The following is a 57671-nucleotide window of genomic DNA, read 5'->3' as shown; positions in this document are numbered from 1 at the left end:
ACGAGGCATGATTAATTCTCTTGGGTATCACGATAATTTGTAACAGAAAATGATAAATTCTTCGAGTATCAGCTCTGTAGAAATTACAAAAATACTGATCAAAGATCTGATCCTTTTTATATTCTTTCGTTTAGAATTAGTTAAACTGTGTTTATTATAGCTTTTTTGGTAGGAGACGTGTGTGGATATCGCAACGTTAATTGGGTTGGTCGGCTCTTTTGTCATTGTTTTAATGGCTATTCTGTTAGGCGGCTCAGCAGGGATGTTTTTAGACCCCGCCTCTGTGTTGATTGTATTGATTGGTTCCACTTTTGTTGTGCTTATTCAATATCCTCTCGGGCAGTTTCTTGGCGCAGGTAAAGTTGCCGCAAAAGCCTTCATGTTCAAAAGCACACCGTTAGACACGTTAATCGATGAAATCTACGGTTTGGCCGATGAAGCGCGTAAAGGTGGATTGCTTTCTCTTGAAGGCAAAGAAGTGAGTCATCCGTTTTTGTCTAAAGGCATTCAGATGCTGGTGGACGGGCATGACGGTTCTGTGGTGAAAAGTCAGCTTTCTAATGATATGAATATGGCGTTTGCTCGTCATGATGCAGGTGCGAAAGTCTTTAAGGCATTTGGCGACGTTGGGCCAGCCATGGGGATGATTGGTACCTTGGTGGGGTTGGTGCAAATGTTGGCCAACATGGATGACCCTAAGGCCATCGGGCCTGCCATGGCGGTTGCCTTGCTGACGACTTTGTACGGTGCGGCATTAGCCAATATGGTGTGTTTGCCGATCCAAGCAAAATTGCAGAACCGAGCCAATGAAGAATTAATGTGTCAAAAATTGATTCTAGAAGCTTTACTGGCGATTCAAGCAGGGCAAAACCCTCGTGTAGTAGATGGTGTGTTGAAAACCTATATTGCCGAAGGTAAGCGTATTGAACGTGAATAACTTTTTAGCTGTAGTCGGGTTATTGGATGAGTGATGAAGAAGAACAAGACTGCCCTGAATGTATAGAGGGGCTGCCGGCCTACATGGGAACCTTTGCCGACTTGATGTCGTTGCTGATGTGTTTCTTTGTATTGCTGCTGTCATTCGCAGAAATGGATGTCTTAAAGTTCAAGCAATTGGCCGGATCAATGCGTGAAGCCTTTGGTGTGCAAAAAGAGATTGAAGCGGAAAGTATTCCGATGGGAACCTCTATTATTGCCCAAGAGTTTAGTCCGGGGCGGCCGGAACCGACGCCAATAAATGAAGTTCGCCAAAAGGCGGACGACAAGCCAGATCATACGTTAGAAGTGTTGTGCAAGCCTGGGACGGCGGAGATGAACGAACATGATGGCGCAGGACAGCCTTCTCAAGAAGTTTTTGTGGATAAGTCAAAAGCGGATTTAGAGCGCGAAAAGAAAATTCAGCAAACCGAAGACGATGCTCGTCAAATAGCCTCGGTGATGAGTGAAGAAATCTCCAAAGGAACGGTCGAAGTTGAAACCCAAGAGCAAACCATCACCATACGTCTAAAAGACAAAGGCACGTTTGAGTCAGGCTCCGCTGAGCTAAATTATGACTTTATTCCTGTGATTGATATGGTGCGGGATTTGTTGGTGGGTGTGAAAGGCTCTATTTCTGTTGAAGGGCATACGGATAACGTGCCCATTGACAGTCGACGCTTTAAATCGAATTGGCAGCTGTCTTCCGCTCGAGCTATCTCTGTTGCCGAAGAGCTGTTTGCTTCTGGCAAGTTAAATCAGAATCGTTTTGCGGTAACGGGTTTTGCCGATACGCGCCCTTTGGTGCCAAATGATAGTCCGGCCAACAGGGCGACCAACCGCCGAGTGGAAATTGTGATTAAACAAAATGATTTAGCGCGTCCACAAGTGCCGAAAAGCAACGCAAACAACAATACCGTTGAGGTGGATAAGTCGAGCCTTGATGACAAGCGCTTTAATTTAGCGCCGGGTGAGATTTTTTAACAACAGGACTCGTTTCTCGATGAGAGAATAAAAAAGAGCGCCAGCATAGGGCGCTCTTTTTTTTGCTTTGCCATTGTTCATCGGCTAACAAGCCGATTTGAGCGCTGGGTTACTCTTCGCTGGCAATCTCATAAATGGCGTTACCAAGGGCTTGAATTTGTGACTGCGTGATTATGTAGGGAGGCATCAAATAGATCAGTTTGCCAAAGGGGCGCACCCAAACCCCTCGTTCTACGAATTTGGGTTGAATTTGGTGTTGATCGACGGCGGATTTTAGCTCGACAACGCCGATGGCGCCAAAACATCTGACATCGGCAACCTGTGCAAGGCTGGCGCAGGGCGCGAGGGCTTCTGTCATCCAGCGTTCAATCTGACCGATACGTGCTTCAATGTCATAACTGGCGAGCAGCGATAGGCTGGCGTTAGCCGCGGCACAAGCGAGTGGGTTCCCCATAAAAGTAGGACCATGCATAAATACGCCCCCTTTATCGCTGATGCCGAGGGCGACCTTGTCTGTGGTTAAGGTCGCGGCTAGCGTGATATAGCCGCCAGTTAAGGCTTTACCAACGCACATGATATCTGGGCAAATATTGGTGTGATTCGTGGCAAACAACTTGCCGGTGCGACCGAATCCAGTGGCGATTTCATCAAAAATAAGCAAGATGTCGAACTCATCGCATAAGTCGCGAAGTCGGTTTAAATACTCGGGGTTGTAAAACCGCATTCCGCCGGCGTTTTGCACCACGGGTTCGATAATAAAACCTGCGATGGTTTGGTGTTTTTCTATGAATAATTGACGAATTTCGTCGATATACTCTTCTTTTACCGGATTATTGATGCCAATGGGCGGGGGCGACACAAAGCACTGCTCAGTGACCGCGCCATTAAACAGATTGTGCATTCCATTTTCTGGATCACACACGGACATGGCGGCAAAAGTGTCACCGTGGTAGCCACTTTTGGGGGTGGCAAAATACTGCTTAGTTGGCTTGCCTTGGGAGTGCCAGTATTGAATCGCCATTTTGATTGCGACTTCAACGGAAACGGACCCTGAATCTGAAAAGAACACTCTTTGCAGTGGCTCAGGCGTCATGTTGACGAGCTTATTGGCTAAGTCGATGGCGGGTTTGTGGGTAAAGCCGCCAAACATCACATGAGAGAAATCATCGATTTGTGACTTAAGGGCTTGGTTGATGCTTGGGTGGTTGTATCCATGAATCACACTCCACCATGAGGACATACCATCGATGAGTGTTGCTCCGCTCGCGAGCGTGATTTCGCACTCAGAAGCGTGTTCGACTAGGTAATGTGGGGTAGGGGCACTCATCGAAGTATAAGGGTGCCAGAGCCGTTGTTTGTCGAGTTCGATGTACTCTTGTGATGTCAGTGAGTCTTGCATAGTGGAAACCATTTTGTAGTTTAAGCTCGCGCATACTAAACAATGGTGACTCCGCTTGCCAGCATGGTTTTATTACTGGTTTTTCTCTGGCGTTCTGGCGATAACCCAAACATCGACCTGTTTCGCGCCTGCTTTTTTTAACAGCTTTACGCAGGTTTCTAGGGTGTTGCCACTGGTCATGACGTCGTCAAAAAGGGCGACATGGTTTTCTATTTCACCTGTTACTTGATATACACCTTGTTGATTTTCTGAACGTTTTTTCTTACTTAGCGTGTGTTGCGCTTGGGTATGCAGAGCTTTTTTAATAGGGCTCTTTTTAGTGTGCTTTGGCGTTTTCTCTTTTAATTGCAGCAGGAGTATTTTGTACAATTCAGCCACCATAAGTTGGGTTTGGCAAAAGCCGCGCTCTTTGATTCGTGTAGGATGACTTGGCACAAAAATGATTTGGCTAGGCCAGTTATCCACAGAGTCATAGTGTTCGATGAGTGTCTCGCTGAGTACTTGTATTAAGGGGCGAATATAGTGTGCCTGTTGCTGGAATTTAATCGCGTGGATGAGGTGCTGTGTGAGGCCTTCGAACCGCAAAGGAGCAAGGCAGTTGTGGTAGAGCGGGGGAGAAACTTGGCATTGGCCACAAATAGAACTCAAAGCTCCTTGGCTTGGGCGTTTGCATAATGGGCAGGCAAACGCGTTACGATTGAAGCCAGCTTCACAGTAAGAACAGAGAGGTTTTCGGCTCGGAGCATGGCATAAATAGCATTGCTCGATAAACAATCTGTTGTAAACCTTGATAATATTTATGGTTGACAGTTTTCCATGGTTCATTAGTATTGCCATCCTTGACACTTATTTTTGAGGGTACTATGTCTGCTACTAACACCAATGAGCCGCGTTACGATTGGACGCATGCTGAAATTCAAGCGCTTTTTGATTTGCCTTTTACGGATCTCCTGTTCCGTGCACAGACAGTACACCGTGAGAATTTTGCGCCCAATGAAGTACAGGTTAGTACCCTTCTTTCCATTAAGACAGGTGCTTGCCCTGAAGACTGTAAATACTGTCCTCAAAGTGGGCATTACAACACCGAGCTAGAAAAAGAAAAGCTCATGGAAGTGCAGAAGGTGTTGGAAGAAGCGGCATTGGCCAAAGAAAAGGGCGCTAGCCGTTTTTGCATGGGCGCGGCGTGGAAGCATCCTTCAGAAAAAGATTTTCCTTACGTATTAGAAATGATCAAGGGCGTAAAGTCGCTTGGACTAGAGTCTTGCGTCACGCTCGGCACGTTAAACGATGAGCAAGCGAAGCGCCTGTCTGAAGCAGGTTTGGATTATTACAATCATAACCTAGACACCTCTGCTGAATTTTATGACAGCATTATCACAACGCGTACTTATCAAGACCGCTTAGACACTTTGTCACGAGTGCGAGGTTCTGGTATTAAATTATGCTGTGGTGGCATCATGGGCATGGGCGAAGAGCAAAAAGACCGTGTTGGTTTGATTCGTCAATTAGCGTTAATGACGCCGCATCCTGAAAGTGTGCCAATTAACATGCTGGTCAAAGTGGCTGGTACGCCATTGGAAAACGTCGATGACCTTGATGAATTCGACTTTATTCGTTCTATTGCCGTGGCGCGTATTGTTATGCCGAAATCTCATGTTCGTCTATCAGCAGGCCGTCAAGGCATGAGTGAGCAAACACAAGCCCTGTGCTTCTTAGCCGGTGCCAACTCGATTTTCTACGGCGAAAAACTGCTTACGACCAGTAACCCAGAAGCGAACAAAGATATGATGTTGTTCGCCAAATTGGGCATTAAACCTGAGCAACGTGAAGAGCATTCAGACGCTGCCGTGGTAGACGCCATTGCTGCGCAAGTGGTTAAGCAAGAAGAGTCCAAACTCTTTTACGAAGCCAATGCCTAATACGCCCCCTTGGGTGGAGGCGGCGCTGAATGAGCGCCGCCAACAATCCTTACTACGTCAAACGGTGACCCTAGAAGGGCCGCAAACGCCTAATGCGACCTTTGCTAACCATCAATATAAAGCCTTTTGCTCCAATGATTATCTTGGTCTAGCCAATCACCCTGAGTTGATCCGTAGCCTTCATGAGTCTGCCCAGCAGTACGGAGTGGGCGGCGGCTCATCGCATCTTGTTTGTGGTCATTTAGCGCCTCATCAAGCGTTGGAAGAAGCGCTTGCTGACTGGTTGGGCTATGAGCGAGTGATGCTTTTTAGCACCGGTTATATGGCGAATTTAGGGGTGATTTCTGCCTTGGCTGCGAAAGATCGTCCCGTCGCGCAAGATAAGCTCAACCATGCCTCCTTGCTAGATGGTGCCGTTTTAGCGCAAGCGCCATTACGCCGTTATTTGCATGGGGATGTGGCAAGTGCGGAGAAGTTACTCAGCAAGCTGGCAACACCGGGTTTGTTGGTCACGGATGGCATTTTTAGTATGGACGGTGATTTGGCTCCCTTGGCCGAATTGTCTAAGTTGGCGGCTAGGCGTGACTGGTTATTGATGGTTGATGACGCGCATGGTTTAGGTTGTGTTGGTGAGCAAGGGCGCGGCAGCCTGGCCTTAGAAAATTTGGACGCTGAGTCATTGCCTATTTTAGTGGGCACTTTTGGTAAAGCCTTTGGCACTTCTGGAGCCTTTGTTGCGACCAGCCATGCGATGGCCGATTATTTAACGCAATTTGCTCGTCCTTATGTGTATACCACGGCCATGTCACCGGCCATTGCTGGGGCGACGCTCACGGCGCTTAAGCTGATTCAATCTGCTGAAGGGCAAGCGAGGCGCGAGAAATTAGCGCAGCATATTGCGTATTTTCGTCACCGTCTCTCTCAACTTCCTGTTAAGCTGATGGCATCAAACACCGCTATTCAGCCTATTGTCATTGGAGAAAGCAGCACTGCCATCAAGGTGAGTGATGCGTTAAAATCTCTTGGTATCTGGTGTACGGCTATTCGTCCGCCCACAGTGCCTGTCGGTAGCGCTCGTTTGCGTATCACTTTGAGTGCGTCTCATACAGACGACGATTTGGTTTTTCTGTGTGATTCACTAGAGTGTGTTTTAACGTCATTGCAGTAGAGGGAAATATGCGCATACGCATCGAAACAGAAGTTCTTGGTGATCCAAATTGTCCGGCTATTTTTATGGTGCCAGGTTGGGGGATGCCAAAAGAAGTGATGAAGCCTTTGGCGCGGCGTCTAAGCCAACGTTTCTATGTGGTGATGGCCAATTTACCAGGAATTTCTTTGGATGAAGCCCGGATTGAACAAACGCGAATCGAACCGAATTACGACATAGACGCTTTGTCGGAGCAGCTTATTGCTGTTGCGCCGAAAGACTGCTGGTGGATCGGTTGGTCTTTGGGAGGCATGGTGTCTACTTATGTGGCAGCACGTCGTTCTAGTTGTGTAAAAGGTTTGATTACCTTGTCGGCTTCTCCTAGCTTTTTGCAACGAGAAAATTGGCCTGAAGGCATGGCACCTATGTTATTTGACGAATTTTCTCAGTTGGTTGATGAGTCCCCCGAACAAGGTATGAAGCGATTTTTGATGTTGCAAGTAAGAGGGGCAAAACAAGAGCGTCCTTTAATGAAGCAACTTCAAGCATTGCTGCCAAAGCAGCTTAATAAAACCGCGTTAGTGGGTGGGTTGCGATTATTGAGAGCATTAGACGTTCGTCGCGAGAGTGCGCTGTTGGATTTACCGAACTTACATATATTGGGGCAGAACGACACCTTAGTGGCCCCAACGACTTTAACAACGCAAACCGATGCGAATCCGCTCCAAGAGGTGATTGTTGTGCCAGATTGTGCCCATCAATCCTTCTTGGAGGCAGAAGATGTTTGCGTACAGCATATCGAAACCTTTATAGATGCCAATAGCTAATGATGGTGAAGATTCTTTTCACTATAAACGACAAGTTGCCCAGCGATTTGATCGTGCCGCTTTAACCTACGATGCTTATGCCGATTTTCAACGAGTGGTGTTGGATCGGCTCTTTAGGCATTTGCCTTGTTCTCACGCTAATGCTGTTTTAGACGTAGGGACTGGAACTGGGCAAGCACTTGCTACTCTGTCTCAAACGCTTTCACCTTCTCTATTTATGGCATTGGATTTATCTTTTCAAATGCTAGAAACCGCCAGAACGAGCAATCACTTGTTGACTGATTTGCCCAGCCAGCAAGGCGCGCTTTCGTTTGTTTGTGGGGACGCTGAGTCACTTCCGTTTTCTGATAATGCCTTTGATTTGTTGTTTTCAAGCTTGGCTATGCAATGGTGTTTGCAGCCGAAAACGCTTTTTTCTGAGCTCTATCGGGCCACCGCGCCTGGTGGGTATCTGGTGTTTTCTACCTTGTGTGAAGGCTCAATGCCAGAAATTGAGCAGGCATGGCAAGGCATCGATAATGCGCCTCATGTGAATCAATACCCAAGGTTAGAAGCATTGCTTGCACAGGTGACAGAGTGTCATTGGCAAATACAGCATTCAGAGTTGGCCACTGTGCCTATGTGGTTTTCAGCACCAGAAGACGCCATTCATTCGTTAAAAAAAGTCGGTGCTAGCTTGGTGGTTAACAAGCAAAATAACAGCATGTCTCCTTCTAAGTGGAAAACCTTTATCAAGCAATATGAGCAGCTTAGAGAGAAGAGAGGAATTCCTTTGCGTTACCAAGTGGCTTTTGTTGTTTTGCAAAAGCCCTGTTCTTAATAAAGTGTCTTAATGGGGTGTTACTAGTGAAAAAAACGTTTTTTGTGACGGCAACAGATACCGATGCAGGAAAAACTTATGTCACGGTTGGTTTATTAAAAGCCGCGCATCGTGCTGGACTCCGCTCTCTTGGACTAAAACCCATTGCTGCAGGGGCGGAACGGGTCGATGGAGCACTACGCAATGATGATGCTTTATTGATCCAAGCGGCAAGCAGTGTGCGATTGCCTTATGAACAGGTAAATCCGGTTGTGCTTGAGCCTGCTATAGCACCGCATATTGCCGCCGCACAAGAAAATCGTCTGATTACTGTGTCTCGTCTTGAAGGCTTTTTAAAAGGGGCATTATTGACGCCTTATGATTTTGCTATCGTCGAAGGTGCCGGTGGTTGGCGAGTGCCACTTAATGATCGTGAGTTGTTATCTGGGTTGGCAAAGAGCCTTAATTTTCCAGTGGTGCTGGTGGTGAACATGAAGCTGGGTTGTCTAAATCATGCGATGTTAAGCGCCGAAGCCATTTTACGTGATGGCCTTAATATTGCGGGTTGGGTGGCGAATGGTGGGCAGGACTCCATGCCTTGTTATGAAGAAAACCTGCAAAGCTTAACGAATATGCTGCCAGCTCCCTTGCTTGGAACATTAACCTGGCATGCATCGCCAGCGGATGGCGATGATGAGTTTGATCAAATCTTGTCGAAACTCTAGTCTTTCAGGCAATAGTTGCTGAGTGAAGGGTTGAAACCTAGAATTCAATTCGCATTATTAGATCAGGGAAGAGCGACTTACTTCCTGCTTAGCGCTATCCTTATGGATTGGCGGCGTTTGTATATTGCGAATGAGGGTGAATAGAGTGAGAGCTTGGTTATGTGGATTAGATGACGAAGAGATACTGAGTGTCTCAAGTGTGCTGACCTTTATTGGTGTCGAGCACAGTACGTCGTTCACAGCGTTCCATTTACCTGATTTTGTGGTTATTGGTCACTCTGTTGAGTGTGTTCAGCTGGATGAGATGATCCCCGTGATTTCTTTGCGTTCATCATTGAGTATTATCAATGGTGAGCGAACCGAAGAAAATGTGTGGTATTGTCCTCTGCCTTGGCGCTCCCAAGACTTTTGGAGTGTGCTGAAAGAAATACAGCAAAGACGTTTGCTGCCTCAGCCTTCTGGTGTGAATCTAAATTTGCATGTGCGCCATTTGGAAGCCTTGCTCATCAGGCAGGCATTGGTGTCAGCACAGGGAGTGGTTTCTCGAGCGGCGCAAAATTTGCAGATCCAAAGAACCACATTGATTGAAAAAATGCGTCGGTACAATATTGATAAGTCGGAGTTTTAGTGACAAAGGACGAAGAGATTGCCGAGTTAAAGGCGGCCTTTCAAGTATTTTCAGAATCTTCAGATGTGCTTGCTAAGTCTTATTTAGACTTACAGGAGCAGGTCGCCCAACTTTCCGCTCAATTAGAAAAATCTGAACAAAATCGCCGAGAAGAGCAAGATAAAAATCGTATTCTAGTACAGCAATTCCAACAGCTTTTCGAGTCCATGCCAGTTGGCGTTTTATTGTTAAACGCGGAAGGTTTGGTAGTAATGGCAAACCCTGTTGCTGATCGTCTGTTTGAGTTGCCTTTAATTGGGCGTTCGTGGGGCGACATTGTGCCCTTGAGCTTTCGCCCACAAAAAGACGATGGTCACGAGATTAGCATGACATCTGGTCGGCGTGTGCGTGTAGAAACGGCTTCTCTTGGTGACGTGCCAGGACAATTATTGATTTTTGTCGATTTAACCGAAGCCTATTTGCTACAGAAAAAACTATCACACCATGAGCGCTTGTCGAATATGGGAAAAATGGTTGCCGCGTTAGCGCATCAAATTCGAACCCCGTTGTCGTCAGCGACCTTATACGCAGGGCATTTACAAAAAAGCGACTTATCTCCAGTGATGCGTCAGCGTTTTGCGGATAAACTCTCTAATCGTTTAGAAAATATAGAACGGCAAATTCGTGACATGCTGATCTTTTCGCGTAGTGATATTAAACTGGATGAAAAGTTAGACGCGAGCGTGTTCATGGATAATCTGATCGCGGAGTGTCGTGATATATGCGATCAAAAAAATACCCTATTAGAGATTGATGGTGAGCAAGACATTGCCTCGCTGTTGATCCAATGTAATAAAGAAGCATTAATTGGTGCTTTGCTAAACCTGCTGAATAATGCCATCGATGCTCAATCCGAAGGGGGGCTGGTTATTCTGCAATGGCGCTGCGAAGACGGTGTGTTGCGAATTGCTTTTAAAGACCAAGGAGAAGGCATGTCGCAGGCTCAATTAGAGCATGTTCAAGAAGGCTTTGTGACAACGAAACAGCACGGAACAGGATTAGGTTTGATGGTTGTGAAAGCGATTGCAAGAGCGCATCATGGCTTGTTTGAAATAGACAGTATCGAGGGAGTGGGCACGACGGCAAGTCTGCAGCTTCCTCTTGTAAGGGCGTAGTATGTCTGATGTTAAGTTACTCATCGTTGAAGATGATAAAGGGTTGGCTGAAGCGTTAGAAGACACACTAATGCTGGCTAATTATCAGTGTAAAGTGGTGTTCAATGCGGAAGATGCCGTATTAGCGCTTAAGGTAAGTACGTTTGATATGGTGGTTTCCGATGTCAACTTACCGGGTATGGATGGCTATGGTTTGCTGCATCATGTCATTGAGAATTATCCCGAATTGCCCATCATGTTAATGACGGCGTATGGTGATATCGCGCATGCTGTTGAAGCCATGCGTGACGGCGCGGTGGATTATTTATTAAAGCCGTTCCAAGAAAAAGAACTGCTAGAAGCCATCGAAAAATACACGGTGAAAAAAACCGCCTCACAGAGTCATCAGCCAATTGCTAAAGACCCTTCAAGTATTGCTATGTTGGAGTTGGCGAAGCGCGTTGCGGTGACCGATTCAACGGTCTTGATTTGTGGTGAGAGTGGCACGGGGAAAGAAGTATTAGCGAATTACATTCACCAAGAATCGGCTCGAAATAACGCCCCTTTTGTCGCTATTAACTGTGCTGCCATTCCAGAAAATATGCTGGAAGCGATTTTATTTGGTTATGAAAAAGGCGCTTATACTGGCGCGGTTTCTGCTCAAGCGGGTAAGTTTGAGCAGGCTAATGGTGGTACTTTGTTGCTGGATGAAATCACCGAAATAGACATTGGGTTGCAAGCTAAGTTGCTTCGAGTGCTTCAAGAACAGGAAGTTGAGCGCCTTGGCGGTAAGAAAACCATTCAGCTTGATGTGCGAGTGATCGCAACCACTAACCGCGATTTGGCTGAATATGTACGCGATGGTGGTTTCCGAGAAGATTTGTATTACCGGTTAAATGTTTTTCCATTGCGCTGGTTGCCGATTCGCGAAAGGAAAGGGGATATTATTCCTATTGCTCAGCGTTTCTTAGAGAAACATGCGGTCAAAATGCGCGTCGCAAATGCGGTCTTAAAACCCTCAGCTTTGAGTAAACTTGAGGCGCACCCTTGGCCTGGTAATGTGCGAGAGTTGGATAATGTGATTCAGCGCGCTCTTATTTTAAGCCCTAACGGCCAAATCCATGAAGAACACGTGGCATTCGATATGATGAGTGCGCCAGCGGTAAGCGAGGTTCAAGAAGAGGAAGAAGACAGCGCGGCTTCTATTTTGGGTAAAGGGGTTCAGCAGCATGAATTCCGCATTATTGCCCAAGCGTTGATCGAGGCAAACGGAAAACGCAAGATTGTGGCTGATAAGTTGGGTATTAGCCCGCGAACATTGCGTTACAAAATTGCCAAAATGCGCGAAAGTGGTTTAGATGTGGATTGATTTTTGTATCTTGTTTTAATTACCTTTATGCTAAGCTGTATCAATGTGTTTTTTGTAGGTGAGTAGCATGGTCACAGATAGACCAGATATTAATCAAGTGCTTTCCCAAATGCGGGAAATGAAGGCGCAAGTTCATGCGCCTGGCTCGCCTATGCCTGGTATTTCTAAAATAGGTGGAGAACAAGGGGATGCGGTTGGTCGTGCCGATTTTGCAGACATGCTAAAAGACGCGGTCAACAATGTGAATTCATTGCAGCAGGATGCAAAGAGTTTGGCGCAGTCATACGAACGCGGCGACGCCGGTGTAGATTTGCCTCAAGTCATGATAGGTCTGCAAAAATCGAGTATTTCATTTGAAGCTATGACGCAGGTGCGTAATAAGCTTGTGGATGCGTATGAAAAAATCATGAATATGCCAATTTAGGCATGATATATCGCTTGGCGCTTTTTAATGGATAATGTCCCAGCTGAACAATCAGAGCAAAAGCTCTATCTAGACCTTGTGACTGGCTTTAATAAGCTAACTGTCATTCGACAGCTTGCTTTAATGGTCGGCCTTGCTGCCTCTATTGCTATTGCTTTGGCGGCGGTCTTATGGACCAGTGGGCCAGATTACAAACCCGTATTGAGTAGTATTACTAATTACAGTGCGGATCAAATCGTAGAAGTTCTTAACACCAATAATATTCCCTTTAAAATTGACCAAAATACAGGCGCTTTGCTTGTTGAGTCCGATTATTATCAACAAGCACGTCTAAAACTTGCCGGTTCTGGCATTGTTTCTGATCAGACCGTGGGGATGGAAATTCTTGATAAAGACCAAGGCTTAGGCACCTCTCAGTTTGTGGAGAGCGCGCGCTATCGACGTGGTTTGGAAGGGGAGTTAAGCAAAACCATTTCCAGTTTGCAGAGTGTTAAATCTGCACGTGTGCACTTGGCCATTCCTAAAGAATCTGTGTTTGTGCGCGATACACGTAAGCCTTCAGCCTCTGTTTTTCTTGAATTGTACCCAGGACGACGTTTAGATCGCAGCCAAGTGGATGCGATTGTGAACCTTGTGGCGTCTAGTATTTCTCAATTGACCGAGAAAAATGTCACCGTGGTGGATCAGCGCGGCACCTTATTAACAGAGAAAGACCCTTCTTCGCAGCTGTCTGTTGCGGGTAAACAGTTTGATTACACCCGTCGTGTTGAAGATGTTCTGTTACAGCGAGTCAACAGCATATTAGGTCCTGTTGTCGGCGATGGCCGCTTTAAAGCAGAAGTGTCTGCCGATGTGGACTTTACGGCGGTGGAAAAAACGGCAGAGCAATATAACCCTGACTTATTGGCGCTGCGGAGCGAACAGACGCTGAAAGAGAAAAAAGGTGCTGGAGCGACCAATGGTGGTATTCCAGGCGCATTAAGCAATCAGCCGCCAGGCGCGGTAACGGCCCCCGAAGCGGTGGATGAAAATGGCGCACCGATTGGCGCATCAAGCTCAAACAACGCGTCGAATGGGCAGTCTCGGGAAGAGACCACGCGGAATTTTGAATTAGACAGAAGCATTAGTTACACCAAAAACCAGCAAGGTACGATTCATCGATTGTCGGTGGCGGTTGTGGTGGATGATTTGGTGAGCATCAATCCGAATACTAACGCGGTCGAGAGAACGCCTTGGAGCGATGAAGAATTAGGTCGGCTGACATTATTGGTTCGGGACGCAGTGGGTTATAACCCTTCTCGTGGCGACAGTGTCAGTGTGATTAACTCGCCGTTTGCTTTGCCTGAACCAGAAGCGCCTGCTGAAGTGGTTCCGTTTTACAAAGAAGCCTGGTTTCTTAATCTGTTGAAACCAAGTTTAGTGGGTCTGTTTGTGCTGATCTTGCTGCTGATTGTAGTGCGACCGATTCTGAAAACGCTGAGTGAGCAGAATAAAATTGCGGTGGCGGAAGATACCGAAGCGGCTATTTTCTCCGATGAAACCGATGAGATTTCAGACGATCAAGTCTCCTTAGTGAGTGCTGAAGATGTGATGGTTCCTGGTTCGCCAGAGAAAATCGAACGTCAAATTAATGCCATTCGAGGCTTGATTGCCGAAGAGCCGGAGCGTGTTGCTCAAGTTGTGAAACAATGGGTGATGGAAGGTTAAATGAGTGATATTGGTCAAAATGATTTAAGCTCACTTGAGAAAGCAGCCGTATTATTGATGTCGCTTGGCGAATCAGATGCTGCGCAAATTCTTAAGCACATGGGGCCAAAAGAAGTACAGCGCATTGGTCAAACCATGGCTCAGCTTTCCAACGTGCAGCGTCATCAGGTTGAAAAAGTACTGGATGACTTTTTGGTTCTGGTTGGCGATCAAACCGGTTTGGGGTTAGGGGCTGACGGCTATATTCGCAACATGTTGAAAGAAGCGTTGGGCGATGAAAAAGCCAGTAGTTTGATCGATCGCATCTTGTTAGGCGGCAACACCACAGGTTTGGATACCTTGAAGTGGATGGAGCCAAGGGCGGTAGCCGATGTTATCCGTTATGAGCACCCGCAGATTCAAGCGATTGTTATTTCCTACCTTGATCCGGATCAGGCAGCCGATATTTTGGCTAACTTCGATGAACGAGTGCGGTTAGACATTGTGTTGCGTGTGGCGTCGCTGGATACCGTTCAGCCTGCTGCTTTGCAAGAGCTGAATGATATTCTAGAAAGACAATTTTCTGGCAATCAGTCAACGCAATCTACATCCATTGGTGGTATTCGTACCGCGGCCAACATTATGAACTTTATCGACAGTTCGGTGGAGTCCGAGTTGATGGATTCTATTCGGGACGTTGATGAAGATTTGGCGAACACCATTCAAGACTTGATGTTTGTCTTTGATAACCTGATGGATGTTGATGATCGCGGTATTCAGGTGATATTACGTGAAGTAGAGTCCGAAACCTTGATTTTGGCCTTGAAAGGCGCGGACCCTGATATGCAAGAAAAAGTGTTTAAAAATATGTCTTCTCGTGCCGCGGACATGCTCAAAGACGACCTTGAAGCAAAAGGTCCTGTTCGTGTCAGTGAAGTGGAAGTTGCTCAAAAAGAAATTCTGGCGGTTGCCAGACGCCTTGCCGATAACGGAGAAATCGTTCTTGGTGGTGGCGGTGAGCAGATGGTTTAAATAAAGAATGTCAGAAGAAGACGAGAAAAAAATCGAACGCAAATTAACGGCCTATGAGCGCTGGGAGTTGCCTAATCTTGAGAATAATAAGGTAACTGAAGACACAGGTCCTGCCATTCTCATTCAAAAAGATACCTCGATTACCACAGAAGAAGTGGATCAAGACAGTTTGGTTTATGAGCCATTAACCGCGTCTCAACTTGAAGAAATTCGATCTGCTGCCTATGACGAAGGCTTTATTCAGGGGGAGGGTGACGGCCACGCCAAAGGTTATGAAGATGGTTTGGCAAAAGGTGAGCCAGAAGGATTTGAAAAGGGCCATGCAGAAGGTCTTATTCAAGGTCGCGAAGAAGGTGAAGCCGCCGCTAAAGAAATTGCTCAAAGCCAGCTGGAAAGTGTTGAAAAGTTATTGGCCGATGTGGTTCGTGAAATCACAATTCCACTGGAAGAAAGTCGTGCTGCAGCAGAAGCCATACTGTACCAAACCATGACTCGACTGATTGAAAATGTCTGTCTTTCGCAAATGAAAGAAGAAGCCCATACGGTTTTAAAAGCTCAGCTATCTCGCATATTTGAAGAGATTGGTGAGTATGAAGGGCGCATTAGATTACGCCTGCACCCCAATGATATCTCGGTACTAGAAGCGTTGGCAGTGCGTGACCGTTTGACCTTACAAGTGGATGAAGATGAAAGTTTGATTGAAGGCGGCTTTTTGTTGGATTCAAAATCATTTCATGTGGATGGTCGAGTTGAACAACGTTTAGAGGCGGTGTGTAACGAGCTGCGTCATCTATCTACTCCTGAAGAATAAAGGTGGCGCCAGTGTCGACATTAGCAGAGCGCTTACAGAAGTTAAAAAATGTGTCAGCGGCACCATTTCCTCCCCAATTAGAAGGTAAAGTCACTCGTATGGTGGGCTTAACCATGGAAGCGGTTGGCTGTGTGGTTGCCTTAGGCGATCGCTGCTTGGTGCAAGTGCGAAATAATCGTTGGGTGGAATCTGAAGTGGTTGGCTTCACAGGAAACCTAACCTATTTAATGCCTACTGAAGCGATTGATGGTATTTCTCCTGGTGCGCGAGTGCGGCCGCTTGTCGAAGAAAGCAAAATGCCGGTAGGCGATGAGCTGCTTGGTCGAGTCGTGAATGGCGTGGGCAAGCCATTGGATGGCAAAGGTCCGATCCGAACCAAAGATTCTGTTAGCTTGCAGTGTGACACGATTAACCCGCTCCAGCGTCAACCTATTCATGAGCCACTTGATGTGGGTATTAAATCCATTAATAGTCTTCTAACGGTGGGCAAAGGCCAGCGAATTGGTTTGTTTGCTGGTAGTGGTGTCGGTAAGAGTATGTTGCTCGGCATGATGACGCGCTTTACCGAAGCTGAGGTCACCATTGTTGGTTTAATCGGTGAGCGTGGCCGTGAGGTGAAAGAGTTCATCGAGCAAACGCTAGGGGAAGAAGGGCTTGCTCGTTCTGTGGTGGTTGCGTCTCCTGCAGATGATTCGGCCTTAATGCGGTTGCGGGCAGCCATGTTGGCGACACGGATTGCAGAATATTATCGAGACCAAGGGAAAAGTGTTCTGCTACTAATGGATTCTCTGACGCGTTATGCCCAAGCGCAACGTGAAATCGCCTTATCGGTTGGTGAACCGCCAGCGACTAAGGGTTACCCACCTTCGGTTTTCTCCAAACTCCCTCAATTGGTCGAGCGTGCCGGAAATGGCCGTAGTGGCAGTGGCTCTATTACTGCTTTCTATACTGTTTTGACGGAAGGCGATGACCAACAAGACCCTATTGCTGACGCGTCACGCGCCATCTTGGATGGTCATATTGTGTTGTCGCGCCGTTTGGCTGAAGAAGGCCATTATCCAGCGATTGATATCGAGGCGTCTATTTCCCGAGCTATGCCTAATATTGTCAGCGAGGCGCATCTACAAGGTGCCATGCGAGTGAAGCAGCTGTATTCGAAATACCAGCAAAATCAAGATCTTATTGCTATTGGTGCCTATTCTCGAGGCAGCGACCCAGACCTAGATCAAGCGATCATGCGTATGCCAGATATCCGTGAGTTTCTTCAGCAAGGGCTTGGAGAAAGTTTTACCATCGATGGCAGTTTAGAGGCGCTGGTGCAGGCGATGACAAAAGGAGAGTAGACCTTTGTGTGGAAAAGCGTCTAGTATTCAATTAGTTCGCATTAGAGAATGGTTATGAAAAAATCCCAACGAGCTCAATTATTAGTCGATATCGCTAAACGCAAAGAAGACGCTATTGCTCGGCAGTTGGCGGCCGATAAAGCCAAGGTGCAGCATGATCAGGATAAACTGGAAGAGTTGAAAGAATACGCGGGGCAATATGAATCCGAGCGTAATTTATTGGGCCTAAGTGCTTATCTCACCACGAACTATCAACACTTTGTGGATCGTGTTCAACAAGCCATCAAACAGCAGGAAGCTGCGGTAGGGCGTTCTCAACAGCAAGCGAATATGACCATGCGTGGCTGGATGGAAGCGAAAACCAAAACAAAAAGCATGGATTGGCTAAAAGAAAAACATCATAAACAAGAGCTGCAGTTAGAAGATAAGAAAGAACAGCGCCAGAACGATGAATTTGCCATGCGTCGTTTTATGGATAATATACGTTAGTCATCCTTTTTTAAGTGATCAACTTTGGATGGCGTCGCTCATCGAATTGAGGTGATATTAGGTGCCAAAGGATATTGTTGTTAGCACTTACTCTTCTGTTATCTCCGCGTTGGCTGAGGCAATTGATGCCTACCCACCTTCCCCTAAGTCTGGCTTGATCAATATCAAGTGTGCGTTATCAGATTTATCTCACTGTTTAGTCGCCAATCATGCCCCTGATATTGTCTGTGAACGGACACGACTTGGCCTGCTCAGTGTCGACAATGTTATTAGCAAGCAACCTATATACGATAGTAAGTTAGCCATGGCGTTATATGAAATGGCGGACAGCCTTGAGCAATACACTTTGGCTTGGGCTCTTGGAGAGGCTTATGTAGGATTAACGCTTTCTTTGTTTACTGAAGAGCGTTTTTGTTGGCGCTTATTGGAACAAAAAAAATCCTTGGTTCGTACGCTTCCTTGCTATTTGTATGAGGGGCGTCCAAGTGTTTCAAGTCCACTGGATATCACAGGCGCAATGGCTTGTTTGTCCGCTATTGGCAAGGTGTCTTTTCATCTTGATGAAGACTTGGATAGTGTGGGAACGGGGTATTTTCATCTGTGTACTGTACAGCCTTTGGATTGGCTAAGCGCGCGCTTTGCTAACTTTACTTGGCGTTACTCGGCAACGGACGAGAACGAGCCAAAGGCTGCGTTTTTGCTATCCAGCTATGGTGCGACTTTTTTATCTGAGGCGCTTCCTCAGCGCCAGCGTCGTGCTTTGCTAGCGTCGATTTCAGAATCGATAAGAACACATTATTATGTTGAATTTTCTGACTATTTCTCATCGATAGAGCGTGGCGGCAAGCTGGTGAATGGCGAGCGTTTAGTGCCTCGCTCTTTGTCTATGCTACCGATTGCTGTGACTGCTGGGCAGTTGGCTCGTCCTGTTCGAATTGCAGGCTATCATTATTTACAAATCGACGCCGATAGTGACGCTACCAGTGTGGCTGAATCGAAAGTTGATCTTGCTAGTAACAAGGTCTGTTTAGGGCGTGATCTGCTCTCTTCTTGGCTCTATGTGGTTGATGTTGGTGAGCAGTGCTGGGCATTTGATCAGGCAGACTTTGTCGGCTGTTTTGCACTTCAAAATACGCGTTTACAGCGAACCGATTCTGGTTGGAAGTGCTACTTTGAGACTGGGTTTGGGGCGAGTTTGCACGTTAATGCGGACCTTTTTTTGATTGAAGATGGTGTTTTTCAGTGTTTGAATGACACAAGTCTTGAGCTCTTTGTGATCAATCAAGATGGTCGTTATGTGGCTGTTGCTATCAAGAGTTTGCATCAAGAAGAAGGTGTTTGTGCTGTTTCTTATCAAGCTGGAAAGCGGATAAAAAACATTTGGCTAACGGCAAAATCCAGACGCTTCATTGAGCCCTGGTTGGCTGAATGCCTTTTACCTGAGGTTAAAGAGGTGCCCAGTGGCGAGCGCTCAGCACAGAAAACTGGCTATTACCAAGTCGCGCTAAAAGGCGGCCTCTTGTGGATTGAGGCCAATCTAGTGCTGGATATTGTCTCGGCTGCTTCTCATTCGCTTCTTGGCTCATTCTCGACAGGAGAGGGTAAGCGTGAAAGTGCGCTACTTTACGGTATGGAATATTTTAACCGTATCGTATTATGTCAGAACGAAGTCGTTAATCGTATGGTGCTTTTGCTCGACGGCTGTTCTTTGGCTTTTCAGGCGCCATTCTTTACTTGGTGTGCTCGGCTACCAGATGAGGTGGCAATGGCGGATGTGAGTCATTTGAGCGTGCTATCAGACAGCGATGGTTTGTGCGTACTTGGATGTAATGCTGCATACGAGAATAATTTTGTGATAAATACCAATACGATATCGGATTTTATTCATTACCTTTGGCCGCAACACTCTTTAGAAAGTGTGAGTAACTATGACTAAGCAAGATGCTTCTTTGAATTTGCCTCGAAAAGAGTTGATTGGTTCTGTGCAGAAAGGGGTTTTTGCCCTCTTGCTGGCGCTCGTCGTGGGCGCTGTCGGGCTGTATAAGTTTGTTGATTTGGAGTTCGGTGAGCGAGCGGAGAAGCAGGCTGGTTTGGCCACATTAATGATCCACACAAACACCGCGGAGCGTTATTGGTTTGAGTGGCTTTTGAGTGACCAAAGAGCAGGGGTTAACGTTTCTTTTTCAGAGGTTAAAGAGAGCGAACTGCTGCCAATGAAATTGCTCGAAGTTTATACCCATATCGACCTTCTGTTATCCCGCTATCAGCAGGTTAATGCCAATGCTCGTTTTCTGGATGTGAAGCCAGAGTTGTCTTTCCTTAAAAAAATTACGGAGCAGCATCAGGCGTCGCGAGTGGCGAAGAGTCGACGTTTATTTGTTCAAGAAAAAGAGAAAATTCGTCGTTTTATCGCTCGAGCAGGGGAACAAGGAAGGGAGTTCGCTGAACAGCAATTAGCACTGAACGCGCGTAATAAAACCTTGTTTGATTACGGTGAGTGGGGATTGTTGGTTGTTTTTGGTGGTATTGCTTTACTGCTTGTTATTTTGTCGACCACTTTGGTGAAACGATTAGGAAAAGGCTTTCAGCATTTGCACGTGGTGCTTGAAAAGCATAAACAAGGAAGCTTTGCATCGGATCAGAATTATAACGTCATTGATGAATTCACGGATTTGGGCCGACTGTTTGAGAATGAATTGTCCGCGCGCGAGCTCGAATTATCAGAGTCTATTTTGGATCAAAAATTAATGACATTAGGTATGTCTCATTTAACCAGCGCTTTTCTGATTGCAGATGAGAAGGGAGATGTTAAGTGGCTGAGCAAAGGGTTTAGTGATTTGTGGGAGCAGAACGCAAGTGTATTCGAGCCTCTGTTTGACATTGACCCAGGCATAGATGGGCCGCTTGGCGAGCGTTTACCGGATAACATTTTAAGTGGCGACCATGATATTAAATTGAGCTTGTTAGAAGGGCGCTACTCCGTTGTTGTAGAGCGATTAATAGATCAGGAAAGTGATGATGTATCCTTCTTAGTATCGCTGACACCTCTTTCACAGTTAGCGGAAATTGAAGTGTTAAGAAAAAGCTTAGAACTCATGGTTCAAGGTACTTGGCATTACCCAATACGCGTGCTTAGAAGCGACTCCCCATTTCAAGATTTCTCACTGCTATTGGAAGAAATACGACGCTCTGTTATTGATCTTATAAACGCCGCAGAACACTCAGAATTGCAGCCTTCACTCGATTTTAAAATTACTAAACTACAACAAATAAAAACGCTATTAACGGCAAAAATAAACGACAATTGTGAGCATATTAAGTCGATTGTGCCGGTTAATAACGCCTTATCAGAGTCGCTTGTTAGCGAGTTAGGAAATGTCTCTTCTTTGTCTCATCAGATTGATGACACCATATTAGTTGGCTATGAACTGCTGCTACAGCGTTTGGTTTTGGTAGAAAAAGACGTCGCAGGGCAGGTCTTACTCTTGAATGATGTTGACCGCTGTTTGAATGAAGTTCGTGCTGGAGTGCTCGCTAGTTTATCGGCGACAGAAGACAGCTCTGAGCAAATTCGCCAGCGTTTTTCCATTGATTTAGAACACGATATTAGTAGTGTGCAGCAGCAGATTTTTGCCATGCAGGAAGGGGTTTCCCTAACCTTGTCTCTTTTAGAGTCGGATCACAGTATCGGCGCTGCTCGATTGGAGCGTGCCAAACAATCGGTCAATGAAATACAAGACCGAATTGACAATTTATTACTCGAGGTAACTCGATTGGATGATAGCGGTAACAAAGAAATAATCGCTTTAATAGAAAATACAGATGGGTTGGACGAGTCTTAACTAAGCTCTTCTTCTTGTGTTTGGAGGGGATTGTGATAGAAAACCGTTATGATGAAAGTTCAGCGCACCTGATGATTAAAGTGAATGGGCGTTTTGATGTTTATTGCCATCGTGTGTTTCGCAATGCTTTTGTGTCAACGCCTCAAGCTAAAACGTACACCGTTGATTTATCGAATGTTAGCTACTTAGATAGTTCGGCATTGGGTATGTTACTGCTGCTTAAAAAACACGCCGATGTACGAGGGGCCAAAGTGCTTCTCAGTCATTGCTCCGCCGTTGTTAGCCAAGTGTTAGAAATGGCTAATTTCAACCGCCTTTTTACGATGTCCGAGTAATTTATGGAAGCAAACATTACCATTCTTATTGCGGATGAAGCGACCCCAGATCGTGTGCTTTTAAAAACGATATTCGAGCAACTTGGTCATGCAGTGGTGGTTGCGAATGATGGTCGCGAAGCCATTGATTTATTTGATCCTGAGCTTATTCAATTGGTTTGTTTAGGCGTCACGCCCTCTTTTTGCAATAGTCGATCGGTTGCCCTAGAAATACAGCGCATTGCGAATGGTGTGTTTGTCCCGATTGTGTTTTTATCTGGCGATCGTGACTCGGTGTCGCTATTAGATTGCTTGAAAATAAGCGGCACAGACTACATTTCTAAGCCTTATTGCTCAACGATAATTGCGGCTAAACTGGACGCAATGACACGAATTTTAGTCATGCAAAAAACACTGGCTAAGCAAAACCAAGCTTTATCCCAATATAATGAAATGTTGGTGTATGAGCAGGAAGTGGCGAAAGTGGTTTACGAAAATATTACCCACTCGAACTGTTTAAGCGACCCTGCTTTACATACTTTTCATTATGGTAGTCATACCTTCAACGGCGATGTCATATTGGCGGCTTATAAGCCTAATGGAGGGATGCACTTATTACTGGGTGACTTTACAGGTCAGGGGTTGTCTGCTGCTATTGGTGCTTTGCCATTGGCGGATATATTCTTTGATTGGACGAAAAAAGGCTTTTTGATGAGGCAAATATTGCCTGAAATAAACGCACGTCTTAAGCGAATTTTGCCACCAGATATGTTTTGCAGTGCGGCTTTTATTGATATTAAAGCCAACGACAAAAGCATGGAAATCTGGAATGGTGGGCTGCCTGATTTATTGTTTTTCTCTCAGTTTGAGCAACAACCTAAAAGACTTATATCAAAGAATTTACCGTTAGGCGTGCTGTCTCCTGCTGACTTTGAATTTGCTATTGATCCGGTATCGTTTCAAGCGGGCGATGCGTTGCTGGTTTATTCCGATGGCCTTTTTGAAGCCAAGACAGCGCAAGGAACCTCCTTCTATGAAACTATGGTTGCTTCGCTTTACAACCGTGAAGTTTTGTCACATAACGGCTTGAGTTGGCTCATTGATCGGATGGCGCAAGCGGGTGTTTTAGAGAGTCCACATGATGATATTTCTTGTTTAGAAGTTTCACTCACCCCCCAAATTGGCGTGCATTCAGCGGACGCTAGTGAACCGTCTTATAAGCAAGAAGCTCCGGCAGATTTCTCTTTTGAATACAGGTTAAACGCTGACTCTTTGCGTTCGACGGATCCACTTCCTTATATACTTCAAATTATCACCACGGCGCCAGGGTTAAAACAATACGCGAGTCATGTGTTTATGATTTTGTCTGAGCTGTATTCTAATGCTCTTGAACATGGTGTGTTAAGGCTGTCTTCTGATAAGAAGAATACCCTAGAGGGGTTTGCTTCATATTATGAAGAGAGGGAGCAGGCTTTATGTGCATTAGAAGAAGGTTCAGTGACGATTCAAGTAAAGGCGACCTCTGACTCTGCGTCAGGTGAGCTCGAACTGAGAGTCACAGACAGTGGGCCTGGTTTTGACTATCAGAGCGTAGCGTTTGATTTAGACAATACAGACGTGCCTTATAATCGAGGCTTGGCGCTGCTAAATCAGTTATGTGAAAAACTGGAGTTTTCTCATGGCGGACGCTCTGTCAGTGCGTGTTTTCGTTGGCAGCTAAACTGAAATAGTTAGATTGGCCTTTGTCTTGCATGTTGCTTTCTATTGCCGGAGGAAAATATGCAAACAGTCACAAACTCGGTGTTGTCATCTTCACAACCCCCATCAAAATCCACTATCAACACCCATTCATCGGGTGCTGATTCTCGTGGTCAAGTATTTGCAGAAAACCTTCAAAAAGCGAAGCGGGAGTTAGCTTCCGACGCAAAATCACAACCTACACAAAGCAAGGGTGAAGCGGTTGTGAGTACTGATGAGGGTGCAGATAACGTGACTCGCTCAAATCCTAGCCAAGAAGGGGCCGCAAAAGAATCCACGTTGTCTTCTTCAAGCAATGATCGCAGCACCAGTGAGTCTTCTTTACAAGATGGTCATTCGCGGGCAAGCAATGGGGACCTCACCAGCCAGGCTAAAAACGCCACCCAAGAAAAAGTGATAGATAACGGCAAGAGTTTGCACCATACAGGACAAAATTCGCCAGACAGCGAGCTTTTGGCAAAAAGCGGTAAGACGGAGTCTGGTGTTTTGCGAAGCGTAACTGAGGGGGCTGATGATGTGCAGAACGAGACGTCGACGGCTGTAACCAGTGACTCTGGGGTAAGCAAGACGGTTCCGAGTACCACGCCACCAGTAGACGCTGCCATGACCTCAAAAGGGGAGGCGCTTGGCGTTAATGACGCTTCAGATATGGCGGGTCAAGTTGAGGGCGCGCAGGCAACTTCTGATGCTGCCACTCATAGTTTGCAAGCCAATAACCCTGATCAAGGGATGGTAGAGAAGGTCGGTGGAAATAAACTGACTACTTCTTCAGATGTGGATAACCAGAATCCAAACCAGGCAGGTGTGGCCTCGGAGTTAGAGCTTGCGCCTGAACAGTCTCTTTCTGATGCAAAACCTGCTTCTGAGCGATCTGCTTCCGATCTATCCGGCTCTGCCAAGTCCGCCCCTGAGCTTAGTGCTTCAGGGAATATAGCGACGAATTCATTATCATCTAGTCAACCGTTAGCGGCGTCGGGTGTTCAGCCAATCAAGTCACAAGGGACTGAAAAAATAAGCGATAAAGTCCCGGCAGAAGTGAGAGCATTACAGGCTAAAGAAGGCAAAGCGAAGGAAGTAGCTGCAGGTCTAGCGACCATTGGTCTGGCGGCGAAGGGCGTGAATGCTAACGGCGCAAAAGCTGCTTTAGATAAAGCGGATGCTCCGATGCTCTTAGCTAAAGACGGTAAAGTTGAACCTGCTGAATCTAGCGAAGCACCGGATGCGGCTGATGGTACAGAATTATCTTGGGTGCTTTCTCAGATGGGAGGGAGTGCTCCCGCGGCGACTGCGGCTGCGACGACGGCCTCTGATGCCGGTGTCGATAAAAGCGCTGTGTCTGGTATTCCCACACCAACCACTAAAGTGGCCGATCAGGTGGCTTTAGCCAACGAGGTCAAAAACGCTCAGCCATTGGCGGCAGGCGCTTTGGCAGTTGGTGGTGCCGCGAATGGACAAACGGATGGTTTAACGGCGGATGGCAATCTGGCTTCAACAATAGACAAAGACAGTTTGTTGGCGAATGAGCCGCTAGAGTTACGTAAGAAAGAGCAAGATGCGATGATTGGTAAAATGGCCAGTCAATGGGATGGTACCTCTAGAGACTCTGAGTCCGGAGGGCTGAATAGCTCAATCACAGCGACAAATAATACAACTAACCGACTTTCGCCAGCCGCAGCCAATATGCAGCCGATGAACTCTCCGCAAAATTTAGCCATGTCAGTGCCTCCGAATCATCCAGGCTGGGCTGGGGAAATGGGGCAAAAAGTGGCCTTTGTTGCGCAATCTGGCGGGCATACAGCACACATAAAGCTAGACCCGCCTGAGTTAGGCAGTTTAACGGTGAAGGTGTCTGTGGATAGTGACAATAACAATACCCAGGTGAGTTTTATGGCCGCCACGCCTCAAGCCAGAGATTTATTAGAAAGCCAAATGGGCAGATTGAGGGACATGCTTGCTCAGCAAGGGATGGATCTGGATAGTGTAGATGTGGGTGTGTCTCAACAAGAGACCAGCGGCGGTCAATACCAAGATGCTAGAGAGGGCGGGTCAACGGCTAATGCCAGTCGCTTTTTAACTGGCGACGATGGGGATGACGACCTGTCCGTTCGAAATATTTCTTATGTATCGCCATCGGGTGTTGATTACTATGCTTAAATTAAGGGAAAGGCATGGTGCTATTTTTTATTCTTTGTAGAATAGAGACTTATTGGCGCAAGAAGCTTAGTGATGCGCTTTCTTTTATCAAGTAATCAATAACAAAGGTTTTATCATGGCTGAAGCAGATGGTTTAGATGTTGGGGCAGAGGTTGAAAAAAAAGGCGGTAAGAAAAAGCTCATTATCATCTTAGCTATTGTCTTGGTTTTGTTAGGTGGTGGCGGTGCTGCTGCGTATTTCTTTTTGTTCAGCGATTCTGATGACGCAACCTCTGGTGATGCTGTCAGCACAGAAGACGCCGCTATGGTCAATGCGCCTTCTATCTACCTTAAACTAGATGCCCCCTTTGTGGTGGATTTCATGGTGGATGGCAAGCAGCGTTATCTGCAACTCGATATGACCATTAAGTCCAGAGATCAGGTGCAAATTGATGCGGTAAAAGTGCACATGCCGTTAATTCGAAACAGCTTGGTTCTGCTGCTATCGAGCCAGTCATTTGATGCTTTACAAACAATGGATGGTAAAGCCGCCTTAAAGAAGGCAGCATTAGATTCCATTAATGGTATTCTTCAGCAAGAAACCGGAAAAGGTGGTATTGATAGCGTGTTGTTTACTAACTTTGTGATGCAGTAGCGATTATGTCAGCGCAAGACTTATTATCTCAGGATGAAATCGACGCTCTTTTACATGGCGCGGATGAAACACCTGAAGAGGAAGATATAAGAGACGCCAATGGGGTGGCTTCTTACGACATTACGAGCCAAGAGCGTATTGTTCGTGGGCGCATGCCTACCTTGGAGATGATCAACGAGCGTTTTGCTCGCTATACTCGAATTAGTCTGTTTAATCTGCTGAGACGAACCGCGGACGTGTCGTCTGGCGGGCTTCAAATCATGAAGTTTGGAGAGTACGTTCATACCTTGTACGTACCAACCAGTCTGAACTTGGTGAAGTTTCGACCATTAAGGAGCACCGCGTTATTTATTTTGGATGCCAAGTTGGTGTTCAAGTTGGTAGATAACTTCTTTGGCGGTGATGGCCGTCACGCCAAAATTGAAGGCCGTGAGTTTACGCCTACCGAGATACGCATCGTGCAGCTTATGTTAGAGCAAGTCTTTGTTGATTTGACTGAAGCATGGGCACCGGTATTAAAATTAGAGTTGGAGTACATTAGCTCTGAAGTAAACCCGGCGATGGCAAACATTGTTAGCCCAAGTGAAGTTGTGGTGGTGTCTACCTTCCATATTGAGCTGGATGGTGGTGGTGGAGAACTGCATATTACCTTGCCGTATTCTATGATTGAGCCCGTTCGAGAGCTACTGGATGCGGGGGTACAAAGTGATGTTGATGAAAAAGATGACCGTTGGGGAAGGTCCCTAGAGCAAGATGTGAAAGACATCGATGTGAACCTTAAAGTGAACGTGGCGAATCGTAAAATATCTTTGCGTGAGGTGATGAAGTTTAAGGCTGGTGATATCATTCCTATAGAAATGCCAGAATTTGTCACAGTGCGCGCCAACAGCGTTCCTACTTTTAAAGGAAAGCTTGGTGTGAGCAATGAACGCTATTCTGTGCAGATGGTTGAAGACTTTAAAATTAACAAGGTAACGAAATAACATGGCAGAAGAACAAAATCCAGATGCAGCAGGAATGGACGAAGATCTCGCTGATGAGTGGGCGGCGGCCATGTCTGAAGCAGGCGATGCTGGCGCCGAGGACAATCTTGATGATGAGTGGGCAGCCGCCATGTCCGAGCAAGATGTAAAGCCGGTTAAGCTGGAAGAGCTTTCTACACCATCAAGCTCGGGTGCCGATGTGGGGTCAGATCTTGATCTTATTATGGACATCCCCGTTACCTTATCAATGGAATTAGGCAACACGGAAATCGCCATACGTAACCTCATGCAGCTGACGCAGGGGTCTGTCGTAGAGTTGGATCGATTCGCTGGTGAACCATTGGATGTCTTGGTAAATGGTACCTTGATTGCCCATGGTGAGGTGGTGGTAGTAAACGACAAATATGGTATTCGCCTAACAGACGTTGTTAGTCCTAATGAGCGTATCAGACGATTGAAGTAAGCCTTGTGAAAACCTGTTTAAAGACAAGCGTTACCCTAATAACAGCCATGCTTAGCATGGCTGTTTCCTATGTGCATGCCGCAGTTCCTCAAGAAATGCCAACCACTTATTCTATTTGGAAAGTCGTGTTATCTCTGGCTTTTATTGTGGTGTTTATTCCCGCTTGTTTGTGGCTTGTTAAAAAGTTGCAAGTCACTCAAATGCGTTTTGGGCAGTCTGATATTCGAGTGGTTAGTAGCCAATCCTTAGGCGCTAAGGAAAAAATTGTCTTGATTGAAGTGGAAGGCGAAAAAATCTTGTTGGGAGTGACCTCTCAATCCATTAATCACCTTAAAAGCTTTTCAACCAACGGTAAGGCATTTGCGCAGGTAATGACTGAAGCGGAATCGAGTTCTCATCTGGATGATGCAGATAAAGGAGCGGCATCATGATGCGTTTAGCGCTGCTCTGTCTATTGTTGTTTCCAACTCTGTCATGGGCTGAAGTCGGGCTTCCTGCGGTGAAAGTGGTGACCAACGCCGACGGTAGCCAGGATTATTCAGTATCCTTGCAGATTCTCTTTATCATGACTGCGCTGACATTGCTGCCAGCTGCATTGATGATGATGACTGCTTTTACCCGAATTATTGTAGTGTTGGCTATTTTGCGTCAGGCAATAGGTTTACAGCAAACACCATCGAACCAAATCATGGTGGGTATGGCGTTGTTTCTGACCTTATTTATTATGACGCCAACCCTAGATAAGGTGAATGAAGTGGCGCTTCAGCCGTACTTGAAGGAGCAGATGACGTCGATTCAAGCGGTCGAAGCGGCGGCAACGCCTATGCGTGACTTTATGCTGGCGCAAACTCGTGAAGATGACATTGCGTTGTTTGTGAAGTTGGCCGGCAAAGAGGGAAAGATTCAATCATTAGAAACCTTACCGTTTACTATTTTGATGCCAGCGTTTGTGACCAGTGAGCTGAAAACGGCGTTTCAAATTGGCTTTATGATTTTTATCCCTTTCTTGATTGTGGATATGGTTGTGGCGAGTGTTTTGATGGCGATGGGGATGATGATGTTATCTCCGGTTATTATCTCTTTGCCGTTTAAAATCATGCTCTTTGTAATGGTAGATGGCTGGTCTATGATTATGGGAACCCTAGCCGCCAGTTTTGGGATGTAGCCATGGATCCTCAAGTTGTTTTAGATCTTTATGGTCAGGGTTTTTATTTGATAGTGGTGATTGTAGGAGCCGTCATGGTGCCAAGTTTGTTGGTCGGGTTGTTGGTGAGTATTTTTCAAGCCGCCACACAAATCAACGAGCAGACATTGTCTTTCTTGCCGCGACTCATTGTTACTATTTTGGTTATCATGCAGTTGGGGCCTTGGATTTTAACCAAGTTAACGGACTTCACGACCAACCTGTTTATTAATATTCCAATGATAATCGGCTGATGCTTGATCTTAACCCTGATCAACTATTGAACCTTACTATCAGTTTTTTGCTGCCTTTTTTTCGCATAGGCGCATTTCTTATGGCGTTGCCGTTGTTTGGTAGTCGTTTGGTGAATGCGAAAGTGCGCGTCGCCTTTGCCTTTTTGATTGCCATTATCGTCACCCCTGTTATTCATGTGCCCGCTTACGATCCTATTTCTCCGGCTTTTATCGTTTTAATTGCTGAGCAATTGGTGATTGGTTTTGCTCTAGGGTTTGTTATTACTATTTTGTTCCAAGTGTTTTCTCTTGCGGGGCAATTGGCGGCAATGAAGGCAGGCCTTGGTTTTGCTATGTCGAATGACCCAGCCAATGGTGTATCCGTCGCCACCATGGGGCAGTACTATGTGTCCATGGTGGCGCTGGCGTTCCTTGGAACCGATGGTCACTTGGTGATGATTGAGTATTTGGCTGAGAGTTTTCAATACTGGCCGATCGGTGGCGGCTTCGATAGCCAACATTATTGGCAGCTGGTGTTACTGGGGGGCTGGATGTTTGAAAAAGCATTGTTGGTAGTGATGCCGTTAGCGATTGCGGTTCTGGTGATGAACTTTGCTTTTGGCGTGGTTGCGAAAGCCTCGCCTCAACTCAATATTTTTGCGTTGGGCTTTCCTATCATAATGCTGTTCTCTTTGTTCTTTTTCTGGATAATGCTAAAAGACTTTTTGGATATTTATCGCTTGTTTTTCCACGAAATAACAAGCTGGATGAAAGACGTGTGGGGGATTCGTTTGCATGGCTGAGAACGAAGACGGCAGTGAAAAGACGGAGAGTGCCAGTAGTAAGAAACTCGAAGACGCTCGAAAGAAAGGTAATTTACCTCGCTCTAAAGATCTGAGTGCAGCACTGCTGTTAGTTGTCGCCGCGGTGACGATTTACGGTACCGGCACCATGCTAACAAAAGACCTTGAGTCGGTGTTTGGCTTTAATTTTGTGATCGAGCGAGCCGATGTCTTTCAATATGGCAGGATGGTCTTTCATCTTTACAGCTCCATTGTGTCTGTGATGGATTCGATGTTCGTGATGATGGCGATTTTGGCCGCCGCAGGCATAGTTGGCAGTATTTGCCTTGGTGGGTTGAATTTTTCTTGGGAGCCGTTGTTACCCAAGTTGAGCAAGATGAATCCCATTTCGGGATTAAAGCGCATGTTTTCTGTGCAATCGCTAGTGGAGTTGTTGAAGTCGATTGCAAAGGTGACCTTGGTGGGTGGCGTTGCCGCCATTGTCATTACGCACTTTCTTGACGAAGCCTTAGGGCTGACGTTCCAATCGGTGCAAATGGCGATTGCTCATGGCGCCAGCATGGTTATTTGGTCGTTTGTGTTTGTGGCGTTGGCGTTGGTTTTTATTGCTGCTATTGATGTGCCGTTTCAGATATGGTCACACAAACAAAAGCTCAAAATGACCAAGCAAGAAGTCAAAGACGAATTCAAACAGCAAGAGGGTGACCCGCAAGTAAGGGGGCGGATTCGTCAATTGCAGCGTCAGGCCGCGATGAACCGCATGATGTCAGATGTGCCTCAAGCGGATGTTATTATCACTAACCCAACCCATTTCTCAGTGGCGTTACAGTATGATCAAAATGGTGGTAAGGCCCCAGTTATGCTGGCCAAAGGCAGTGACTTCATTGCTTTGAAAATACGAGAAGTAGGCAATCACTATGATATCCCTGTGATACAATCGCCCACCTTAACTCGAGCTATTTTTCACCATACAGAAATCGGCGAAGAAATTCCTCAGGGGTTATTTAAAGCCGTTGCTCAATTATTAGCGTATGTTTATCAGTTACGCAATGCGCGAAATGGCGCGCCTCGTCCAGATGTAATGCCGAGTTTAGAAGTACCAGACGAATTTCAATGGGACGGCAAGTAGCCGTTTCAAATGAGTGTTTAATTTTAGTGGGATGTGTGTGTGATTTTTGACCGTCAAAAAATGACAGGGCAGTTTAAAGGAGCGGTCGCTGGGAATTTAGGGATCCCGATTTTACTACTGTCTCTTTTGGCAATGATGATATTGCCGGTTCCCGCTTTTCTGTTGGATGTGCTGTTTACGTTCAACATTGCCTTGGCCATCGTTGTTCTTCTTGTGGCTATTTATTCTTTACGTCCTCTCGATTTTGCCGTTTTCCCTACGGTACTACTGGTTTCCACACTAATGAGGTTGGCGCTAAACGTGGCCTCTACTCGAGTGGTTTTGCTTCATGGTCACGAAGGCCCGGATGCCGCAGGTAAGGTTATTCAAGCCTTTGGTGAAGTGGTTATTGGTGGCAACTATGTTGTGGGCTTCGTGGTTTTCGCCATCTTGATGATCATCAACTTTGCGGTGGTGACCAAAGGTGCTGGACGAATCTCTGAAGTAAGCGCGCGTTTTACCTTGGATGCGATGCCAGGTAAGCAGATGGCGATCGATGCCGATTTGAACGCTGGCATGATTGACGCGGATCAAGCCAAAATACGCCGGTCAGAAATTGCCTCTGAAGCCGAATTTTACGGTTCTATGGACGGTGCCTCAAAGTTTGTGAAAGGGGATGCGGTTGCGGGTCTGCTAATCTTAGGCATCAACATTATTGGTGGTTTGGCGATTGGTATGGCGCAGCATGATTTGACATTTGTTGAAGCAATCCAACGCTACTCATTGTTAACCATTGGTGATGGCTTGGTGGCGCAGTTGCCTTCTTTGATGCTGTCTACCGCGGCGGCCATTATGGTAACTCGAGTGAATGAGTCGGGTGACATGGGCACGCAAGTATTCACTCAGATGTTCGGTTCGCCAAAGGCTTTGTATGTGGCCGCGGCGGTATTGACCATCATGGGGATTGTGCCTGGAATGCCGCACTTTTCGTTCCTTTCACTGGCCTTTTCATTGGGTGGGTTTGCGTATTATTTAGAGTATCGCAAGAAACAAAAAGCCTTGGCTGGCGTGAAAGGGCCGAGTAAGTCGAGCTCTTCCGATGTGGCACCTTCTTCTGAGTCTAAGGACTTGAGTTGGGATGATGTGGCGCCAGTGGATATGTTGGGGCTGGAAGTTGGTTATCGGCTGATTCCACTGGTTGATAAGTCGCAAGGTGGTGAATTGCTGGCCCGAATTAAAGGGGTGCGTCGTAAGCTGTCCCAAGACCTTGGCTTTTTGGTGCCAAGTGTTCATATTCGCGATAATTTAGATTTGATGCCTAATGCCTATCGTGTGACCTTGATGGGGGTGAGTTTGGCAGAAGCCGAAGTGCACCCAGATAAAGATTTGGCGATCGACCCAGGTCAGGTGTTTGGCTCTATTGACGGCATTGCCGGTAAAGACCCTTCGTTTGGGTTGGATGCGGTGTGGATTGACCCGAAAAAACGTGACCAAGCACAAACTTACGGTTATACCGTGGTGGACGTGAGTACTGTGGTGGCAACCCATCTCAATCAAATTATGCACAAACACGCGTATGAATTGATTGGTCATGATGAAGTTCAGCAATTGCTCAGCTTGCTGAAGCAATACAATCCTAAGTTAGCGGAAGAATTGGTGCCAAATACGGTTCCTTTAAGTGTGCTTCTAAAAGTATTGCAGAACCTATTGATCGAAGGTGTGCCATTGCGAGATATGCGCACCATTGCTGAGGCCATTATGGGGGTTCAGCCGAAAACTCAGGACCCTATGGTGCTCACGGCGGCCGTGCGTACAGCGCTTTCTCGAATGATTATTCAGACATTGGCAGATGGCGTAGAAGAGATTCCGGTGCTGACGCTGGACCCTCAATTAGAGAAGATGCTCATGCAAACAGTGCAACAGAGTCAGCAATCTGGCATTAAGAATGAAGAAGCCTTGATTTTAGAGCCAAAAATGGCAGAACAATTGCAAAGCTCTTTGAAAGAATCTGCCGAACAGCAAGAAGCAATGGGCAATACGCCTATCTTGATTGTGTCTGCACCAATACGACCTATGTTGGCGCGCTTTATGCGCTATGGAATGGTAAATATGTCAGTATTGTCTTATCAGGAAGTGCCTGATCACAAAAGAATCACTGTGGTCGGTGTGATAGGTCAATAGTCTGTATTGATTGTAATGATTTACTATCTATATTTATCAAAACCTTTCGGGTAAGCTATGGATTTGTAAGAAAAATAAACTAGAAGGATTGTAGTATTCATGCAAATTAGGCGGTTTCGAGCACCCGACATGCGCCAAGCAATACGGAAAGTCCGTGATGCTGTGGGCCCTGACGCGGTCATTTTGTCGAACCAACGCCTAGCGACAGGGGAAATAGAGATTGTTGCAGCATTGGATTATGACGGCTCTTTGCCTTCTAGTATGGCCGAAAAGAAAGCGTCAACACCTTCTCCTCGTTCTGCCCAAGCGAAGCGACCTGAGCAGAATCAAGACCCGAGTGCAGAATATTTTGAACGTATAGAGCGAGCAAAGCAGTATTCGCCAGCTCAGCCTAGCGCACCAGAACCGCAGGCCGCTTCTTTTGATTTGCCACCATTGCAAGAGGATCAAGAAGATCCGTTAGTGGAAGAGGCGCTGTCGCTAAAAAACCGGGACAACGCGCGTCAGATTCATGAAATGGAACTGGAGCTGCAACACGTTCGAGATATGTTGGAGCAACAGACCGCCGCTAACTCGAAAGTGAATCCGATTGAAGCTCAAGCGAGAGAGAAACTAAAGCGCTTGGGGTTATCTGACACTGTGATATCGCGCCTTTTAGACGATATTGATTTAAAAGGGCGAGAAGACGACTGGAATCGATTATTAGCTCATCTAGCGGATTACATTCCTATTCGTTCTAATAATAATGAATTACAGGGTTGTATTGCTTTTATGGGCCCGACGGGTGTGGGCAAGACCACGTCAATTGGTAAAATTGCCGCCCAACATGTATTGAAGCACGGCTCGGGAAGTGTGGTTTTAGTAACCACAGATACCTATCGAATTGCCGCCCATGAGCAACTTCGGACATTTGGTCGTATACTCAATGTCCCAGTTGAAGTTGTTAATGAGTATTCTGATTTAAACGAAGTGCTGGCAAAGTACTCAGATTATTCATTGGTGCTGGTTGATACGGCAGGGATGAATCCTCGGGATTCTAACCTAGAACGTCAGTTGTTAATGATGAAACGGGCGCGTGTCGGATTAAAGAAATTGCTTGTATTGCCTTGTACTAGCCAACGACAAGTATTGAAAACCGTCATCGATGTGTATTCTCAAGTGCAGTTAGATGGCTGTGTATTGAGTAAACTTGATGAGTCTGCCTCGCTAGGCGAAGCGATTAGTGTGGTGGTAGAGGAAGGGTTACCGGTTGTTTATATCGCTGACGGTCAACGCATTCCAGATGATATTGAGCCTGCACGGGCCCACAATTTAATTAGTCGAGCGGTATATACGGCAGAGCATTATAGTCAACTTTACGGTGCATTAAGATATGGCAGTTAGTAATATGGTGCTTGATTAGGTCAAGCCCCGAGCCAAAGTCTGTAGTACAGTTATTATGTGCATTGGATTCAAATAGTTAAAGGTTGTTTACGCTATAACTTATGCAAACCAAAAACGGATATAACACATACGCTAAAAAAGCGACCTTGTCAGTTGATGCTATTGTTGACCAGTATGGTTATTTAGTTAAAAAAATTGCGTATCATCTGTTGGCTCGCTTGCCAAACAGTGTTGATGTAAATGATTTAACACAAGCGGGAATGATGGGGTTGATTGAAGCCTATAAACGGTTTGAATCAAACAAAGGCGCTAGTTTTGAAACCTATGCTGGAATTCGCATTCGTGGTTCCATTATGGATGAGATTCGCAAAGCAGATTGGGCTCCTCGCTCCGTCAGACGAAATGGTCGTGCCGTATCGGCAGCGATACATGAGTTAGAATCTAAAGTTGGCCGTGATGTAACCGATATGGAAGTAGCGGCTCACATGGCCATTAGCATTGATGAATATCATGACATTATTCATTCATCAATGACCACTCAGCTATTCAGCTATGAAGAAATCATTGAAAGTGACAGTGGTGTCTTGGATGGCATGTCATCGGACGTTAATAGTACGCCCTATGCCATGACAGAAGAGAGTGGCTTTCAGGGGCAGTTGGCGAAAGAGATCGACTTACTCCCAGAAAGAGAAAAACTTGTATTATCTCTTTACTACAATGAAGAGTTAAATTTAAAAGAAATTGGCGCGGTGTTAGGTGTCAGTGAATCTAGAGTCAGTCAAATACACAGCCAAGCCGCGATGCGGTTAAAGGCTCGATTAAGTGACTGGCAGGACTAAATTATGTGTTTTGAAAGACTAACGTTAGAGTGTGGAGGGTGCATTGGATAAAAACATGAAGATCCTGATTGTTGATGATTTCTCGACAATGAGACGTATCATCAAAAACTTACTGCGGGATTTGGGGTTTACCAATACAGTTGAAGCGGATGATGGAACAACAGCGTTGCCGATTCTTCAAGCAGGCACAGTGGACTTTCTTGTGACCGATTGGAATATGCCAGGGATGACTGGAATCGAGTTGCTTCGTGCTGTTCGAGCGGATGAGAAATTAAAAAGCATCCCCGTTCTTATGGTAACGGCGGAAGCGAAACGTGACCAGATTATTGCAGCGGCACAAGCTGGTGTAAATGGCTATGTTGTTAAGCCTTTTACTGCGGTAGCTCTCAAAGAAAAAATTGAGAAAATATTCGAACGAATCGATGCGGCTAAATAAGGACTGTTGATGTCAAAGCAATCTGGATCTGAACTAGGAGATTTTGAAAACTTAGTTAGAGATGGTGCTGTTGATTTATTAAATCATTTGGAGACAGGTGATTTTAGTGGCGCTATTAAGATAATACAGGAACTGAGTGACGCTCGGCACAGTAGCTTTTATAAAGAGGTGGGCACATTAACACGCAGCCTCCATGATGCTATTCGAGATTTTCAAATCGATTCAATGGATTTAGTCGTAGGCGATAAAGCCAGTGATTCTGGAACCAAGATCACGGATGCGTCTGATCGCCTAAATTATGTCATTGAACTAACGAGTTCTGCTGCTAACAAAACCATGGATATGGTAGATAGCAGTATGCCTGTTGCCAGTGAATTGCAGGCTCAAGCAAAAGAATTACGAAAGGATTGGGGCCGATTGATTCAACGTGATCTCACGCCGCAAGAATTTCGTGAGTTATACAAGCGTATTGATGTCTTTTTACAATATGCGGATAACAGTGCCACCGCTTTACACTCCAACCTCAACACCATTCTCTTAGAGCAAGGCTACCAAGATCTTACGGGTCAGGTTATTGCTAGAGTGAATGATTTAATTCGAGATGTAGAAGAACGCCTTGTTCATCTTGTTGCTGTTGCAGGACGCGTTGATAGTATCTCCGGGATTCAATACGAAGAGAAAGAGGCAGAACACGATGACACTCGTGGACATGGCCCAGCTATTAATAAACAAAACAACCCTGAAGTACTAAATAGTCAAGACGAAGTAGACGACTTGCTATCAAGTCTTGGTTTCTAAAAGGAGCTGAGGATGAGTTTCGAGGTCGATGAAGAAATTCTGCAGGATTTTTTGGTAGAAGCTGGCGAACTGCTTGAACAGCTTTCCGAACAATTAGTAGATCTAGAGCAAAACCCAGATGATAAACAGCTACTTAATGCTATTTTTCGTGGTTTTCACACCGTCAAAGGCGGCGCGGGTTTTCTCCAGTTAACCGCTTTAGTAGATTGCTGTCATTACGCGGAAAGTGTGTTTGATATCTTGCGCAATGGTCAGCGTAAAATTGATTCAGAGTTAATGGATGTCGTATTACAGGCGTTAGATGCTGTAAACGAAATGTTTGATACCGTACGGGCAGGTGGTGAACCTGAACGTGCAGATCCTGACTTAATCAGTGCATTAAGTGCGTATGCTGTGCCACCAAGCGAAGCGGAAATGGCGGCAGACGAAGCGCCTGAGGTGAACGACAGTGCAGAGGAAGGGTCTTCTGTGTTGAGTGATGCTTCAGAGCAAGGCGATGCCGTTGAGCACAATGATATTTCTGACGACGAGTTCGAATCTTTACTCGATGCTTTAGGGGGAGGCGATTCTAGCAATGCAGAATCCATACCGTCCGGCGAGGTAACAGGTTCAGATGATATTACCGAAGACGAATTCGATGCCTTGCTTGATCAACTTCATGGTTCAAGTGCACCGGGTATTTCTGCCGAAGAGTCAAAGCCGGCTGAGCCGATTGCTGAGTCGTCTGGTGCCGATGAAATAACAGAAGATGAATTTGAGAAACTGCTTGATCAACTCCATGGTAGTAATGCACCAGGGCAGGTTGAAGAGGCGAAAGAAGCCCCATCTTCAGATAAAGCGGCAGAGGAAAAAGCGTCTGTTTCGACCGAAGGCGACTTGATAACAGAAGATGAATTTGAATCTTTATTAGACAGTTTGCACGGTAAAGGCCAGGCGCCGAAGGCAACCGCTGAGGCGAATGCCGCTGAAACTAAAGCGGAAGCGCCTCAGAAGAAAGCGGAAAAAGCGTCAGCCCCGAAACCTGCTGCTAAGCCAGCGGTTGAGAAAAAACGCACGGAGCCGGTGAAAGAAAAATCGAGCAATTCTCCGGTGACGCAAGAAGCGACGGTTCGTGTAGATACGAAGCGACTTGATGACATTATGAACATGGTTGGCGAGCTTGTCTTAGTTCGAAATCGCTTGGTACGTTTAGGCCTACAAAGCGAAGACGAGTCTATGGGCAAAGCGGTGGCTAACCTGGATGTAGTGACAGGCGATTTGCAGAACGCGGTCATGAAGACGCGAATGCAGCCGATCAAGAAAGTCTTTGGCAAGTTCCCTCGAGTGGTTCGAGATCTGGCTCGAAACTTGAAGAAAGAAGTCAATCTTGAGCTGCGTGGCGAAGAGACAGATTTAGATAAAAACCTAGTAGAAGCCCTTGCTGATCCATTGGTGCATTTGGTCCGAAACTCGGTTGACCATGGTGTCGAAGTGCCGGATGTTCGTGAAGCCAATGGTAAGCCTCGAGTTGGTCATGTGGTGCTTTCTGCAGAGCAAGAAGGCGATCATATACTCTTGTCCATCGATGATGATGGCGCGGGTATGGACCCTGATGTACTGCGTCGTAAAGCCGTTGAAAAAGGCTTGATGGACATGGACGCGGCAGAGCGTTTGTCGGATGACGAAGCCTTTAATCTGATTTTTGCGCCTGGTTTCTCGACAAAAACTGAAATCACGGATGTGTCAGGACGTGGTGTGGGAATGGACGTTGTTAAAACGAAAATTTCTCAATTGAACGGCACCCTACACATTCAGTCTGTGTTAGGGCAAGGGTCACGCTTTATTATTAAAGTGCCTCTAACGCTGGCGATTATGCCCACCTTGATGGTGACTTTATCGGATCAAGCGTTCGCTTTCCCATTGGTGAGTGTGAATGAAATATTCCACTTAGATCTACAGAAAACCAATGTGGTTGACGGTCAGCAAGTGGTGGTTATTAGGGGGAAAACCCTGCCGATTTTCCACCTGAAAAGTTGGCTGATAAAAGGCGAAGGCAAGCAAACAGAGCCAAAAGAAGCCCATGTGGTGGTGGTTCAAGTTGGCACCAGTGAAGTTGGCTTTGTTGTGGATCAGCTAGTCGGCCAAGAAGAAGTGGTTATTAAGCCACTGGGCAAAATGCTACAAGGCACGGTAGGCATAGCGGGAGCGACAATTACAGGTGATGGTCGTATTGCATTAATTCTCGATGTGCCGAGCATGATCAAAAGCTATGCATCAAGGTAGATAAGATTTTTATTTAGGGGTAGCGCGTTATGCCGGTTAAGGTTCTGGTCGTAGACGATTCAGGTTTTTTTCGACGTCGTCTCGTTGAGATTTTTGAGGCCGATCCTAGGCTGACGGTTGTTGGAACCGCCAATAATGGTCGTGAAGCGGTAGACAAAGTGCAATCTTTGTCGCCTGATGTTGTTACCATGGATTATGAAATGCCGATTTTGGATGGCATTTCAGCGGTGACGAATATCATGAAGTTGAAGCCGACACCGGTTCTCATGTTTTCATCATTGACGCACGAAGGTGCGAAGGTGACATTGGATGCATTAGAAGCCGGGGCGGTTGATTTTATGCCAAAGAATTTCGAGGACATTTCTCGGGATTCTGCGGTGGTAAAACGGACTTTGGTTGAAAGGGTATTGGCGGTTGCTCGTACTCGACTTGCCGGCACGAGAGCGCCGGTTCGTAGTCTAGAACCTAGAGTGGCTCCGAAGCCGATTGTGACCGATCGTGGGGTGATTATTCCTCGCGCACGCAAACGAGTAAGTCTAGTGGCAATTGGTACGTCAACGGGCGGTCCTATGGCCTTGCAGATGGTGTTGAGCAAATTGCCCAAGGATTTTTCAGCGCCATTGGTGGTGGTACAGCATATGCCTGCCGCGTTTACCGGCGCGTTTGCTGAACGGCTCAATAACATCTGTCAGATCACAGTGAAAGAAGCAAAAGATGGCGATCGTCTTTTGCCTGGTGTGGCGTTACTGGCGCCAGGTGGAAAGCAAATGATGGTTGACCCACGCAACGGTGGTTGTGTGCGAATACTAGAAGGCGATGAGCGACTTAATTATAAACCCTCCGTGGATGTAACATTTGGCTCTGCCTCAAAATGTTATCCGGGAAAAGTCCTTTCCGTGATTATGACGGGGATGGGGGTAGACGGTCGAGAAGGGGCTCGCATGCTGAAAAGCTCTGGGTCGACCGTTTGGGTTCAAAGTGAAGCGTCGTGTGTTATTTATGGTATGCCGATGGCGGTTGAGAAGGCGAACCTTGCGGATGACATCATAGACCTTAATCATATTGGTGAACGAATTGCTCGTGAGGTTTCTTAGTGGATTTTGTCACCTTAGCAGGACTGTTACTCGCTTTTAGCTCGGTTTTTCTAGCGAATTGGTTAGGTGGAGGGGAAGTTGTTCTTCTTCTTAACCTGCCTTCCGCTATTATTGTCATTGTTGGAAGTGTTGGCGCCACCTTAATGCAGAGTAGTATTCAAGATGCTCTGCGCGCCTTTTATCTTGCTAAGTGGAGTCTGTTTCCACCTGTTTACGACTTTTCGTTTGCCAGAGCTTACCTTATTGAGCTGGCGCAAAAAGCCCGCCGTACTTCTTTATTTTCCTTAGAGTCTGACATAGCCTCCTTTCCGAACCCTTTTGCTGCCCGTGCTTTGCAGATGGCAATTGATGGCACTGACCCTGAATTATTAGCCGATCGCTTGCACGATGAAGCGAACCGGATTCATGATAAACGCATGGCAAGTGTCCGCTTTTTAGAATCGATCGGCGGGTATGCGCCGACCTTAGGTATTATGGGATCGGTACTGGGTCTGATTCAGGCAATGGCGAATTTAGACAGCCCGTCTGCGCTCGGCCATGGTATTGCGGTGGCGTTTGTGTCAACGCTATACGGACAAGGGTTTGCTAACCTAGTTATTTTTCCTATCTCTAAAAAATTGTCTTCTTATGTCGATCAAGAGCTGCTTTACCATCAGTTAATTATTGATGGTGTGCATGGCATAGCAACAGGCAAACACCCACAACGTTTAGACATAGAGTTGAATAGTTATGAGTGATGAAGGGGCTCATTCCTCACGTCGTCGGCGAGTGCGCAGAAGCAGCGCTTCTGATGGCGCGCAAGGAAGAGACCGCTGGATTCTTTCGTACGCTGACTTTATCACCTTGCTGTTTGCTTTCTTCGTTGCCTTATATTCAATTTCTCTAAAAACACAGGGCAATGATCGACGCCTGACAGAGACGCTCAATGGGGTCTTTGATGCGGTGCAAAAGTCCGTTAAGCCAATCAATATTGGTCAGCCGATTATTGGTGAGCCCAAAGATCAAGATGCCGTGGATGCGCAGCCGATACCTTCTAATCCTCCTAATATGGAAGTAAAAGCCCCAGATCCAATTCCAGAGAGCGGTGTCCCTCAGCCAACAATCTATGATGTATTAGATCGCGTCATCAGCAGCGACTTTCAATCGTTGCAGCAGTCAGGGCAAGTCTCCATCACAGAGTCACCGCAATGGGTTAATTTGGAGTTGAAATCCGCCCTGTTATTTGGGGAAGGTGAGTATCAGCTGACGAATGAAGCGGTGGCGTTATTGATCGTCATTAGTAATATTTTAAAAAGCTACCCAGCCCCTATTTTAGTGGATGGTAATACCGATAATCTTCCCGTCACATCGCAGCGTCTTATCTCAAATTGGCATTTGTCCAGCTTAAGAGCGTCTTCGGTGGTAGAGGAGCTTGTTTATCGAGGCGTTGACCCTAAACTTATTGCGCCGATTGGTTTCTCTAGTGAGCATCCGAAGGTGCGCAATAGCAGTGATGCTGCGCGTCAGCAAAATCGACGCGTCGTACTTAGGATTAGTAAAACGCAGGCGGCAAATCTATATGATTACTTGTTTAAGTAGTCACTTACTGTATATGATTGCAATGAAATAGTAAGCAAAATAACAGCATAGGATCTCAGGGGACTCAGAGTGCACATTTGGGCAGTGGCAAATCAAAAGGGAGGGGTAGGCAAAACCACAACAGTGGTTTCCTTAGCTGGCCTATTGGCAGATGCCGGAAACAGAGTATTAATGATCGATTTGGATCCACATGGCTCATTAACCAGTTATTTTCGCTTTGATCCAGATTCTATAGAGCACAGTGCTTATGACCTTTTTCAGGTAAATGGCAAAATCCCTAATAGCCTACCTGGACAGCTTATTTTAGAAACAGGCCATCCGAATTTATCATTGTTGCCATCCTCGACGGCACTTGCAACGCTTGAGCGTCATGCTCAAGCCCAAGGTGGTATGGGCTTGGTGATGTCTAAAACTCTGGCCATTTTATGGGACGATTACGATTATGTCTTGATCGATAGCCCACCGGTACTGGGTGTGTTGATGATCAATGCGTTGGCGGCTTGTCAAAAGTTGGTGATACCAGTACAAACAGAGTTTTTGGCGATAAAAGGCTTAGAGCGAATGGTTCGTACGCTGACGATGATCAATCGTGCGAGAAAGCGTCCGGTACCGTATATTATCGTGCCAACCTTGTTTGATAGAAGAACCCAGGCATCCAATAAAAGCTTACGTAGCTTGAAAGATACCTACGATGAATTGGTCTGGCATTCTGTGATTCCTGTAGACACAAAATTAAGAGATGCGAGTACGGCAGGGGTTGCTCCGTCAGCATTGGACGCGAATGCTCGGGGCGTGAAAGCTTATGAGAGTCTTATGAGCACCTTACTGAATCCGGCGGATTAGACCAGGGTTATGAAAGAGACGAAAACGAAAGACAGTATGATTGCTCCGCAGCTTGCGGTGCAGCGCTATTTAGATGATTTACTACAAGAAGCGACCATTGATGAGTCGCCGGCTGAGGTAAATGATCAAGCTACAGACAATACGGCTGGGTCTGATGACGACGTATTATTAGAAGAGGAACCGTCAGACGACCATCTTGATCATTCGATAGATGCTTCCTTTGCGGATTTTGAAGCCGCCATCGCCAATATGCCGGATGAACGCTTGCCAGTGAGCGAACAAGACGCTGACACTGTTAATGAGCCAGAGCCAGAGCCAGAGCCAGAGCCAGAGCCAGAGCCAGAGCCAGAGCCAGAGCCAGAGCCAGAGCCAGAGCCAGAGCCAGAGCCAGAGCCAGAATTGCGTACTAGCGTTGCAAAAACAGAACCTTTGCCTTGGGCAACCGGACGTTTTGAATGCTTACTGTTTTATGTCGGCGGTTTAAAAATGGCAGTGCCATTGATTGAACTTGGCGGTATTTTCCAAAGCAGCGATGAGAAGTTAACGTCTATTTTTGGTCAGCCAGATTGGTTTATGGGTGTTGCTAATGTGGGAGATTTTAATCTACGCTGTGTGGACACCGCCCGTTGGGTTATGCCGAATCATTATAAAGGCGAGCTCAAAGAGCATTTTAAATTTGTGATTCAGCTCGATCGATCCGACTGGTCATTAGGGTGTGAGCGAGTTGCAGAGGCAATTTCTTTGCAGCCATCACAAGTGAAATGGCGTAGTGATAGAAGCAAAAGACCCTGGTTGGCGGGCACTGTGATCGACCACATGTGTGCCATACTGGACGTACAAGGGTTTATTGAATTGTTAGATGATCCAGATAATGGCTTTAAAAAGCCGCTTAAATAACAGTGTATTAATTGTTTGATGATCTTGAGGAATGAGTGTGACAACAACAGGTAGAGCACTAAAAGAGTCTAAGCAAGCAGAAGACCCAATGTTGCAATGGGTGACGTTTCGATTGGAAAATGAAACCTACGGCGTCAATGTTATGCAGGTCAAAGAGGTGTTGCGTTATACCGATATTGCACCGGTACCGGGCGCACCGAGCTTTGTTCTTGGTATCATTCATTTGCGTGGGACTGTGGTGACCGTAATGGACACTTGTCAGCGATTTGATTTGCCTTCAGGCGAAATCACTGACACCACTCGCATCATGATCTTAGAAGTAGAAGGGCATGTCGTTGGGATCTTAGTGGACGCGGTTTCTGAAGTGGTGTACTTACGCCAGTCAGAAATAGAAGTGACACCAAATGTCGGTAATGATGAAGCATCGAAATTTATTCAAGGTGTGTGCCATAAAAATGATACCCTGCTTATTTTAGTGGACCTTGATAAACTTCTTTCTGAAGATGAATGGTCTGAAATAGGCTCAATGTAAGTTCGAAGGTAGCAGCACCCAATGGAATCTCAATGGTTATTTAACCTTCTGCTCATTCTGCAATTTGTCATGTTATTGGCATTGGCGGTGTGGGCGATGCGTTTATCGAAGCGCATTAAACAGATGAATATTCAGCACCAAAATGAAACGGTGAACCAAAAGAAACAGGTGCAGGTATTGGCATCAGGTTCGATTGGCATGGGACGACGTTTGGTGGCCATTGAGAAAAAACTAAACATGGCGGTTGAAAGGCAGTCCGAACTTCTTTCGAAAGAAGGCAGCGTTTCTTATAATCGTGCCATGGAGCTGTTAGAAATGGGCGCAACGATCGACGACCTTGTGTCTAAATGTGGCTTAATACGAGCCGAGGCTGAGTTGATTAGCCTATTGAAAAAAGAGTCACGACATAACTCTGATTACCATTAATTAACGCGTCTCGCCATTTTTGGATTTTAGTTTTGTGGCCAGTTATTTTTAATATTATGGGCAAAGGCAATAATCTCGGCGACCGCTAGATATAATGCTTCCGGAATTTCTTCACCGAGCTCAAGAGTGCTTAACATCTCGACTAGCTCAGGGCTTTGGTGAAGCACCACATCATTCTCTTTGGCAACCGCCATGATACGTTCCGCTAAATAACCAGAGCCTTTGGCGGCAATGGTTGGGGCTAGGCTGTAGTCATACTTCAGAGCGACGGCTTTTTTCATTAGGTCCTCACATCGATTAACGAGGTTTGAGTAGGGCTTTTTAGCTTATCTTCTGACAACGTTGTCTGAAACACGTCGAGCCTTTGTACTTCAATATTCTTCTCAATAAGCTGTTGTTTCAAGTCTGCCATTTGGTGTTTGATAGCTGCTATTGTTACTGCGTCTTCGGCGGCAAATAAGATGCCGACTTTATTTTCCTGAATTCCGGCCCTTGCCTCGAATCGTCCTGTTTCTTCAAAATCAAAGTTAAGTTTTACTAACCAGCGTCGTTCATGATCCTGTGCGTTGTCATCTTGTGCCTCTTGATCTATTTGTAATTGCACTAGACTGGTGTTCTGGTGGTCCTTGATCGGCAGTTCTATGTACAAGGGGTACGTTTGCGCATTGACCTGATTAAGGTCTGAAAAATGCCGCAATTGGTTTGTGGTGATTCGTTCAATAGCGTTGGCGACTTGTTCGGTTGGGAAGTTGGAAGAACGTTGGCTCAGCGAGTCATTGGTCGCGTTCTCCAATCGAGTTAGGTTCATCTTAAGGTCTGTATTCAGAGCGGCTGCATTGGTGTTTTTTAATAAGGATTCAGAAAATTGGCCGCTGGTTTGAATCGCTTGCTTCATAGCGTCAGGAGATTGAGTGAGTTGCTCTAGGGCGGGCAGGCTTTGGATTAACTGAGCAAGCGCCCGTTGTGATTGAGGAGATAAGGACGCCGGTGAGGCATTATGGATGGCCTGCAACTGCTTGATCAGTTGAGCCATTTCAGGTGCTGACAATTGCTGAGGTAAACTTTGTTTTAAAGCATCAATTTGTGGTGGTGTTGTTGCCAGTTTACTTGGGATGACTTGCAGCTGATTGTTTGCATCGAGCAGAACTCGAATTTTTTCGCCTGGTTGCAGAGGTGTTTGGCTGGCGATTTGAAACTGATTGTGTCCATCAGAAACTTGCGTTAGATGACTGCCATTGCTGTTGGTTGAGGCCGCTAAAGTCGTTAAGGTGATCATGCGTGACGCAACACTGAGGTTATTGATTGTGCTGTTTACGCCATTTGGTTTGTTATCCGAGAACGTTAAGCTGGCTTGGTTTTGCGCTGCGCGTGTGAGTGTGGCGGTTTGTTGACCGTCAACGGCTATTCTTGGGCCAGTATTGATCAAGGTAATTGGCTGTTGCTGGCTTGTTGTTACACTCAGCAGTTGGGCGGGTTTTCCTTGAAAGGATAAGGTCTCGCTGCCTTGAACCCGTATCAGGCTTAACTCTTTGATTAATTTGATTTCACTTTGCAATTGGCTGATGGTGCCGGTCTGCGCAGTTAAGCTTGAAGGCGCCTTATTTGATAGAGCTTGATGGTTGGTGCTTTTGATATCAGGAATCATTCTGCATTCCGCTCGTTCGTTATTTTAAGACGTTTCACATATAATGAAGACGTTTTAGCGCTTGCTTCAATGCGATTAAGCGGCGCTTATTATTTTATCGGCCCACATGGACATATCTTTTGCATTCTGTTGCTACTTTAACCATATCAGATTTATGGGTTGAACGAGGAGAAAGCGATCTGCTGAATGGATTGTCTTTTTCTGCTCGATCGGGTGACCTTGTTCATATCACCGGGGCAAATGGTGCGGGTAAAAGTACGTTTTTCAAAGCGCTTTTAGGTTTGCTGCCAATATTGAGTGGCAGCATGACATTTAATGGTGAATCCTTGGCGCAGGGACGTCATCGTTTTCTTAATAATGTGCTCTATATTGCTCACTCTGCTGGGTTGAATAGCGCGCTCAGCGTGCTTGAAAACCTACGTTGGTATGCGCCAGATTGTACCCAGGATAAGATCGAGCAGGTGCTAACAAGGTTATCCTTAGCCGCGTTTTCTGAGACTCAGTTGCAAGCTCTGTCAGCGGGGCAAGTACGACGAGTCGCATTGGCTCGCCTCTGGTTATCGGAAAAACAAATTTGGTTACTGGATGAGCCCTTTACGGCTTTGGATCAGACTTTAATTGGTTTATTGGAAGAAAAAATGGCGGCTCATGTGGCATCGGGCGGCATGATTATTTTGGCCTCGCATTTACCCTTAACGAACCTTCCATATTTGCAAGTGGAATTGTCGCCGTGACCTATTTTTCGTTTTTCAAAGCCGAATGCTTAGCGCTTTTTTACACCAAACAACGTGTTGTAAATGCCTTGCTTTTTTTTGTGATGGTGGTGGTGTTGTTTCCGTTAGGGATTGACCCTTCTGCTGAGTTTTTATCGCCTGTTGCAGGTGGTATTATCTGGTGTGCTGCCGCCTTGTCTGTGGTGATTTCTGTCGAAAGTATGTACAAAGAAAGCTACTTGGATGGCACATTAACTCAGCTGATTGTGAGTGGTTTGTCATTGCCTTGGCTGATCTTAATCAAGGTGGGCGTTTATTGGGGGGCCATGATGCTTCCCTTGTTATTGCTAACACCAGTGTTTGCACAGATGCTGTTTTTGCCATCGGATAGCCTGTTTATGCTACTCGCCACTTTGTTGCTCGGTACGCCTGGGTTGTTTCTGATTGGCAGCATCGGTGCCGCTCTGACCGTATCGTTAAGGCAGGGGGCTATGTTGATGGTATTACTGATACTGCCTTTCTATTTCCCGATTATTATTTTCTCAACAGCGGCGATTAAAGCGATGCAGCTTGGTTTACCTTATGGTGGTTTGTTAGCGTTGTTGGGGGCTATTTCATTATTAGCGCTGGTGGTGTCGCCAGTGATGACTTCTTTGTGTATTAAAGCGAGTGTGCGTTAATGAACTGGATCTGGTTTCATAAATTAGGGTCGCCTAAATGGTTTTACCAATGGTCTAGTAAGTGGGCTTTGCCCGTATTTTCTATGGGTTTACTGGCGATGTTGGTTGGCGTTGGGTGGGGCTTAGGTTTTGCACCGACCGATTACCAGCAGGGCGACACTTATCGAATTATTTATCTGCATGTTCCGGCCGCCGTGTTGGCAGAGTCTTGCTACCTCTCTTTGGGGGTTGCGGGTTTTGTGTATTTGGTTTGGCAAATGAAAATGGCGCCCATATTCATCAAGTCGATGGCGCCGATTGGTGCCGCGATGGCCGCCATTGCGTTATTGTCAGGGGCTATTTGGGGCAAGCCAACATGGGGCACTTGGTGGGTGTGGGATGCACGGCTGACCTCTGTTCTTGTTTTGTTCCTCTTATATATGGGTATTATTGCCCTGCAAAACACCTTAGAGGACGCGGCTTTAGCCAACCAAGCAACGGCGATTGTCAGTGTGCTTGGGCTGATCAATTTGCCGATTATTAAGTACTCGGTGAACTGGTGGAACACATTACATCAACCAGCGTCGTTTAGTTTGACCGAAAAACCTGCGATGCCGATGGAGATGTGGCTGCCCTTACTGATCGCCGTTATTGGGTTTTATTGCTTAGTGGCTGGGCTTGTGATGTGGCGTATGCAATCTGAGATTCTGTTGCGTGAGCGTCGTACTCAATGGGTGAAGGAAAAGGTGATGAATCATGGCGTTTAATAGTCTGGCTGATTTCCTGACAATGGGAACTCATGGGGCGTTTGTGTGGTCAACTTACGGCTTGGTTTTGTTGATCTTGGCAAGCTTGATATTGAATACTGTCCAGGGTCGCCGCAAGGTGATTCGACAACTAAAAAAACGTTATTTAAGAGAGTCTGATTCCTAGTGCACGCCATCCGAAAAAAGCGCCTTATTACGCTTGCTGTTATTCTTTTTATTCTCAGTGCCGCTCTTGGTTTGGTTCTGTATGCGCTTCAGCAAAACATTAACTTATTTTATTCACCGACCCAGATTGCGCTAGGCGAAGCGCCTGAAAATACGACGATACGCGCAGGCGGTATGGTTGTAAAAGGCAGCGTAAAGCGCGATGCCAATACACTGGCTGTCACCTTTGCCGTCACCGATTTTAAGCATTCTGTGCAGATCCAATACCAAGGCATACTCCCTGATTTATTCCGCGAAGGCCAAGGCATAGTTGCCCAAGGGAAAATGCTCAGTAATGGTGTGTTTTCTGCGTCCCAAGTGCTGGCTAAGCACGATGAAAAATACATGCCACCAGAAGTGACAGAGGCGTTAGAAAAAGCGCAGCAACAAACCAATCCTACTTCCTCATCTACTCTTGAACGTTAGGCTTTTATGATTCCCGAAATTGGACACTTTGCATTAATACTGGCGTTGTTCTTCTCGCTTTGTCTGTCGGTTGTTCCCTTAATTGGCTATTGGCAAAAAAACAGAGTGCTACTGCATACCGCGCGCCCACTGACTTACCTGATGTCGTTTTTTGTTCTGGTAAGTTTTTTGGTGCTGGCTCTGTCGTTTATGACGGACGATTTTTCTGTCTTGTACGTCAGCCAAAATTCAAACAGTCAGCTGCCTATTTGGTATAAGTTTAGTGCTCTGTGGGGAGGGCATGAAGGCTCGCTTTTGCTGTGGATATTGATCTTATCAGGGTGGAGTTCGGCGGTCGCATTGAAAAGTGTTTCTTTGCCAAAAGATGTCGGCCCCGTGGTATTGAGCGTATTAGGAATCGTGTCATTGGGCTTTTTGTCCTTCATGCTGTTTACCTCCTCGCCTTTTGTGAGAGCGTTACCCGATGCCCCGCTGGATGGCCGCGATTTAAACCCCTTGTTGCAAGATATTGGACTGATTATTCACCCACCCATGCTCTACATGGGGTATGTGGGCTTTTCGGTGGCCTTTGCCTTTGCTATTGCTGCCTTGATCACTGGTAACCTCAATGCTTCTTGGGCGCGCTGGACAAGGCCTTGGACCTCATTATCTTGGGCGTTTTTAACGCTCGGTATCACTTTAGGCAGTTGGTGGGCGTATTACGAACTTGGCTGGGGCGGTTGGTGGTTTTGGGACCCAGTAGAAAATGCCTCCTTTATGCCTTGGTTAGCGGGCACGGCGCTTGTGCATTCATTGGCGGTGACAGAAAAGCGCGGGGTGTTTAAAAGCTGGACCGTATTACTGGCTATTTTTACGTTTAGTTTGTCCTTATTGGGCACCTTTTTGGTGAGATCTGGCGTGCTGACCTCGGTGCACGCCTTTGCCGCTGACCCAACTCGTGGCATCTATATTCTGATGTTGTTGGTGATCTTGATTGGTGGCAGCTTATTGCTTTATGGACTGCGAGCGAGCCAGGTCCGAGCCAGTGCCACCTTCGGTGTTACGGGGCGTGAAGCTTGGTTGTTGTTCAACAATATCTTGCTAACTGTACTGACGCTGACTGTTTTATTAGGCACCTTATACCCACTGATTTTCGATGTGTTGGGGTTAGGGCGAATTTCAGTGGGGGCACCGTATTTTAATACTGTGTTTTCTCCGATTGCTCTGCTGCTGATTGTGTTTATGGCGATTGGCCCCTTCTCTAAATGGCATCATACAAAGGCATCATTGTTGCTGAATGCGATTCTGTTGCCGGCGGTGTTGGCGATCGTTGTGGCTGGCCTGCTGAGTTATGTTTATACCTTAGGGATGATGGCTTGGCTCACCTTAAGTGTTGCCCTATGGTCGGCGTTGCTGATCGCCAAAGATTGGTTTGTGAAGGTGTCTGCGGGAACCAAGGGTATTATCCCTAGGGCGAGACAATTACCTCGAAATTATTACGGAATGATGATTGCCCATCTGGGTATGGTGGTAACGCTTATTGGCATTCTGTTGGTCAGCACCAGCAGCCATGAGTCGACGGTTAAATTGTCACCAGGGGAGTCGGTGTCGTTTGCAGGCTACGACTTTCATTTTGATGGTATTTCTCATTTGAAAGGGCCGAATTACCTGGCAGATCGTGGCGTTATATCAGTGTCTAAAAACGGTGATTTTGTGGCCTTACTACAGCCTGAAAAACGTTTTTATTCGACCAGCCGACAGATAATGACAGAAGCGGGATTGGACGCCGGATTTACCCGAGATCTTTATGTTTCCCTAGGGGAAAAATTATCAGGAGAAGCGTGGGGCATTCGTCTTTATGTGAAAGCATTTGTGCGCTGGATTTGGCTAGGTGGTTTGATGATGATGTGTGGCGGCTTGTTGTCTGCTTTAGACAAACGCTACCGTAAAACGGTGAGAGGTAATAATGCGTAAATTGCTCGTTTTTCTCCCATTTATCGTTTTTATTGGCTTAGGGAGTGTGTTGTACAAGCAATTGGGCACCAATCCTGAATACATGCCTTCGGCCTTGATTGGTAAGCCTGTGCCTGACTTTAGACTCGTTTCTTTGCAAACGGATACCGTCCAAGACCAGACCAGCTTGCCTAAACAAGCGTACTTGCTGAATTTTTGGGCTACTTGGTGTCCGACTTGTGAAATGGAACACGCCTATTTAAGAACGTTGGCTAAGCAAGGCATTCCTATTGTCGGTATCGATTACAAAGACGACAAGCATAAAGCTCAGCAGTGGCTCGCGACCAAGGGCAACCCTTATCAATGGGTGCTGACCGATGAATTGGGCAAGTTCGGGGTCGACATGGGAGTGACTGGCGCCCCCGAGACGTTTGTGGTGAACAGTAAAGGGATTATTGTTTACCGTTATCAGGGCGCATTGGACGATAGGGTGTGGCAAGAAATGAAAGGCTATTTAAAATGAAACTGATAAAACTCGCGTGTCTGATGATGGCTTTTATGCTGTCTTCTTATTTGTTTGCAGACACCTTGATGACGTTTAGTTCTGAGTTGAATCAGACTCGTTTTCAGTCTTTGGCAAAAGAGCTGCGTTGTCCTAAATGCCAAAACCAAGATTTAGCCGATTCTCAAGCAGGCATCGCCAAGGATTTGAGAATACAAATTCATGAGATGATCGAACAAGGTAAAACAGACCAGGAAATAGTCGATTATATGGTGGCTCGTTACGGTGACTTTGTTTTATATCGACCAAAATATTCTGCGGCAACGTCTATTTTATGGGTAGGGCCTGCGGCATTTTTGATTATCGGTTTGGTGGTGTTTGCAGGGGTGGTGTATCGCAATAAGAAACGCAGAGCGGGGAAAGCATTATGATACTGCTGTGGCTCGTAATGGCATTGATGATAGCGGCAAGCCTAGTGTATTTTTTTGTTTCTCTACAGAAAAATCTTGCCAATGATGATGGCGAAAAGGCGGACAGTTTTGCTGCTATTCGTAGCGAAGAAATCGCCAATGAACAAGAAGTTGGACGTTTGACTGGTCAAGAAGCTGAGGCCTTGTTGAAGGATTTAGAGAGCGAAACGCAGCACGCTCAGTCAATGGATGAGTTTGTGCCTCGTCATCGTTCGTTTTTGCCCAACCTCGTCTCGACAAAATATACCCTGTTAGGCATTTTTGTTTTAGTCAGCTTAGGGAGTGTGACTCTCTATCAGTCGTTGGGTTATGCCAAAGACGTGGCTTTTTCTCAGGCGCTGGCTGCCAAAAACACGACGCCAAAAATGACCCTGGATTTTTTGAAGTACCGAAGCGAGCGCTATGATCGAGCGGAAGATTGGTATTATCTGGCGAATGATTTCATGTCTTCAGGGGAATATGCTCAAGCGATGGGGGCTTTTCAAGCCGCGCTTGTGAAACTTCCTGAAGGCAGCGCAGACCAAGCGGAAGTATTGGTGAGATACGCACAAGCCATTTTTTATAACAATGGCAATGTAAGCAGTCCTGAAATGGAAAAGGTGGTCGATAAGGTTTTGGTACTGGAGCCTAAAAATGCCACGGCGTTAGGCTTGAAAGGGGTAGCGGCGTTTGATCATAAGGCTTATCTGAAAGCGGTGTTAACGTGGCAAGATGCCGCTCGATACAATGATAATGCCCTTGAGAGACAGACTTTGTTAGGCGCCATTCAAAGTGCGCGACAAGCAGGCGGCATTAGTTATCAGCAGGTCCCAGCGTTAGTTACTCGTCAAATTGCCCTTCGAGTGATCTGGGATAAAAGCAAAATACAATGGCATTCGGACGACGTCTTGTTGGTCTATGCGCTGGCGCCAGGATCAAACATGCCGGTGGCAATACGACGTGTTTACCCTCAAGACTTAAATCGACCTGTGATCTTAACGAATCTTGATAATCTAATGTCAAAACAATCGTTAGAAGACGTCGGGAATGTTGATCTTGTTGTAAAACTATCGAAGATTATCGCAAAAGACCTGACAAAAGGTCAGGTAATCGGTATAAAAAAAGCCGTACCTTCAAACACTAAGGCGATTTATGCAATCAATGTGACCTTATAATTGAATCCTAAGGCGCTTCGTTTGATAATAGCGTTAACTTTATTGATCTAATTCGGAAAAATGCAATGGAATTTAGCTTGCGTGAGTGGCTAATCTTAATTGGTGTTGTCATTATTGTGGCAATACTAATAGATGGATTTCGTCGATATAAAAAAGGCCAACAATTCAGCCAAGATGATGACGACGATGACTTCGTTGATCCTGAAGAGTTGGCGCGTGAAGCCATGGTGAGACGAGAGCTGCCAAATGGTGGCGCGCGTCCTGTTGGTGAAGCGAAACGTCAAACGTCAAACCCGATTACGAACGCCTTTGAAAATGCCCGTCAAACAGTCAATGCTCCGCTTGCCGATCTACCTCATAAGGTGGATTCTGGTCCGACATTAGAGCGTGATGAGAATCTGCATCTTGATGAGCTGGCCTCACTTGTGCCGGATCGGGAAGAAGATTCAGGGCGTTATACTGAGCAAAACTACGCAGACGAACCGCTTGATGAGTATCAGTCAGAGACGCGTAATGATGAGTTTGATGATCTAGATATCGGCCATGACGACGTTCATGAAACGGCGGACGACACGGATTATGAACGTGATTATTCTAGTGTTGATGTCGACCAAATCACGCCGCAAGGCAATGGCTACGATTTGGATGAAAGCGACTCAGACAACGATGACGCCGCGGAAATCGAAGAAGTCATTGTGATTAATATTTTTGCGCCAGAAGGCAAAACTTTTTCCGGTATTGAGCTGCTGCAGTTAGTCCTTAATTGCGGTATGCGTTTTGGCGATATGGATATTTTCCACCGTCACGAAGAAGGGTTTGACCGTGGGCGTGTGCAATTCAGCATGGCCAACGCCATTGAGCCAGGTACCTTTGATCTTGACACTATGGGCGAAGGGGATTGCCCTGGTGTGAGTTTCTTCATGGGATTACCTGGGCCGAAAAACAGCATGAAAGCGTTTGATTTTATGTTGGAAACAGCGCAAGCATTAGTGCGTAATCTAGGTGGTGAATTACGCGATGAGCGTCGTAGCCCAATGAGTGAGCAAACCATTGCGCACTGCCGTCAGCGAATACGTGACTTTGAACGTCGGCGCTTGATGAAGCACAAACCTTAATCTTTTTATCAAGGCCCTGAGGGGCCTTGATTGTTTCTCCCTCCTGTACGGTTTTATTTCGAGTTTTCTTTATGAGTCAAAACAACGACATTACTCACGAACACATGTTGGCATTGATCCAGCAATTAAATGATTACAGCTACGCCTACCATGTCAAAGATAATCCATTGGTGCCTGACGCAGAATACGACCGTTGTTATCGACAGTTGCAGGCCATAGAGGCGGAGCATGCGGAGTGGATTCAAGCGGATTCGCCTACCCAGCGAGTGGGTGAAAAGCCAGACAGCGGCTTTGAAAATGTGCCACATACTGTTCCCATGTTGTCCCTTGATAACGCCTTTGATGATGTGTCTTTGGAAGATTTTGACCAACGCATTCGTAAACTATTGGACGCCGAAAGTGTTACCTATTGCTGTGAGCCAAAACTTGATGGCTTAGCCATTAGTTTGCGTTATGAGCATGGGCGTTTGGTAAGAGGGGTTACACGAGGCGATGGATTGTCTGGGGAAGACATTACCTCCAACATCAAAACGATTTACTCTGTTCCTTTGTCATTGCGAACAGATACTCCGCCACCAGTGCTTGAAGTGCGCGGTGAAATTTATATGCCTAAAGAGGGCTTTGAAAAACTTAATTTGCAAGCCGCAGAGCGAGGCGATAAGCCATTTGTAAACCCTCGAAATGCCGCTGCTGGTTCGCTTCGACAACTTGATCCAAAGATTACCGCATCGCGCCCTTTGGTGATGTGCGCGTATTCAATAGGTTATGTGGAGGGCTGGTCTCAGCCTGATAGCCATTATGAAGGCTTACTGCAATTGGGTGAATGGGGTTTTCGTATTAACGATTTGATGAAAACCGTTGAAGGCGCAGCAGGCTGTATTTCCTACTATCAAATGCTCAATGAAAAGCGCCCCAATTTGTCTTATGACATAGATGGTATCGTGTATAAGGTGGATCAGATTGAGCTTCAAGAAGAACTGGGCTTTATCGCTCGGGCACCTCGCTGGGCGATCGCGCGAAAATTCCCTGCTCAAGAAGAAGTGACACGTATTTTAGGGGTAGATTTTCAAGTTGGTCGTACTGGGGCAATTACGCCTGTGGCACGTCTTGCCCCTGTGTTTGTTGGCGGTGTTACCGTGTCTAATGCGACCTTGCACAACAAAGATGAAATTGCGCGTTTGGGCGTGAAAGTAAACGACTATGTGGTGATTCGTCGTGCTGGTGATGTGATCCCTCAAGTGGTTCAAGTGCTAGAAGATCGCCGCGTTGATGAAGACGTAAAGAGCGTGGTATTCCCTGACGCGTGTCCCGTTTGTGGTTCCGATGTAGAGCGAGTCGAAGGCGAGGCGGTGATTCGCTGTACCGGTGGCTTGGTGTGTGGTGCGCAACTTAAAGAATCGCTAAAACACTTTGTCTCGCGCAAAGCCATGGACATTGATGGGTTAGGCGATAAGTTGATTGAGCAGTTGGTTGATCAGGAGCTATTAAAAACCCCAGTCGACATCTTTACCTTGGCCGAGAAAAAAGACAGATTGTTGTCGATGGAGAGAATGGGGCAAAAGTCGGTTGATAAGTTGTTAAAGGCCATTGAAACCGCGAAGAAAACGCAATTCAACCGCTTTATTTATGCCTTAGGCATTCGAGAAGTTGGTGAAGCAACGGCGCGCTCTTTAACCAGTCATTTTGTTGAGCTAGACACCTTGATGCAGGCCGATCAAGAGGCTTTGGTGGCGGTGGATGATGTAGGGCCGATTGTTGCGCAGCACGTGAGAGTGTTTTTTGAACAAGAGCAGAACGTGGCGACGATTCATGGTTTGTTAGCCGCAGGGATTGAATGGGAAAAGAAAGCCATTGTCGACGACAGTGATTTGCCATTGACTGGAAAAACGTACGTAGTGACTGGGTCTTTGAGTCAATTTTCACGAGATCAGGTGAAGGAAAAGCTGCAAAGCTTGGGGGCGAAAGTAAGCGGTTCAGTGTCGGCTAAAACCGATTGCTTAGTCGCAGGTGAAAAAGCAGGGTCGAAACTGACTAAGGCGCAAAATTTGAACATTCCCATTCTTGATGAAGCGGGTGTTATTACATTGTTACAAAGCTACGGAGCGGTTTAATGGATACCTTGATTCCTTATGACTCTTTAGAGTCAGAGACATTAATGACCATTCTCGATGATATTGTGTCTCGTGAAGGGACGGATTACGGCGATTATGATTTGTCTGCTGAGCAGAAACGCCAGCAGGCGGTGGCGGCTCTCAAAGGCGGTCAAGCGGTGCTCTTATTTGACACTGAGAGTGAAACCATCAAGATGGTGCCAAAAGACACCCTAGGACATTACGACCTTATGTGAAGGCGTAATGTCCTTACAGAGATAGACTAGGAGGGGTTAGGACGGATTGCTGTCGTTGCCGTCTCGAACGCAATGGTTGATGTTATGGTCCATTGCACGAGAAGGTTCTTCGCCGGTATTGCGGCCTACAATTTTAGCGGGTACTCCAGCGACTGTCGTATGTGCTCCAACGGCTTCGAGTACGACGCTGCCTGCGCCAATTTTAGCGCCTTCGCCCACTTCGATGTTGCCCAAAATTTTCGCACCAGCGCCAATAAGGACACCAGAACGGATTTTAGGATGACGATCGCCGTGTTCTTTGCCAGTGCCGCCTAGTGTGACGGATTGCAGGATAGAGACGTTGTCTTCAATAACGCAAGTTTCGCCGACGACTAAGCCTGTCGCGTGGTCTAGCATGATGCCGCAGCCAATCGTTGCTGCAGGGTGAATATCAACACTAAATACCATCGACATTTGGCCTTGTAAGTACAGGGCCAGACTTTTCCTGTTGTTTTTCCAAAGCCAATTCGCTACTCGGTACGTTTGTAGGGCATGGAATCCTTTAAAAAACAAAAGGGGGGTCGTGAGGCAGTCGCAAGCCGCATCCCTTTCTTTTATCGACAAAATATCTTGCTCAATGCACTCAACAATGCCAGATTGAGAGTCGGACATTGCTTCTTCAAAGACCTCTCTTAATACGATAGAAGGAATTGAAATGCTATCCAGTTTGCAGGCCAGTAAGAAGCTAAGCGCAGAGCTTAACGATTCGTGCCTAAGAATGGTCGTATTGAAGTAGCTGGCGAGTATGGGTTCATCTAAAGCAAGTTTTTTTGCTTCGGCCTGTAAAGATGACCATAAATTGCCAGAAGTCACGGCATTGTACATTGTGTTACTCAAGGGGCTATTTACCTATTTTAATTCGCAGCTAGAATGTAAGTAATAGTGTTAGCATGAAACAAAACAAGGGTTAAGGCAAAAATTGCCACTGATAATGGAGACAGTATGACTAAAAAAACCGTTGCCGATGCATTGCATGTATTCTACGAGCTAAATTCTACTTTCGCGGATGCTTACTGGGAAACCAACGATATTAATCAAAAAGATCGTTTTTTTGCAATGAAGAGCATGTTACAAGATGAGCTGGATGAACTCCATAAGTTGAGCGTCCAAGATCATATTTATCCTTATGAATCGATAGACCCAGGTGTGCTGAAACTGCGTGATGAATTGCGTGCATTGCTACCAGACATGAGTCGTGTTGTGCTGCGACCAAAGACAATAAATCGTTTTCTAGAGCTAATTCCAAGCGCCTGCGAGTTATTTG

Annotated in this window: 61 protein-coding genes (2 of these 61 cut by a window edge); 55 read left to right on the top strand and 6 right to left on the bottom strand. The window is 46.3% G+C overall.

The features are described 5' to 3' along the window. Positions 1 to 9: the start of an exodeoxyribonuclease VII small subunit gene (gene xseB / locus ACIGBN_RS13705; protein WP_133004188.1), read on the bottom strand. It extends 234 nt beyond the left edge of the window; only the first 9 of its 243 coding nucleotides appear in the window; its start codon is at positions 7 to 9; its stop codon lies beyond the left edge, outside the window. 172 nt (positions 10 to 181) lie between these two features. Between xseB and pomA the strand changes: the two genes are divergently transcribed. Both pomA and ACIGBN_RS13695 read left to right on the top strand, forming a co-directional pair. Next, complete coding sequence (gene pomA, locus ACIGBN_RS13700) at positions 182 to 937, top strand: flagellar motor protein PomA (protein WP_133004187.1); 756 nt, start codon at positions 182 to 184, stop codon at positions 935 to 937. 26 nt (positions 938 to 963) lie between these two features. Continuing rightward, on the top strand, positions 964 to 1959 hold the full coding sequence (locus ACIGBN_RS13695; protein WP_133004186.1) for a flagellar motor protein MotB: 996 nt from the start codon (positions 964 to 966) through the stop codon (positions 1957 to 1959). Between the two features lie 109 nt (positions 1960 to 2068). On the opposite strand, the gene bioA is transcribed toward ACIGBN_RS13695, so the two are convergent. Both bioA and ACIGBN_RS13685 read right to left on the bottom strand, forming a co-directional pair. Beyond that, complete coding sequence (bioA, locus tag ACIGBN_RS13690; protein ID WP_396666053.1) at positions 2069 to 3358, bottom strand: adenosylmethionine--8-amino-7-oxononanoate transaminase; 1290 nt, start codon at positions 3356 to 3358, stop codon at positions 2069 to 2071. A gap of 72 nt (positions 3359 to 3430) precedes the next feature. After that, entirely contained in the window at positions 3431 to 4183 is a 753-nt protein-coding gene (locus ACIGBN_RS13685) for a ComF family protein (RefSeq protein WP_396666051.1), read from the bottom strand. 38 nt (positions 4184 to 4221) lie between these two features. On the opposite strand from ACIGBN_RS13685, the gene bioB reads away from it, so the two are divergent. The 40 genes from bioB to ACIGBN_RS13485 all read left to right on the top strand — a co-directional run bounded on the left by bioB (position 4222) and on the right by ACIGBN_RS13485 (position 44434). Beyond that, a complete protein-coding gene (gene bioB / locus ACIGBN_RS13680; RefSeq protein ID WP_133004183.1) occupies positions 4222 to 5277 on the top strand; it encodes a biotin synthase BioB in 1056 nt (351 codons plus the stop codon). Continuing rightward, on the top strand, positions 5270 to 6445 hold the full coding sequence (bioF, locus tag ACIGBN_RS13675; RefSeq protein WP_396666049.1) for an 8-amino-7-oxononanoate synthase: 1176 nt from the start codon (positions 5270 to 5272) through the stop codon (positions 6443 to 6445). The genes bioB and bioF overlap by 8 nt, the downstream gene beginning before the upstream one ends. 8 nt (positions 6446 to 6453) lie before the next feature. Next, positions 6454 to 7251, top strand: a complete 798-nt coding sequence (locus ACIGBN_RS13670) for an alpha/beta fold hydrolase (protein WP_396666047.1) — start codon at positions 6454 to 6456, stop codon at positions 7249 to 7251. Next, positions 7238 to 8071: a malonyl-ACP O-methyltransferase BioC gene (gene bioC, locus ACIGBN_RS13665; RefSeq protein WP_396666045.1), complete on the top strand. Its 834-nt coding sequence runs from the start codon at positions 7238 to 7240 to the stop codon at positions 8069 to 8071. The genes ACIGBN_RS13670 and bioC overlap by 14 nt, the downstream gene beginning before the upstream one ends. A gap of 26 nt (positions 8072 to 8097) precedes the next feature. Continuing rightward, positions 8098 to 8775 (top strand): dethiobiotin synthase, encoded by a 678-nt coding sequence (bioD, locus tag ACIGBN_RS13660; protein ID WP_396666043.1) that lies wholly within the window; start codon positions 8098 to 8100, stop codon positions 8773 to 8775. A 145-nt stretch (positions 8776 to 8920) separates the two neighbouring features. Continuing rightward, positions 8921 to 9403: a helix-turn-helix domain-containing protein gene (locus ACIGBN_RS13655; RefSeq protein ID WP_165943016.1), complete on the top strand. Its 483-nt coding sequence runs from the start codon at positions 8921 to 8923 to the stop codon at positions 9401 to 9403. After that, positions 9403 to 10557 carry a PAS domain-containing sensor histidine kinase gene (locus tag ACIGBN_RS13650; protein WP_133004177.1) on the top strand — a complete coding sequence of 385 codons (1155 nt, stop codon included), beginning with the start codon at positions 9403 to 9405 and terminating at the stop codon, positions 10555 to 10557. The genes ACIGBN_RS13655 and ACIGBN_RS13650 overlap by 1 nt, the downstream gene beginning before the upstream one ends. Before the next feature lies 1 nt (position 10558). Next, positions 10559 to 11905 (top strand): sigma-54 dependent transcriptional regulator, encoded by a 1347-nt coding sequence (locus ACIGBN_RS13645; RefSeq protein ID WP_133004176.1) that lies wholly within the window; start codon positions 10559 to 10561, stop codon positions 11903 to 11905. A gap of 67 nt (positions 11906 to 11972) precedes the next feature. Then, entirely contained in the window at positions 11973 to 12329 is a 357-nt protein-coding gene (gene fliE / locus ACIGBN_RS13640) for a flagellar hook-basal body complex protein FliE (RefSeq protein ID WP_133004175.1), read from the top strand. A 27-nt stretch (positions 12330 to 12356) separates the two neighbouring features. Continuing rightward, complete coding sequence (fliF, locus tag ACIGBN_RS13635) at positions 12357 to 14036, top strand: flagellar basal-body MS-ring/collar protein FliF (RefSeq protein ID WP_133004174.1); 1680 nt, start codon at positions 12357 to 12359, stop codon at positions 14034 to 14036. Then, positions 14037 to 15047 carry a flagellar motor switch protein FliG gene (gene fliG, locus ACIGBN_RS13630; protein WP_133004173.1) on the top strand — a complete coding sequence of 337 codons (1011 nt, stop codon included), beginning with the start codon at positions 14037 to 14039 and terminating at the stop codon, positions 15045 to 15047. 7 nt (positions 15048 to 15054) lie between these two features. Then, positions 15055 to 15858 (top strand): FliH/SctL family protein, encoded by an 804-nt coding sequence (locus tag ACIGBN_RS13625; RefSeq protein ID WP_396666040.1) that lies wholly within the window; start codon positions 15055 to 15057, stop codon positions 15856 to 15858. 11 nt (positions 15859 to 15869) lie between these two features. Beyond that, entirely contained in the window at positions 15870 to 17201 is a 1332-nt protein-coding gene (gene fliI / locus ACIGBN_RS13620; protein WP_133004171.1) for a flagellar protein export ATPase FliI, read from the top strand. A 54-nt stretch (positions 17202 to 17255) separates the two neighbouring features. Beyond that, positions 17256 to 17690, top strand: coding sequence for a flagellar export protein FliJ (gene fliJ / locus ACIGBN_RS13615; protein ID WP_133004170.1), 435 nt, complete (start codon positions 17256 to 17258; stop codon positions 17688 to 17690). A 61-nt stretch (positions 17691 to 17751) separates the two neighbouring features. Then, positions 17752 to 19626 carry a hypothetical protein gene (locus ACIGBN_RS13610; protein WP_396666037.1) on the top strand — a complete coding sequence of 625 codons (1875 nt, stop codon included), beginning with the start codon at positions 17752 to 17754 and terminating at the stop codon, positions 19624 to 19626. Continuing rightward, the gene (locus ACIGBN_RS13605; protein WP_133004168.1) at positions 19619 to 21532 is read left to right on the top strand and encodes a hypothetical protein; all 1914 of its coding nucleotides are present in this window, start codon (positions 19619 to 19621) and stop codon (positions 21530 to 21532) included. The genes ACIGBN_RS13610 and ACIGBN_RS13605 overlap by 8 nt, the downstream gene beginning before the upstream one ends. A 32-nt stretch (positions 21533 to 21564) precedes the next feature. Then, positions 21565 to 21867: an STAS domain-containing protein gene (locus tag ACIGBN_RS13600; RefSeq protein ID WP_243712049.1), complete on the top strand. Its 303-nt coding sequence runs from the start codon at positions 21565 to 21567 to the stop codon at positions 21865 to 21867. Positions 21868 to 21870: 3 nt separating this feature from the next. Then, positions 21871 to 23571, top strand: a complete 1701-nt coding sequence (locus ACIGBN_RS13595; protein ID WP_396666035.1) for a SpoIIE family protein phosphatase — start codon at positions 21871 to 21873, stop codon at positions 23569 to 23571. A gap of 54 nt (positions 23572 to 23625) precedes the next feature. Further along, on the top strand, positions 23626 to 25758 hold the full coding sequence (locus ACIGBN_RS13590) for a flagellar hook-length control protein FliK (RefSeq protein WP_396666033.1): 2133 nt from the start codon (positions 23626 to 23628) through the stop codon (positions 25756 to 25758). A gap of 115 nt (positions 25759 to 25873) precedes the next feature. Further along, positions 25874 to 26392 carry a flagellar basal body-associated FliL family protein gene (locus ACIGBN_RS13585; RefSeq protein ID WP_396666031.1) on the top strand — a complete coding sequence of 173 codons (519 nt, stop codon included), beginning with the start codon at positions 25874 to 25876 and terminating at the stop codon, positions 26390 to 26392. Positions 26393 to 26397: 5 nt separating this feature from the next. Next, positions 26398 to 27375: a flagellar motor switch protein FliM gene (fliM, locus tag ACIGBN_RS13580; protein ID WP_133004164.1), complete on the top strand. Its 978-nt coding sequence runs from the start codon at positions 26398 to 26400 to the stop codon at positions 27373 to 27375. 1 nt (position 27376) lies between these two features. Then, positions 27377 to 27838, top strand: coding sequence for a flagellar motor switch protein FliN (fliN, locus tag ACIGBN_RS13575; RefSeq protein ID WP_133004163.1), 462 nt, complete (start codon positions 27377 to 27379; stop codon positions 27836 to 27838). A gap of 5 nt (positions 27839 to 27843) precedes the next feature. Then, the gene (fliO, locus tag ACIGBN_RS13570; RefSeq protein ID WP_341565128.1) at positions 27844 to 28269 is read left to right on the top strand and encodes a flagellar biosynthetic protein FliO; all 426 of its coding nucleotides are present in this window, start codon (positions 27844 to 27846) and stop codon (positions 28267 to 28269) included. After that, the gene (gene fliP / locus ACIGBN_RS13565; protein WP_396666028.1) at positions 28266 to 29003 is read left to right on the top strand and encodes a flagellar type III secretion system pore protein FliP; all 738 of its coding nucleotides are present in this window, start codon (positions 28266 to 28268) and stop codon (positions 29001 to 29003) included. Before fliO ends, fliP begins: the two co-directional genes overlap by 4 nt. A gap of 2 nt (positions 29004 to 29005) precedes the next feature. Then, the gene (gene fliQ, locus ACIGBN_RS13560) at positions 29006 to 29275 is read left to right on the top strand and encodes a flagellar biosynthesis protein FliQ (protein WP_133004161.1); all 270 of its coding nucleotides are present in this window, start codon (positions 29006 to 29008) and stop codon (positions 29273 to 29275) included. After that, the gene (gene fliR / locus ACIGBN_RS13555) at positions 29275 to 30057 is read left to right on the top strand and encodes a flagellar biosynthetic protein FliR (RefSeq protein ID WP_133004160.1); all 783 of its coding nucleotides are present in this window, start codon (positions 29275 to 29277) and stop codon (positions 30055 to 30057) included. Before fliQ ends, fliR begins: the two co-directional genes overlap by 1 nt. After that, entirely contained in the window at positions 30050 to 31186 is a 1137-nt protein-coding gene (gene flhB, locus ACIGBN_RS13550) for a flagellar biosynthesis protein FlhB (RefSeq protein ID WP_396666026.1), read from the top strand. The genes fliR and flhB overlap by 8 nt, the downstream gene beginning before the upstream one ends. Positions 31187 to 31225: 39 nt before the next feature. Continuing rightward, on the top strand, positions 31226 to 33346 hold the full coding sequence (gene flhA, locus ACIGBN_RS13545) for a flagellar biosynthesis protein FlhA (RefSeq protein WP_396666024.1): 2121 nt from the start codon (positions 31226 to 31228) through the stop codon (positions 33344 to 33346). Positions 33347 to 33445: 99 nt separating this feature from the next. Continuing rightward, positions 33446 to 34729 (top strand): flagellar biosynthesis protein FlhF, encoded by a 1284-nt coding sequence (flhF, locus tag ACIGBN_RS13540; protein ID WP_133004158.1) that lies wholly within the window; start codon positions 33446 to 33448, stop codon positions 34727 to 34729. 101 nt (positions 34730 to 34830) lie between these two features. Next, positions 34831 to 35568: an RNA polymerase sigma factor FliA gene (locus tag ACIGBN_RS13535; protein WP_133004157.1), complete on the top strand. Its 738-nt coding sequence runs from the start codon at positions 34831 to 34833 to the stop codon at positions 35566 to 35568. A 43-nt stretch (positions 35569 to 35611) separates the two neighbouring features. Then, a complete protein-coding gene (gene cheY / locus ACIGBN_RS13530; RefSeq protein WP_133004156.1) occupies positions 35612 to 36004 on the top strand; it encodes a chemotaxis response regulator CheY in 393 nt (130 codons plus the stop codon). A gap of 9 nt (positions 36005 to 36013) precedes the next feature. Then, complete coding sequence (locus tag ACIGBN_RS13525; RefSeq protein ID WP_133004155.1) at positions 36014 to 36802, top strand: protein phosphatase CheZ; 789 nt, start codon at positions 36014 to 36016, stop codon at positions 36800 to 36802. A gap of 12 nt (positions 36803 to 36814) precedes the next feature. Then, positions 36815 to 39064 carry a chemotaxis protein CheW gene (locus ACIGBN_RS13520; RefSeq protein ID WP_396666021.1) on the top strand — a complete coding sequence of 750 codons (2250 nt, stop codon included), beginning with the start codon at positions 36815 to 36817 and terminating at the stop codon, positions 39062 to 39064. 29 nt (positions 39065 to 39093) lie between these two features. After that, positions 39094 to 40158 carry a chemotaxis response regulator protein-glutamate methylesterase gene (locus ACIGBN_RS13515; protein WP_133004153.1) on the top strand — a complete coding sequence of 355 codons (1065 nt, stop codon included), beginning with the start codon at positions 39094 to 39096 and terminating at the stop codon, positions 40156 to 40158. Further along, positions 40158 to 40895 (top strand): flagellar motor protein, encoded by a 738-nt coding sequence (locus ACIGBN_RS13510; protein ID WP_133004152.1) that lies wholly within the window; start codon positions 40158 to 40160, stop codon positions 40893 to 40895. The genes ACIGBN_RS13515 and ACIGBN_RS13510 overlap by 1 nt, the downstream gene beginning before the upstream one ends. Then, positions 40888 to 41736, top strand: a complete 849-nt coding sequence (locus ACIGBN_RS13505; RefSeq protein WP_396666019.1) for an OmpA family protein — start codon at positions 40888 to 40890, stop codon at positions 41734 to 41736. Before ACIGBN_RS13510 ends, ACIGBN_RS13505 begins: the two co-directional genes overlap by 8 nt. Before the next feature lie 69 nt (positions 41737 to 41805). Further along, positions 41806 to 42579, top strand: a complete 774-nt coding sequence (locus ACIGBN_RS13500; RefSeq protein ID WP_133004150.1) for a ParA family protein — start codon at positions 41806 to 41808, stop codon at positions 42577 to 42579. A 9-nt stretch (positions 42580 to 42588) separates the two neighbouring features. After that, complete coding sequence (locus ACIGBN_RS13495; RefSeq protein ID WP_396666017.1) at positions 42589 to 43476, top strand: chemotaxis protein CheW; 888 nt, start codon at positions 42589 to 42591, stop codon at positions 43474 to 43476. Between the two features lie 88 nt (positions 43477 to 43564). After that, a complete protein-coding gene (locus ACIGBN_RS13490) occupies positions 43565 to 44008 on the top strand; it encodes a chemotaxis protein CheW (RefSeq protein ID WP_243712054.1) in 444 nt (147 codons plus the stop codon). A 21-nt stretch (positions 44009 to 44029) separates the two neighbouring features. Further along, positions 44030 to 44434, top strand: a complete 405-nt coding sequence (locus ACIGBN_RS13485; protein WP_133004148.1) for a DUF2802 domain-containing protein — start codon at positions 44030 to 44032, stop codon at positions 44432 to 44434. A 26-nt stretch (positions 44435 to 44460) separates the two neighbouring features. Here the strand turns inward: ACIGBN_RS13485 and ACIGBN_RS13480 are convergent, their stop codons facing one another. Next, on the bottom strand, positions 44461 to 44715 hold the full coding sequence (locus tag ACIGBN_RS13480; protein WP_133004147.1) for an EscU/YscU/HrcU family type III secretion system export apparatus switch protein: 255 nt from the start codon (positions 44713 to 44715) through the stop codon (positions 44461 to 44463). Next, positions 44715 to 46079 (bottom strand): flagellar hook-length control protein FliK, encoded by a 1365-nt coding sequence (locus ACIGBN_RS13475; protein WP_341565139.1) that lies wholly within the window; start codon positions 46077 to 46079, stop codon positions 44715 to 44717. Before ACIGBN_RS13475 ends, ACIGBN_RS13480 begins: the two co-directional genes overlap by 1 nt. A 119-nt stretch (positions 46080 to 46198) precedes the next feature. On the opposite strand from ACIGBN_RS13475, the gene ccmA reads away from it, so the two are divergent. The 12 genes from ccmA to ACIGBN_RS13415 all read left to right on the top strand — a co-directional run bounded on the left by ccmA (position 46199) and on the right by ACIGBN_RS13415 (position 56368). Continuing rightward, the gene (gene ccmA / locus ACIGBN_RS13470) at positions 46199 to 46813 is read left to right on the top strand and encodes a cytochrome c biogenesis heme-transporting ATPase CcmA (RefSeq protein WP_396666014.1); all 615 of its coding nucleotides are present in this window, start codon (positions 46199 to 46201) and stop codon (positions 46811 to 46813) included. After that, a complete protein-coding gene (gene ccmB / locus ACIGBN_RS13465; RefSeq protein ID WP_133004144.1) occupies positions 46810 to 47472 on the top strand; it encodes a heme exporter protein CcmB in 663 nt (220 codons plus the stop codon). The genes ccmA and ccmB overlap by 4 nt, the downstream gene beginning before the upstream one ends. Then, complete coding sequence (locus ACIGBN_RS13460) at positions 47472 to 48218, top strand: heme ABC transporter permease (protein ID WP_396666012.1); 747 nt, start codon at positions 47472 to 47474, stop codon at positions 48216 to 48218. The genes ccmB and ACIGBN_RS13460 overlap by 1 nt, the downstream gene beginning before the upstream one ends. Further along, on the top strand, positions 48208 to 48384 hold the full coding sequence (gene ccmD / locus ACIGBN_RS13455) for a heme exporter protein CcmD (RefSeq protein ID WP_133004142.1): 177 nt from the start codon (positions 48208 to 48210) through the stop codon (positions 48382 to 48384). The genes ACIGBN_RS13460 and ccmD overlap by 11 nt, the downstream gene beginning before the upstream one ends. Then, on the top strand, positions 48384 to 48848 hold the full coding sequence (ccmE, locus tag ACIGBN_RS13450) for a cytochrome c maturation protein CcmE (RefSeq protein WP_133004141.1): 465 nt from the start codon (positions 48384 to 48386) through the stop codon (positions 48846 to 48848). Before ccmD ends, ccmE begins: the two co-directional genes overlap by 1 nt. 6 nt (positions 48849 to 48854) lie before the next feature. After that, complete coding sequence (locus ACIGBN_RS13445; protein ID WP_396666010.1) at positions 48855 to 50801, top strand: heme lyase CcmF/NrfE family subunit; 1947 nt, start codon at positions 48855 to 48857, stop codon at positions 50799 to 50801. Next, entirely contained in the window at positions 50794 to 51303 is a 510-nt protein-coding gene (locus ACIGBN_RS13440) for a DsbE family thiol:disulfide interchange protein (protein WP_341565142.1), read from the top strand. The genes ACIGBN_RS13445 and ACIGBN_RS13440 overlap by 8 nt, the downstream gene beginning before the upstream one ends. Further along, positions 51300 to 51713, top strand: a complete 414-nt coding sequence (locus ACIGBN_RS13435; protein WP_396666008.1) for a cytochrome c-type biogenesis protein CcmH — start codon at positions 51300 to 51302, stop codon at positions 51711 to 51713. Before ACIGBN_RS13440 ends, ACIGBN_RS13435 begins: the two co-directional genes overlap by 4 nt. Then, positions 51710 to 52906 carry a tetratricopeptide repeat protein gene (locus ACIGBN_RS13430; RefSeq protein ID WP_396666006.1) on the top strand — a complete coding sequence of 399 codons (1197 nt, stop codon included), beginning with the start codon at positions 51710 to 51712 and terminating at the stop codon, positions 52904 to 52906. The genes ACIGBN_RS13435 and ACIGBN_RS13430 overlap by 4 nt, the downstream gene beginning before the upstream one ends. A 65-nt stretch (positions 52907 to 52971) precedes the next feature. Then, entirely contained in the window at positions 52972 to 54021 is a 1050-nt protein-coding gene (gene zipA, locus ACIGBN_RS13425) for a cell division protein ZipA (RefSeq protein ID WP_396666004.1), read from the top strand. Between the two features lie 71 nt (positions 54022 to 54092). Next, a complete protein-coding gene (ligA, locus tag ACIGBN_RS13420) occupies positions 54093 to 56132 on the top strand; it encodes an NAD-dependent DNA ligase LigA (protein ID WP_396666002.1) in 2040 nt (679 codons plus the stop codon). Next, positions 56132 to 56368, top strand: a complete 237-nt coding sequence (locus tag ACIGBN_RS13415) for a YheU family protein (RefSeq protein WP_133004134.1) — start codon at positions 56132 to 56134, stop codon at positions 56366 to 56368. The genes ligA and ACIGBN_RS13415 overlap by 1 nt, the downstream gene beginning before the upstream one ends. A gap of 36 nt (positions 56369 to 56404) precedes the next feature. On the opposite strand, the gene cysE is transcribed toward ACIGBN_RS13415, so the two are convergent. Next, the gene (gene cysE / locus ACIGBN_RS13410) at positions 56405 to 57232 is read right to left on the bottom strand and encodes a serine O-acetyltransferase (RefSeq protein ID WP_341567862.1); all 828 of its coding nucleotides are present in this window, start codon (positions 57230 to 57232) and stop codon (positions 56405 to 56407) included. Positions 57233 to 57349: 117 nt separating this feature from the next. Here cysE and ACIGBN_RS13405 point away from each other — a divergent pair, with 117 nt between their 5' ends. Further along, a protein-coding gene (locus ACIGBN_RS13405) for a hypothetical protein (protein WP_133004133.1) crosses the window boundary here: on the top strand, positions 57350 to 57671 show its 5' portion. Its footprint extends 8 nt past the window's final position; the window shows 322 of its 330 coding nt (coding positions 1-322); it begins with the start codon at positions 57350 to 57352; its stop codon lies beyond the right edge, outside the window.

The organism is Marinomonas sp. NPDC078689, from assembly GCF_044542435.1.
In the GTDB taxonomy this organism is placed as follows: Bacteria; Pseudomonadota; Gammaproteobacteria; order Pseudomonadales; family Marinomonadaceae; genus Marinomonas; species Marinomonas arenicola.
Note: the sequence above shows the minus strand (reverse complement) of the source record. Positions and strands in the feature narration are given on the sequence as shown.

Bases quoted from the DNA above. Each gene is read 5' to 3' on its own strand.
- ACIGBN_RS13480 (WP_133004147.1), bottom strand. From the start codon at position 44,715: ATGAAAAAAGCCGTCGCTCTGAAGTATGACTACAGCCTAGCCCCAACC.
- ACIGBN_RS13440 (WP_341565142.1), top strand. From the start codon at position 50,794: ATGCGTAAATTGCTCGTTTTTCTCCCATTTATCGTTTTTATTGGCTTA.
- ACIGBN_RS13435 (WP_396666008.1), top strand. From the start codon at position 51,300: ATGAAACTGATAAAACTCGCGTGTCTGATGATGGCTTTTATGCTGTCT.
- ACIGBN_RS13495 (WP_396666017.1), top strand. From the start codon at position 42,589: ATGAAAGAGACGAAAACGAAAGACAGTATGATTGCTCCGCAGCTTGCG.
- ACIGBN_RS13625 (WP_396666040.1), top strand. From the start codon at position 15,055: ATGTCAGAAGAAGACGAGAAAAAAATCGAACGCAAATTAACGGCCTAT.
- fliQ (WP_133004161.1), top strand. From the start codon at position 29,006: ATGGATCCTCAAGTTGTTTTAGATCTTTATGGTCAGGGTTTTTATTTG.
- fliG (WP_133004173.1), top strand. From the start codon at position 14,037: ATGAGTGATATTGGTCAAAATGATTTAAGCTCACTTGAGAAAGCAGCC.
- flhB (WP_396666026.1), top strand. From the start codon at position 30,050: ATGGCTGAGAACGAAGACGGCAGTGAAAAGACGGAGAGTGCCAGTAGT.
- ACIGBN_RS13430 (WP_396666006.1), top strand. From the start codon at position 51,710: ATGATACTGCTGTGGCTCGTAATGGCATTGATGATAGCGGCAAGCCTA.
- bioB (WP_133004183.1), top strand. From the start codon at position 4,222: ATGTCTGCTACTAACACCAATGAGCCGCGTTACGATTGGACGCATGCT.
- ACIGBN_RS13445 (WP_396666010.1), top strand. From the start codon at position 48,855: ATGATTCCCGAAATTGGACACTTTGCATTAATACTGGCGTTGTTCTTC.
- bioF (WP_396666049.1), top strand. From the start codon at position 5,270: ATGCCTAATACGCCCCCTTGGGTGGAGGCGGCGCTGAATGAGCGCCGC.
- ACIGBN_RS13505 (WP_396666019.1), top strand. From the start codon at position 40,888: ATGAGTGATGAAGGGGCTCATTCCTCACGTCGTCGGCGAGTGCGCAGA.
- ACIGBN_RS13595 (WP_396666035.1), top strand. From the start codon at position 21,871: ATGGAAGCAAACATTACCATTCTTATTGCGGATGAAGCGACCCCAGAT.
- bioC (WP_396666045.1), top strand. From the start codon at position 7,238: ATGCCAATAGCTAATGATGGTGAAGATTCTTTTCACTATAAACGACAA.
- ACIGBN_RS13490 (WP_243712054.1), top strand. From the start codon at position 43,565: ATGTTGCAATGGGTGACGTTTCGATTGGAAAATGAAACCTACGGCGTC.
- ACIGBN_RS13475 (WP_341565139.1), bottom strand. From the start codon at position 46,079: ATGATTCCTGATATCAAAAGCACCAACCATCAAGCTCTATCAAATAAG.
- ligA (WP_396666002.1), top strand. From the start codon at position 54,093: ATGAGTCAAAACAACGACATTACTCACGAACACATGTTGGCATTGATC.
- ACIGBN_RS13590 (WP_396666033.1), top strand. From the start codon at position 23,626: ATGCAAACAGTCACAAACTCGGTGTTGTCATCTTCACAACCCCCATCA.
- bioA (WP_396666053.1), bottom strand. From the start codon at position 3,358: ATGCAAGACTCACTGACATCACAAGAGTACATCGAACTCGACAAACAA.
- cysE (WP_341567862.1), bottom strand. From the start codon at position 57,232: ATGTACAATGCCGTGACTTCTGGCAATTTATGGTCATCTTTACAGGCC.
- ACIGBN_RS13535 (WP_133004157.1), top strand. From the start codon at position 34,831: ATGCAAACCAAAAACGGATATAACACATACGCTAAAAAAGCGACCTTG.
- ccmD (WP_133004142.1), top strand. From the start codon at position 48,208: ATGGCGTTTAATAGTCTGGCTGATTTCCTGACAATGGGAACTCATGGG.
- fliR (WP_133004160.1), top strand. From the start codon at position 29,275: ATGCTTGATCTTAACCCTGATCAACTATTGAACCTTACTATCAGTTTT.
- ACIGBN_RS13695 (WP_133004186.1), top strand. From the start codon at position 964: ATGAGTGATGAAGAAGAACAAGACTGCCCTGAATGTATAGAGGGGCTG.
- fliE (WP_133004175.1), top strand. From the start codon at position 11,973: ATGGTCACAGATAGACCAGATATTAATCAAGTGCTTTCCCAAATGCGG.
- ACIGBN_RS13645 (WP_133004176.1), top strand. From the start codon at position 10,559: ATGTCTGATGTTAAGTTACTCATCGTTGAAGATGATAAAGGGTTGGCT.
- fliJ (WP_133004170.1), top strand. From the start codon at position 17,256: ATGAAAAAATCCCAACGAGCTCAATTATTAGTCGATATCGCTAAACGC.
- ACIGBN_RS13515 (WP_133004153.1), top strand. From the start codon at position 39,094: ATGCCGGTTAAGGTTCTGGTCGTAGACGATTCAGGTTTTTTTCGACGT.
- flhF (WP_133004158.1), top strand. From the start codon at position 33,446: ATGCAAATTAGGCGGTTTCGAGCACCCGACATGCGCCAAGCAATACGG.
- ACIGBN_RS13525 (WP_133004155.1), top strand. From the start codon at position 36,014: ATGTCAAAGCAATCTGGATCTGAACTAGGAGATTTTGAAAACTTAGTT.
- ACIGBN_RS13685 (WP_396666051.1), bottom strand. From the start codon at position 4,183: ATGAACCATGGAAAACTGTCAACCATAAATATTATCAAGGTTTACAAC.
- ACIGBN_RS13460 (WP_396666012.1), top strand. From the start codon at position 47,472: ATGAACTGGATCTGGTTTCATAAATTAGGGTCGCCTAAATGGTTTTAC.
- fliF (WP_133004174.1), top strand. From the start codon at position 12,357: ATGGATAATGTCCCAGCTGAACAATCAGAGCAAAAGCTCTATCTAGAC.
- ACIGBN_RS13415 (WP_133004134.1), top strand. From the start codon at position 56,132: ATGGATACCTTGATTCCTTATGACTCTTTAGAGTCAGAGACATTAATG.
- ACIGBN_RS13520 (WP_396666021.1), top strand. From the start codon at position 36,815: ATGAGTTTCGAGGTCGATGAAGAAATTCTGCAGGATTTTTTGGTAGAA.
- zipA (WP_396666004.1), top strand. From the start codon at position 52,972: ATGGAATTTAGCTTGCGTGAGTGGCTAATCTTAATTGGTGTTGTCATT.
- fliP (WP_396666028.1), top strand. From the start codon at position 28,266: ATGATGCGTTTAGCGCTGCTCTGTCTATTGTTGTTTCCAACTCTGTCA.
- ACIGBN_RS13670 (WP_396666047.1), top strand. From the start codon at position 6,454: ATGCGCATACGCATCGAAACAGAAGTTCTTGGTGATCCAAATTGTCCG.
- ACIGBN_RS13485 (WP_133004148.1), top strand. From the start codon at position 44,030: ATGGAATCTCAATGGTTATTTAACCTTCTGCTCATTCTGCAATTTGTC.
- ACIGBN_RS13585 (WP_396666031.1), top strand. From the start codon at position 25,874: ATGGCTGAAGCAGATGGTTTAGATGTTGGGGCAGAGGTTGAAAAAAAA.
- fliM (WP_133004164.1), top strand. From the start codon at position 26,398: ATGTCAGCGCAAGACTTATTATCTCAGGATGAAATCGACGCTCTTTTA.
- ACIGBN_RS13605 (WP_133004168.1), top strand. From the start codon at position 19,619: ATGACTAAGCAAGATGCTTCTTTGAATTTGCCTCGAAAAGAGTTGATT.
- fliN (WP_133004163.1), top strand. From the start codon at position 27,377: ATGGCAGAAGAACAAAATCCAGATGCAGCAGGAATGGACGAAGATCTC.